This window comes from Amycolatopsis decaplanina DSM 44594 (assembly GCF_000342005.1).
In the GTDB taxonomy this organism is placed as follows: Bacteria; Actinomycetota; Actinomycetes; order Mycobacteriales; family Pseudonocardiaceae; genus Amycolatopsis; species Amycolatopsis decaplanina.
The window spans coordinates 282990-338425 of record NZ_AOHO01000058.1 but is presented as its reverse complement, the minus strand read 5'-3'; the positions used below and the strand labels follow the sequence as shown (position 1 = coordinate 338425).

Below are 55436 nucleotides of genomic sequence, written 5' to 3'. Positions count from 1 at the left end.
ACGTGGTGCACGCGCCGTCGGTGCAGAAAGGGCGCAACGGCGTCATGCTCTTCAGCCGGGCGGAGCCGGAAGAGGTCCGCATCGGTTTCGGCGAGCCCGAATTCGAGGACAGCGGCCGTTACGCCGAGATCCACCTGCCGAACGTCGTGGTCGCGAGCCTGTACCTGCCCAGCGGCGACGTCGGGACCCCGCGTCAGGACGAGAAGGAGCGCTTCATGGCGGCGTTCCTGCCGTATCTCGTCGACCTGCGCGCCAAGGCCGAGGCAGGCGGCCGTGAGGTCGTCGTCGTGGGCGACTGGAACATCGCCTACGACAAGACCGACCTGAAGAACTGGCGCGGGAACCAGAAGAGCTCGGGCTTCCTGCCGGAGGAGCGGGAGTGGCTCGGCCGCGTCTTCGGCGAGGCCGGCTACGTCGACGTACAGCGCAAGCTCGATCCGGAAGGCCCCGGCCCGTATACCTGGTGGTCGTACCGCGGGAAGGCGTTCGACAACGACACGGGCTGGCGCATCGACTGTCAGATCGCCACCCCCGGCCTGGCCGAGCGGTGCACCTCCGTCGTGGTCGAGCGCGCCGAGTCCTATGACCAGCGCTGGTCCGACCACGCGCCGGTGACGGCGACGTACTCGAACTGAGCATCCGACCCGATCCTGGACGCCACGGTCGTTCAACGTGACCTCCGGGATCGGGTCGGGCACAATCAGGCTCAGGAGGTGGCCGTGCACGAGTCGATCGAACTCAGGAAACGTGAGATCGAGGAGCTTTGCCGAACTCACTCAGTGCGCCGCCTCGACTTGTTCGGCTCCGCCGTGGATGACAGGTTCGACCTGGTGTCGAGCGATGTCGACGTGCTTGTCGAGTTCGACGCGGGGCCAGGGTTCGACTACTTCGGTACTTACTTCGATCTGAAGGAAGGCCTTGAGCGGGTGCTGGGTCGCCCGGTCGATCTCGTCAGCGTGACCAGCATTCGCAATCCGTACTTCAAGCAGCAGGTGCTGGAAACCCGGGAGCTTCTCTATGCGGCGTGACGCTCGCGCTTACCTTTGGGATGCGTTGAGGGCGGCTGAGTTGCTGAGCGAGTTCAGCGAGGGCGAAGACTTCGATGCCTACCAGTCGAACGCGATGCTGCGCTCGGCGGTAGAGCGACAGTTCGAAATCATCGGTGAGGCGCTGAACCAGCTGTCCAAGGTGGATGGTGATCTCGCGGCGCAAGTGCCTGACCTGGGGCGTATCGTCGCATTTCGCAACATTCTCATCCATGGTTACGCAACGGTCGACGATGCCTTGGTGTGGCAGGTGCTCACTGAGCGGCTTCCTGGGTTGATCGGCGTTCTGCGGCGGTTGCAAGATGCCTGAACCGACCACGCGCCGGTGACGGCGACCTACTCCGGATAACCTGCGCACAGGAGATCCGGGGGTTGCGATGGAGACGAACGAAGCCAGGCGTATCGAGGCGACGAACGCCGAGCGCTACGCGATGTCCGGCCAGTACGGGTGGGAGTTCAGCCCGGACGCGCCGAACCTGCTGGAACGATGGACGGTGCTGCCGTTCAACCAGCGCGGGGACAAGCGGATGGCGTTCGGCGCGCTGAGCGGCGCGTACAACGGGCTTCGGTTCAGCGTCTTCGACTACCACCGCCGCCCGACGGTCACGAGCGTGCACACGCGGTGGACCAACAAGAAGGTCAACGAGCTCGACACGATCTCGATCGACACGGTCTGGGTCGTCACCCTGCCCGCGCCGATGCCGAACTTCCAGATCGTGTCGAGCATCGAATCCGCCTGGGACGTCGAGCGGTACCCCGAGCCCGCCACCGCGGACCGGAAGTTCAACCGCTGGTACAAGCTGATCGACACCGACCCGAACGTCGCGGTCGGAGTGCTGACGCCGCAGGTCGCCGCGATGATGCGCTCGTCGAAGCTGCACACCTGGTCGCTGGTGGGCGCGGAACTCGTCTACGTCGAGCATCCGACCTTCGGCCGGACCAAGCCGGACGAGGTGCTTTCGACGCTGGGCCGGCTCGCGCAATTGGTGTCGCTGCTGCCGTTCCACCTCGGCGGCGGGCAGCCCGCCGCGCCGCCGCAGCAGCCCCAGTACCCGCAGCAGCCATATCCGCAGCAGTACCCGCCCCCGCCGCAGTACGGTCAGCCGCCGTATCCGCCGCAGCATCCGGGATATCCACCCCAGCAGTACCCGCCGCCGCAATACCCGCAACCCGGCTATCCGCCCCAGGGATATCCACCGCCGGGGCCGTATGGGCCGCCGCCGGGGTACCCGCCGCGCGGTTACTGACGGGACTTCGCGCTTTCCGTCCACACTGGACTCTCGACGAAGTGGTTGTCGAACTTTTCTTGACTGTCCAGGAGATCCTGGACAGTCGCCTCGCCGTGCCCGACTTTTTCCAGCAGGCGGAAGTAGTCGAACCGTTCCACGCCGGGGATGAACACGATCAGGACGTCCGCCGACGAGTCCACGGCCGCGCGGAAAGCGTGTGTGGTCAGTGGTGGCACGACGAGCATGTCGCCTTCGGAAACGGTGACGATCTCTTCTCCCACAAGGACTTCCAGCTTTCCCTCGAGCATGAAGAACATCTCGGAGGAGCCGGTGTGGTAGTGCGGCGCCGCCCCATCGGCGCCGACACCCAACTGTGTTCTCGCGCTGCTCATGACTCCGCCTGTGGTCGAGACATCGGCGAGCAGTGTGACGAGCGTGGGGGCCGCGCCGACGGTCTCGGCTTCGGCGGCGCGGACGAGGACGGGTTCACGGGCTTCGATGCGCTGGGTCATGCCCACGATAGTTCCACTGCTGATAGTTCGCTGTCAAACTATCTCCCGTCGAATAGACTGCGGCCGTGAGCGAAGAACAAAACGTGGACGCGATCGACGCGGTCGTGGGCGCGTGGCAGCGCGAGCGGCCGGAACTGGACTTGACCGCGATCGGGGTCGCCGGGCGCCTCGGCCGCGTAGCGATGCTGACCACGCCGATGGTGGAAGCCGTGTTCGCGAAACACGGCTTGAAACAAGGGGAGTTCGACGTGCTCGCGGCACTCAGGCGGTCCGGGAAGCCGTACACGCTGACCCCGTCCGAGCTGTCCGCCACGCTGATGATGTCCAGGGCCGGGATGACGAGCCGGATCGACAGGCTGGAGTCGGCGGGGCTGGTCGAACGGGCGCTGGATCCTGAAGACCGGCGCAGCTTCCGGGTCACGCTGACCGAGCGCGGGTTCGAAGTCGTCGACGCCGCGATGACCGAGCACACGGCGAACGTCGCGAAGCTGCTCTCGCCGCTGGGCGAGGACCTCGGCGTCCTGGACGCTTCGCTGCGCCGGCTGCTGGCGTCCCTCGACTAAAGCTGAAGGGGCCCTTCGCCGCGTCACATGCGGTGAAGGGCCCCTTCAGTTCCCTGGAAGGATCAGCAGTACAGGTTGCCGCCGGGATCGACGCCGAGGATGCCGGTGAACTGCTGGTACTTGCTCACGCGGCTCTGCACCTGGGCGGGGTTGCCGCCGTTGCACTCGATGCTCCCGTTGATGCTGCGGATGGTCTCGCCGAAGCCGCGGCTGTCGACCATCGCGTTGTGCGGGGTCATCGTGCCGGGGCCGTTCTGGGTCATCCAGTACCAGATGCCGGTCTTCCACGCGACCGCCGCGTCGTTCTGCACCAGCCACGGGTTGGTCAGCAGGGGCAGGCCCAGTGCGTCGCCGGCGGCCTTGTAGTTGAAGTTCCAGCTCAGCTGGATCGGGCCGCGGCCGTAATACGCGGCGTTGCCCGCCGGGCAGCCATAGGACTGGCTCGTGTCGCAGTAGTGCGGGTAGTTGGCCTCGTTCTGTTCGACGATATGGACCAGGCCACCGGTCTCGTGGCTGACGTTCGCCAGGAAGGCCGCGGCTTCCTGCTTCTTCACGGTGTCGCTGCCCGTGCCCGCGAAGGCCGGGTACGCGCTCAGGGCGGTGACCAGGCCGTTGTAGGTGTAGAAGGGGTTCCGGCTCGGGAACATCTGGTTGAACTGGGTCTCGCTGACCACGAAGCCGGATGGGTTCGGCGGGTTGGTCGTACCACCGCCGCAGGCGCCCTGATCGGCCCAGACCTGGGCTGTACCGGGGGTTTCGTTCTGCGTCCACCACTTCGCGGACCAGTTGTGTCCGTTGTAGGACGCGGTGTTGCCGCCCCAGTAGACCGAGCTCGCGTTCCACGGCGCCACGCAGTCCGCGGCGGAGGCGGACTGGGTCGGGACGACCACGGCGACCGTGGTGGCGGCGAAGGTGGCGGCGACCGCCGCGACAATACGTCGAAGAGACATCGGTGGCTCCTTCGTACGAGGGGACCAGGCAGGGAGTTATTGGTCTATACCTTTTAAGGGGTATGGCCAACAGGTATAGACCATTGCGGACAAGAAACCAACCGGGGAAAGTCGGATCGGGCCTGTTCGGCCGCGTGTGACAGTCGAATGGCCTAACCCCTGTCCGGTTTTGTCGGAAACCGATTTCGCGTACGGCAACTCTGAGGAGAGGGGTGCTCGAAAGACCCCCCTTGTGAGGGGCTAGTCTCGTGCCCCGAGTTGATCAGAACTCACAGGTCTTGACACGCTCGGTAGTTTTTTGACCAGTAACCTGGAAATGCTCACTCGTTCGGGTTAGCGTTCCGGTTCGGCAAAGTCACGTCACGGGAGGCACTCCGGTGCGGAACCCAGTTCATCTCCTGATGCGATCGTCCCTGCCCGCGGCCAGGGCCGCGGCGGTCGTCGCGATCCCGGTCGCGCTGCTCGTCGCGGGCGCCGTCCCGGCGTCGGCCGCGGACTCGACGTCGCGCTCGGAGATGGCGTTCGGTCTTCTGGGGCCGGTCGGCCTGATCGCCGTCGCGCTCGGCATCGTCGGCATGGCCTTCGGTGTGTTCCGTCAGCGCCGGAAGGCTCGCGCGGCGGCGGTCGCCCCTGCTCCCGTCGCCCCGGCCCAGCCCGCCACCCCGCACGTCGCCGCGATGGCCGAGGCGGTGCTGGCGGACGACGCCCTCACCCGCCAGCAGCGCCCCTGACCTGCGCCTCCCCGGCCCGGATCGCGTTTAGCCCGCTGAACGCGACGCGCGCCCGGGATCGCGATTAGGGGGCTAAACGCAGGTCGGCGGATTTCTTGGGTAGGTACACCTAGTCCGGCCCGGATTGTTTAGCCGCCCGCTGATCGCCACGCTCGGGTCCATGACGGTGACGCGGCGTCGCAGCCGGCCCGGTGACCCCTTCCCCCGTGCCTTGGACCGGGCGATCACGGACAGCGGTCTCGGGCTCGACCGGATCCGGCACCGGCTCGCCCAGCAAGGGGTCCGGGTCAGTGTCGCGACCTTGAGCTACTGGCGGACAGGAAGAAGCCGCCCCGAGCGGTGCGACTCCCTGAAGGCGGTCGCGCTGCTGGAGCGGCTCTTCGAACTTCCGCACGGTTCCTTGCTGAACCGGCTGGGCCCGCGTCGTCCCCGGGGACGGTGGGGTGACGCGGGAGCCGGATCAGACGCCGGCGTTGGTGCGGATCCAGCTGCGGAAGTAGGGGACGTCCACGTAGATCGACGGCCCGGTCGCGCAGGTGCTGCTGTTGTTCCCGGCGCGGCTGGTGGCGCCGACCAGCTGCCAGACACCGTTGACCTGCTTCACCTGCGGGCCGCCCGAGTCGCCGTAGCAGGCACCCGAGTTCCCGTTGGGGTTGTTGGTGCAGATCTCGCTGGCGCCGTTGATGCCGAGGCACCGGCTGTCTGCGACGATCGAGGTGTTCAGCTCCTGCAGGGTGATCGGGGCTCCACAGGCGCCCTGCGGGGCGCAGGTCTGGCCCCAGCCGATGATCCGCGTCGCGGTGCCGACGGCCCCGGACGAGTCGGCGATCGTGACCGGCGCCTGCGAAACCGACGTCGAGAGCCGCAGCAGCGCCAGGTCGGCGCTCGGGTGGGCGATCCGCTGGGCCACGCGGGCCACGGTGCCGCCGCTGGTGCGGTTCGTGGTCCCGACGCGCACCTGGTACGGCGTTCCACAGTGCTTCGCGGTGACCACCCAGGTCGAGCTGATCAGTGAGCCACCACACTGGTGCCCACCGGAGCTCGACTGCTGGGACACCATGAACGAGTAGACCTGGGTCGCGTTGCCGCCGCCGACGATGTTCGGCTGGACGCCGCCGGTGGGCTCGGCCGCCGCCGCGACTCCGGGGAGCGTGAACACGGCCGCAGCCGCGATGGCCAAGCCCATCAGCAGGGATCGTGCCTTCATCTGGGTTCTCCTTCGGTGTGGCCGGAAGATCCGGTGCCATGAACGCTAGGAATCGGACACCGTGCCCAGAACCGTCGGAAGTATGTGGCGTTTAACCGTTTAGGCCGTTCGGCCGGGGCGAGGCCGGATGACCCGCCGCGGCGTGGCCTGACAGAATCCGGGCGTGTCCGACGAACAGAAGCGCCCGCGCGTGCTCTCCGGGATCCAGCCGACCGCCGACTCGTTCCACCTGGGCAACTACCTGGGTGCGCTGCGGCAATGGGTGCGGCTGCAGGACACCCACGACACCTTCTACATGGTCGTCGATCTGCACGCGATCACCGTCGAGCAGGATCCGAAGGTGCTGCGCGATCGCACGCGCCGCTCGGCCGCGCAGCTGCTCGCGCTCGGCGTTGACCCGGCCCGCAGCGCGCTGTTCGTCCAGAGCCAGGTGCCCGAGCATGCCCAGCTGGGCTGGGTGCTGGAGTGCCAGACGGGATTCGGCGAAGCGAGCCGGATGACGCAGTTCAAGGACAAGGCCGCGAAGCAGGGCACGGATCGCGCCAGCGTCGGCCTTTTCACGTACCCGGTCCTGCAGGCCGCCGACATCCTGCTGTACCAGGCGAACGAGGTCCCCGTCGGTGAGGACCAGCGGCAGCATCTGGAGCTGACGCGCAACCTCGCGCAGCGGTTCAACAACCGCTACGGCAAGACCTTCACCGTGCCGGAGCCGCATATCGTCAAGGACACGGCGAAGATCTACGACCTGCAGGACCCGACCGCGAAGATGAGCAAGTCCTCGTCGACCGGCAACGGCCTCATCGAGTTGCTCGAAGACCCGAAGAAGTCGGCGAAGAAGGTGCGCTCGGCGGTCACGGACACCGGCCGCGAGATCGTCTTCGACGCCGAGAACAAGCCGGGCGTCTCGAACCTGCTGACGATCCTCTCCGCGCTGACCGACCAGCCGGTCGCCGAACTTCAGAACTCGTATGAGGGCAAGGGCTACGGCGATCTGAAGAAGGGTGTCGCGGAGGCGTTCGTCGAGTGGGTCACACCGGTGCAGGAGCGCGTCCAGTCCTATCTGGATGACGTCGCCGAGCTCGACAAGGTCTTGGCGCTCGGTGCGCAACGGGCCAGGGAAGTCGCTTCGGTGACTTTGCGGAACGTCTACGAGAACATCGGGTTCCTTCCCCCGGCAGGCTGATTCGCGCTGCGAGGTCGTCGCGGTGTGGTTAACGTTCGACGGTGGCGAAAGATGACGGCGCGAAGCCGGAAGAGGACAAGCTGTTACCGCGCTTGAGGCGGAAGTACGGCTGGCTCGATCACCTCATCCGGGCCAACGACGCCTTCACCGAGCGCTACGGCAACCACTACGCCGCCGCCATCACCTACTTCAGTGTGCTTTCGGTGATCCCGATCTTGATGGTCGCCTTCGCGATCATCAAGATCGTGCTGGCGGGCGACCAGGTGGTGACGAACCAGCTCGTCGACGGCATCAAGAAGTCGGTCCCGGAGGGATTGAGCGATCTCGTCGGCAGCATCATCAAGGCGGCGCTGGACTCCGGCGGCGGTATCGGGGTGTTCGGTCTCCTGCTCGCCCTGTACTCGGGCGTCGGCTGGATGTCGAACCTACGAGACGCGCTGACCGCTCAATGGGGTCAGGAAAAGCAGAAGCTCCCACTGGTTTCGACCACCATCAAGGACCTGCTGTCACTCGTCGGGCTCGGTGTCGCGCTGGTGATCTCGTTCGGCCTCACCGCCGCGGGCAGCGGCGTCGGGCGGTTCCTGCTCGAACTGGTCGGCCTCGAGAACCAGACCTGGGCCGTGTTCCTGTTGAAGGTCGCGACGATCCTGCTCGGACTGCTCGCGAACACCTTGGTCTTCCTGTGGGTCATCGCGAGGCTGCCTCGTGAGCATGTCGCGCTGCGCAGCGCGGTCAAGGGCGCGATCTTCGCCGCGGTCGGGTTCGTCGTGCTCCAGCAGGCCGCGACCGTCTACCTCGGCAGTGTCACGAAATCACCGGCGTTCACGTTGTTCGGCCCCGTGATCGGTCTGCTCGTGTTCGCGAACCTCGTTTCGCGGTTCCTGTTGTTCGTCACCGCGTGGACAGCGACAGCGAAGGAGAACCAGCAGACGGTCATCGAGCCGCCGGCCCCGGTGCTGATCCACCCGAGGGTGACCGTCCAGCAGGGGCCGGGCACCGCGGCCGTCGGCGGGGCTTTCGCGACCGGCGCGCTTTTGGGCTGGTTCGGTCGCAGAAAGTCGTGACTTACCGGCCGGGCTCCTGCGGAGCCTGCCGCGCGACCGGTGCCGGCTGCGCCTGCGCGGCCTTCTTGTCGCGGACGAGGCCCGCGACGAGCATGGCCACACCGAGCACGCCGACGACGATGCCGAGCACCGGCTGGTAGTCCTCGGCCCACATCAACAGGATGAACTGACGGTCGGTGTAGGTCAGCGCGACCGAGCCGAAACCGAGCAGGATGAACAAGAACGCGAATCTCTGCATGGAAGAAACACCTCGGAAATGAGTACCTGAAATCGGGGACACCCACGACCGTCCCCCGAACGGTGCGCGGGTGGAGACCGAAGGGTAGCGGTCGCGGCCGCCGCTGTCCGCCGATTTCGCTTTCCGGGTCTCCTATTCGCCGGCCATGGCCTTCTTGCGCTGGTGACCGATGACGAACGACGCCACGATGATCAGGAAGACGACCAGCGTGATGATCCAGCCGGTCACCCCGAACGGGTCTTCGGCCGCGGCCGCTGCGCCGCTGTTCGCCGCGCCGTCGGCGTCCGACGCGGGCTTGGCCGGGTCCGCGGTTTCCGGAGACCGGTATTCGATGCGCCCCACCGGTTCGGCCTTGGCCTCGCGCAGCGCGATGCCGTAATCGAGGAGCTTCGCGGCCTGTTCCGTGACCCGCGTCGGGCGCTGCTCGGCGCGAAGCATCACGACCGCGACCCGGTGGCCGTTCTGGAGCGCGCCGCCGACGTAGGTGTGCCGCGCGTCGTCGGTGAAGCCGGTCTTGCCGCCGATGAACCCGGGGTAGGAGCCGAGGAGCTTGTTGTCGTTGTAGATCGTGATGACCGGCTTTCCCGCGGTGGGCGGGATTTCGAAGCTCTTGGTCTTGACCACCTGCGCGAATTCCGGCTTCTTCATCGCGTAGTGGAAGATCAAGCTCATGTCGTAGGCCGAGGTCGACATGCCCGGGCCGTCGAGCCCGGACGGCGTCGCGGCGCGGGTGTCCGTGGCGCCGATGCGGGTGGCCAGCGCGTTCATCTTCGCGACCGTGGCGTCGGTGCCGCCGAGCACGGTGGAGAGCGCGTGCGCCGCGTCGTTGCCGGAGTGCATCAGCAGTCCGTGCAACAGCTGGTCCACTGTGTACTGACCGCCGGCGGCGATGCCGACGCAGGTGCACTCCTGCTCGGCGTCCTCTTTGGTCGGAGTGATGACCTTCTCCGGCGGGAGTTCGGTGACCACGACCAGTCCGAGAAGGACCTTGATCAGCGACGCCGGCCGCTGGCGGGCGTGCGGGTCCTTCGCCGCGATGACGTCACCGTTGTCGAGGTCCTGGAGTACCCATGCCGCGGAGGTGTCGCCCTCCGGCGGGTTCAGGGCACGCTTCGGGAGCACCAGCCCGCATTCGGCCATCCGGTCGCCGCCCACCGGGACCGGCGGGACAGGCAACGGCGCCGGCACCGCCTCGCCGGGGCGCGGCTTCTCGGAGGTGTCGATCGGCGCGGGAGGCGTCGTCTTGTTCGCGCACGGCTGCGCCTGGGCTGGTGGCTTCGGAGCGGCTGTGGCCACCGGCGTCACCGCGAGGGCGAGCACACCGGAAACGAGGACCAGGAGCGACCGGGAGATAGCGCTGTGCACCCGAGCAATGTAGCGTCGCCGGGCTCGCTGCATACTCAGGGGCATGCGCATTTCGCGAGGTACTTCGATGTTCCTGCTGGGTTTCGGCGTGTGGTCGTGGATCATCTGGATCACGTTCGCCAAGAACCTCTGGGACAGTGACCGCGCCTGGGCCGCCGACGGCTCGCCCACCGCCTACTTCATCGTGCACGCGGTGCTGACGGTCGTCTCGTTCGTGCTCGGCACCATCATCGGATTCATCGGTCTGCGCACGCTTCGTGGCGCCAAGTCACGGGACGCGGAAAAGGCTGACGCCTGATCAGGTTTGTCGTCCTTTTGACGGTGGTGGGCGGGCTCCGGCTCGCTTACGTTCACTCCACCGAATCATGGAGGTGGAATGTCCCGGATCAGACGCCTGCTCGTCCCCGCGCTCGTCGCGGCGGCGGCGGGAAGTGTGTTCGCGGCCCCGTCGGCGAGCGCCGCGCCCGCACCGCAGTGCGACACCGCGAGCGCGCCGTTCAACTACGTGGTGCTCTACGACCCGCGTACCCCGGAGCGCAAGGTCGACAGCGAGCTGCGCGCCAAGTGCGGCGAGAAGGTCGCGTACTACCCGGAGATCGGGGTCGCGGTGGCGACCTCGCGCAACGCCGACTTCCAGGCGAAGATCGGCGTCTTCCGCGCCTACTCGGGCGGCCGTGACGTCGCGTTCCCGCCGGCGGCCTCCGCCCGGGCGACCCGCTCCGCCGTGGTCGACACCAAGGAAAGCGAAGAGACCACCAGCGTCGCCGTCGAAGAGGACCTGTCGGCCCAGCAGTGGGACATGCGGGCGATCCAGGCTCCCGAGGCGAACAAGGTCTACGGTGGCAGCCGCTCGGTGACCGTCGGCGTGCTGGACTCGGGGATCGAGCCCACCCACCCCGCGCTGAAGGCGGCACTGGACCCGAACGTGTCGGCCGGCTGCAACAGCGGCGCCCCCGACACCACGCCCGCCGCCTGGGCGCCCACCAACTCCGACCATGGCACGCACGTCGCCGGCACGATCGCGGGCAAGGACACCGAGCGCGGCTTCACGGGCGTCGCGCCCGGCGTCAAGCTGGCGTCGGTGAAGGTCGTGAACGACGAGGGCCTGATCCTCCCCGAGGCCGCGGTGTGCGGGTTCATGTGGGCGGCGAAGCACCGCTTCCAGGTCACGAACAACAGCTACTACATCGACCCGGGCATGTTCTACTGCTCGAAGGAGCCGGGCGACGCGGCCGCGTACGAGGCCGTCCGCCGCGCGGTGGTCTACTCGACCGGCCGTGGCGTGCTGAACGTCGCCGCCGCCGGCAACAGCGGCTTCGACGTCACGAAGCAGACCACCGACCCGAACCGCCCGCACCCCGTCGACTCGAGCTGCGGCATCCTGCCGAAGGCGATCGAAGGCGTCGTGACCGTCTCGGCCATCGGCTATGCGGGCACGAAGTCGTCCTACAGCAACTTCGGCGCCGGCCAGATCGAGGTGACCGCCCCCGGCGGTGACCGCGCCCAGCTGCCGCCCGCCGGACAGGGCGCGGGTTGCCCGCTGTCGACCATCTTCAACGGCGCCTACGGCACCAAGTGCGGCACCTCGATGGCGTCCCCGCACGCCGCCGGTGTCGCCGCGCTGCTGGCGTCCCGCTACCGCCACGCTCCGCCGCGGCTGCTGACCTGGCTGCTGGAGCATCAGGCCGACGCGGTCGAGTGCGGCACCGCGGCGCCGGTCTGTGAAGGTGCGGCGAAGGACAACTCGTACTACGGGCACGGCCGTGTCAACGCGCTGGACGCGGTGAAGTAGGCCCTTCCTCTGTCAAGTACGTGAAGGCCTCCTTGAGGGACCCAGGGTCCCTCAAGGAGGCCTTCACGGACTATCAAGCGGCACGGGAGATCAGGTTGACGGGTGGGCGGGGGCGTGCGGAGGCGGCGAGATGAGCCGCTTCCAGTTCGGCCAGAACCCCGGCGGGGTCTGTCATCAGTTGAGAAGGCAAGGTCTGTACGACGGTGATCCCAGCGGTTGCGTAGCGTGTATTGCGTAAGACCGTTCGCCTGTAGTCCTCGCGGTAGAAATGAAAGTCGAACGAGTCGATTTCCCACGCGAGTGCGACGTCATCCCACCAGGCATCAGGACGGCCGATGTATTCGCCACGGCTGTCACAGATATCCGGATTCCAGTGGCTCGGCTGGAATGTGAGGCTACGGCTCAGGATCTTCGCCCTTGCCTCCGCTACGGAGTAGAGATCCTTCCACTCGCCGAGGATTCGGCGGGGAATCGCCGTGCCCCGCTTCGTGCCTGTGTTCAGTTCATGGGCGAGCGCTTCGGGTGAGCACCGGCCGCGCTGAATAGCCTCGACGAGAAGCCGACCGACAGGTTCGACCGTCCGCAGGCGCCGACAGGCGTCAGTGGTCGCACGAACTAGCGGAGCCAGTGGTACGTCGTCGCGGATTCGCGGTTCCGGTAAACGACGGGTTCGCTCGACAGTCACGAAATCAGCGCTACGGACTTTGTGTTCGTGGGGGATGAGGACGTGAATGTCGTCGTCCGGAGGTAGTTCGCGAGGGCGGAGACCATGTCGGCGACAGGCCTCCACTCCGGTCACGAGCGCACGTGGGCCCGCGTGCAGCAGGGCGCCGATCACCCGTTCTTCGACTGTCGGGGAAGCCTGATGCAGAAGAATTATCCCTGGTAACAGGCGTTGCCAGGGGCCGCCGGGAAGGCATCTTCGGTAGATGACCTTGCTGCTCATGTCGAGCGATTCCAAGGTCGTGGCCTTGATGACGCCCTGACGACTGCGTTGTTGGAGCAGTTCGGGGTGCTCAGCCCACCTGCCGCGCTTGTTCATGATCGCAGCGTGGGTCAGACGGCACCACGATCACCAGACGCATTTCGCCGCCCTGTGGATAACCGACCCCTTGTGGATAACTTCCCCAGAAGTCCGTGAAGGCCTCCTTGAGGGACCCAGAGTCCCTCAAGGAGGCCTTCACGGACTTGCGCAGTACTTGACAGCAGGAGCGTCAGACGCGCTTGAAGAGCAGAGCGCGTTTGACTTCTTGGATCGCTTTGGTCACCTGGATACCGCGCGGGCAGGCGTCGGTGCAGTTGAACGTCGTCCGGCAGCGCCAAACGCCCTCGGAGTCGTTCAGGATGTCGAGCCGCTCTTCGGCGCCTTCGTCACGCGAGTCGAAGATGAACCGGTGCGCGTTGACGATCGCGGCCGGGCCGAAGTACGAGCCGTCGTTCCAGTACACCGGGCACGAGGACGTGCAGCAGGCGCACAGGATGCACTTGGTCGTGTCGTCGAACCGGTCGCGGTCGGCCTGTGACTGGATCCGCTCGCGCGTGGGCTCGTTCCCGTAGGCGATCAGGTACGGCTTCACAGCCTTGTACGCCTCGAAGAACGGGTCCATGTCGACGTAAAGGTCCTTGAGCGTCGTCAGGCCCTTGATCGGCGCGATGGTGATGGTGGTCTTCTTGCCACCGGTCTCCAGCAGGTCCTTCATCAGGACCTTGCACGCCAGCCGGTTGATGCCGTTGATCTGCATCGCGTCGGACCCGCAGACGCCGTGCGCGCACGAGCGCCGGAAAGAGAACGTCCCGTCGATGTAGTCCTTCACGTAGAAGAGCAGGTTCAGCAGCCGGTCGGTGCGCTGCGCCGGGACGTCGTAGGACTCCCAGTGCGGCTCGGTGTCGACTTCGGGGTTGAACCGGAGGATCTTCAGCGTGACGGTGATCGGCGTGTGGTCGGAGGACACGGCCTCCGACTTCTCGGGGGTGGCCGTGGTCATCAGTACTTCCGCTCCATCGGTTCGTAGCGGGTGAAGGTCACCGGCTTGTAGTCGAGGCGGACGTCCGCCGACAGGCCTTCGCCCTGCTTGTAGGCCATGGTGTGCCGCATGAAGTTCGTGTCGTCGCGGTTCGGGTAGTCCTCGCGCGCGTGCCCGCCGCGGGACTCCTTGCGCGCGAGGGCTCCGACGACCAGGACTTCGGCGAGTTCGAGCAGGAAGCCCAGCTCGACGGCTTCGAGGACATCGGTGTTGTACCGCTTCCCCTTGTCGGACACGGTGATCCGGCCGTACCGCTCCTTCAGCGCCTGCACGTCGGTCAGCGCCTGCTTCAGCGTGTCCTCCGTGCGGTACACCGAAGCGTGCGAGTCCATCGTCTTCTGCAGCTCGGTGCGGATGTCGGCGACGCGTTCGTCACCGTGTTCCGACAGCAGCAGCGACAGCTGGTCCTCGACGACCTTCGTCGGGTTCTCCGGCAGCTCGATGTGCTCGTGCGCCAGCGCGTACTCGGCGGCCGCGATGCCGGCGCGACGGCCGAAGACGTTGATGTCCAGCAGCGAGTTGGTGCCGAGCCGGTTCGAACCGTGCACGGACACGCACGCGACCTCACCCGCGGCGTACAGGCCGGGGATGACGTTCTCGTTGTCCCGCAACGCCTCGCCGTGGATGTTGGTCGGGATGCCGCCCATCACGTAGTGACAGGTCGGGAACACCGGCACCGGTTCGGTGACCGGGTCGACACCCAGGTAAGTGCGGGAGAACTCCATGATGTCCGGGAGTTTCGCGTTCAGCGTCTCTTCCGGGATGTGCGTGACGTCGAGGACGACGTAGTCCTTGTTCGGCCCGCACCCGCGGCCCTGCAGCACTTCCTGCACCATCGACCGGGCGACGATGTCGCGCGGCGCGAGGTCCTTGATGGTGGGGGCGTAGCGCTCCATGAACCGCTCGCCGTCGGCGTTGCGGAGGATGCCGCCCTCACCGCGCACGGCCTCGGAGATGAGGATGCCGAGCCCGGCCAGACCTGTCGGGTGGAACTGGAAGAACTCCATGTCCTCCAGCGGCAGGCCCTTGCGGAAGATGATGCCGAGGCCGTCACCGGTGAGGGTGTGCGCGTTCGACGTCGTCTTGAAGATCTTGCCCGCGCCGCCGGTGGCGAACACGATCGACTTCGCCTGGAAGACGTGCAGCTCGCCGGTCGCCAGCTCGTAGGCGACGACGCCGGAAGCGGCCGGGTTGCCGTCCTCGTCCGGGGTCAGGACCAGGTCGAGCACGTAGAACTCGTTGAAGAACTCGGTGCCGTGCTTGACGCAGTTCTGGTACAGCGTCTGCAGGATCATGTGCCCGGTGCGGTCCGCGGCGTAGCAGGCGCGGCGCACCGCGGCCTTGCCGTGGTCACGGGTGTGCCCGCCGAAGCGGCGCTGGTCGATTTTGCCTTCGGGCGTCCGGTTGAACGGCAGGCCCATCTTCTCGAGGTCGAGGACCGCGTCGATGGCTTCCTTCGCCATGATCTCGGCGGCGTCCTGGTCGACCAGGTAGTCGCCGCCCTTGATCGTGTCGAAGGTGTGCCACTCCCAGTTGTCCTCTTCGACGTTCGCCAGCGCGGCGCACATGCCGCCCTGGGCGGCGCCGGTGTGCGAACGCGTCGGGTAGAGCTTGGTGAGGACCGCGGTGCGGGCACGCTGGCCGGATTCGATGGCCGCGCGCATGCCGGCGCCACCGGCGCCGACGATCACCACGTCGTACTTGTGGAACTGCATAGGGATGCTCCGCTTATCAGGAATTGAGCACGTGTGTGGTGGGGCGTCAGTTGGCCGAGATGCCGGGATCGAAGGTGAAGATCACCATCGTGCCGACGGCGAGGATCAGCACCATCGAGACGTAGAGCACGATCTTCAGCCAGAACCGGGTGCTGTCCTTGCGGGCGTAGTCGTCGATGATCGTCCGCAGCCCGTTGCCGCCGTGGATCTCGGCGAGCCAGAGCATCGACAGGTCCCAGAACTGCCAGAACGGCGAGGCCCAGCGGCCTGCGACGAAGCCCCAGTTGATGCGGTGCACGCCGCCGTCGAGGATGTTCATGATGAACAGGTGGCCGAGCACCAGCACGATCAGGGCGAGGCCCGAGATCCGCATGAACAGCCAGCTGTAGAGCTCGAAGTTGCTGCGGCGGGCGGCGGGACGCTTCGGGGAGCGCGGCTTGTCGAGGGTGAGGACTTCGGATGCCATGGTCAGTTACCCCCGAAGAGCGTCTCGACGGTGCGCTTCATCATGAAGAACGCGCCCGGAATCATCACCACGACCCAGATGGCCAGGATGGTCCAGAGCATCGGCTTCTGGAACTTCGGTCCCTTCTCCCAGAAGTCGACCAGCATGACCCGGATGCCGTTTAGCGCGTGGAACAGCACCGCGCCGACGAGGCCGACCTCGAGGAGGTTGACCAGCGGGGTCTTGTAGGTCTCGATGACCTCGTTGTACGTGTCGGGCGACACGCGCACGAGCGCGGTGTCGAGCACGTGCACGAAAAGGAAGAAGAATGTCAGCACGCCGGTGATGCGGTGCAGCACCCAGGACCACATACCGGGGTCACCCCGGTAGAACGTCCCCTGCCGGCGTGAGGCACCCGCGGAGGCGCTCGCACCCGCCTCGGTGGCGGTGCTAGGCGTAGCCGTGGTGGACATCGGTGAACGGCCTCCAACGTCATGGCTTGGGCCCGCTGACCGCTGGTTTCCGCGCCTGCCGCCGGGACGTCCACCTGGGGACGGCTCCGGCGACGGTGCCGAGATCATGGTCATCGAGCGTGGATACCAGGATGCTAGACCCGCACCTCACGGTGGGCTCACCTCCGGGTTCCTCTGTGTGATGGACCAGACATCGAGGGCCTCGCACGATCGAGTGACGCGGGCCGGTAACTCGCCGGTTCGTCCACTGTGGACGCGGGGCTCGCCGCGAGCCGCTCGCCGGGTGCCTCTGAACAGTGCGTGACGATCTTCGACGCTTCCTGCGGCCAGGGGGCCGAGTGCTGCCTGCGATTACTCCATTGTGATCACCGTGCGTACTCCATTCGTCGCGCTTACGACTCATGAGTAAACGTTTGTGTTACGTAGCGTGCCTTTCCTATGGCGGCAAAGCGGCCGTTAGGTACCGTCTCTCGGTCGAACCCGGCAGTGTCGCCGGGTCACTTTCTTCGGACCATCCGCTGGATCAGCGGGGAGGGAGACACACGTTGCGTCGCATGCGTGGAACCGCGCTGGCCGCCGCGACCTTGGCCGGTGCTCTGGTACTGGCCGGGTGCGCGAAGGATTCGGGTGCGGGGAACAACAACAACGCGAGCTCTGGGGACCAGTCCGCCAGCTGCGTGACGGCGCCGAAGCCGCCCGCCGCGCCGGCCGCGTCGAGCAGCTCCGCGCAGGCCGGTGAGAAGGTCGACGGCAGCAAGCTCAAGGTCGCGCTGGCCTTCGACGTCGGCGGCCGTGGCGACGCGTCCTTCAACGACTCCGCCGCCGCCGGTACCGACAAGGCCAAGACCGACCTCGGGGTCACGTCGGTCACCGAAAGCACCGCCGCCGCGACCGAGGACGAGGCCGCGAAGTCGCAGCGTCTCGACCAGCTCGCTTCGCAGGGCTTCAGCCCGGTCATCGCGGTCGGCTTCGCCTACGCCAAGGCCGTCGGCGCCATCGCGCCGAAGTACCCGAACACCCAGTTCGCGATCGTCGACGACGACTCCGTCAAGGCGCCGAACGTCACGCCGCTGGTGTTCGCCGAGGAGCAGGGCTCCTTCCTGGCCGGTGTCGCCGCCGCCTACAAGTCGAAGAAGTGCCACGTCGGCTTCGTCGGTGGCGTGAACACGCCGCTGATCCAGAAGTTCGAGGCCGGCTTCCTGCAGGGTGTGAAGGCCGCTTCGTCCAAGGCCGTCATCGAGGACGAGTACCTCACCCCGGCCGGTGACTTCTCCGGATTCCAGGACCCGGCGAAGGGCAACGTGAAGGCCGCCGCCCAGATCGCCAAGGGCGCGGACGTCGTCTACCACGCCGCCGGCGCCTCCGGTAAGGGCGTGTTCGAGGCCGCGAAGTCGAACAACGCGTTCGCCATCGGCGTCGACTCCGACCAGTACAACCAGAAGACGGTCGAGGCGTCGAAGGACGTCATCATCACCTCGATGCTCAAGCGCGTCGACGTGGCGGTGTTCGACTACCTGCGCGCGCTGGCGAAGGGCGACCTGTCGTCGCTGCCGAAGCGGTTCGACCTCAAGGTCGACGGCATCGGCTACGCCACCTCCGGTGGCAAGGTCGACGACATCAAGGACGTCCTCGACGGGTACAAGGCGCAGATCGTCTCCGGGGCGATCACCGTCTCGGACAAGCCGCAGAAGTAAGCTCCACCAGGTAGCAGGGCTCGGAAGGGCGACCCTTCCGAGCCCTCACCTGTTTACCCAGAACTGGATGGCTTTTTCATGAGCGCTCCCCAGGCCGAGGTCACCGACGCCCCCGACCGGGGTGAACCGGCCGTGCAGCTGACCGGGATCACGAAGCGATTCCCCGGTGTCGTGGCCAACTCCGATGTCAACCTCACCGTCACCAAGGGCGAGGTGCACGCCATCTGCGGCGAAAACGGCGCGGGCAAATCGACCCTGATGAAGATCCTCTACGGCATGCAGCAGCCGGATGAGGGCGACATCGCGATCAACGGCGAACCGGTGAAACTGCGCAACCCGCAGGACGCCATCAAGGCCGGCATCGGGATGGTCCACCAGCACTTCATGCTGGCCGACAACCTGACCGTCGGGGAGAACGTCTTCCTCGGCGCGGAGAACCTGCACGGCATCGGCCGCGCCGCCAGGGCGAAACTGGCGAAGTTCGCCGAGCAGGTCGGCCTGCACGCCCGCCCGGACGCGCTGCTGGAGGAACTCGGCGTCGCCGACCGCCAGCGGGTGGAGATCGTCAAGGTGCTCTACCGCGGCGCGCGGATCATCATCCTCGACGAGCCCACCGCGGTGCTCGTGCCGCAGGAGGTCGACGCGCTGTTCAAGACCGTCCGCGCCATGCAGAAGGACGGCTTCACCTTCCTCTTCATCTCGCACAAGCTCGACGAGGTGCGCGCGATCGCCGACACGGTCACCGTGATCCGCCGCGGCACCACCGTCGGCACGGCCGATCCGAAGACGATCACCTCACGCCAGCTGGCCGAGATGATGGTCGGCTCGGAGCTGCCCAGTCCCGAGACCCGCGAGTCCACGGTGACCGACAGGGACGTTCTCCGCCTGGACGACGTGTGCCTGAGCGTCGAGGGTTCCGAGCGGAACGTGCTCGACCACATCTCCTTCACCGTGCACGCCGGTGAGGTGCTCGGGATCGCCGGTGTCGAAGGCAACGGCCAGACCGAACTCGTCGAGACGATCATGGGCATGCGCAAGGGCGGCGGCCGGATCGAGCTGATCGAGGCCGGCGGCAAGACCATCGAACTGCACAAACTGGGGACGCTCGCCCGCCGCGAGGCCGGGATCGGCTACATCGCCGAAGACCGGACGCGGCACAGCCTTTTGCTCACCCAGCCCTTGTGGGTCAACCGGATCCTCGGCTACCAGACGCGCAAACCGGTCGCGAAGGGACAGTTGCTCGACATCGACGGCGCGCGCGAGGACACCCGCCGCATCGTCGAGGAGTACGACGTCCGCACGCCGGGCATCGACGTCCCGGCCGCCGCGCTTTCGGGTGGTAACCAGCAGAAATTGATCGTCGGGCGCGAGCTTTCCGGCAACCCGGTGCTGCTGATCGCGTCGCATCCGACGCGCGGCGTCGACGTCGGCGCGCAGGCGCTGATCTGGGAACAGATCCGCCAGGCCCGCGCCGCCGGACTGGCCGTCCTGCTGGTTTCGGCCGACCTCGACGAGCTGATCGGGCTTTCCGACACCATTCAGGTCATGCTGCGCGGACGGCTGGTCGGCGAGGCCGACCCCGCGACCGTGACCCCACAGCAACTGGGCTCCGCGATGACGGGTGCTTCCGAAGACGCTGACGAAACTGGAGGTGCGGCGTGAGTAGCTGGCGTACGAGGCTGCTGCCGCCTCTGCTCGCGATCGTTTTCGCGGTCATCCTGACGGCCATCGCGCTGATCATCTCGGGCGCGGACCCGCTCCAGGCCTACGGCACGATGATCGGCCAGCTCTTCAAGGGCTCGACCGCCGTCGACACGGTGAACCTCGCGACGGTCTACTACCTGTCCGGGCTCGCGGTGGCCATCGGCTTCCAGATGAACCTCTTCAACATCGGTGTCGAGGGCCAGTACCGGTTCGCCGCCATCGTCACCGCCATCATCGGCGGGGCGCTGCAGCTGCCGCCGGTGATCCACGTGATCGCGATCCTGATCGTCGCGGTGGCCAGCGGCATGCTCTACGCGGCCATCCCCGCCGTGCTGAAGGTGACCCGCGGTGTTTCCGAGGTCATCTCGACGATCATGCTGAACGCGATCGTCGGCGGCATCGTGGCGTTCCTGGTCAACGCGGACCAGTTCGGCGTGCAGACCGGCAACAACATCGCCACCCGTGAGATCGCCGAGACCGGCCGGATCCCCGGTATCCCGATCGGGTCGGGCGAGCTGTTCGGCTTCGTGATCATCGCGGCGCTGATCGGCGCGGCCTACTGGTTCATGCTCAACCGGACCCGGTTCGGGTTCGAGCTCAAGGCCTCCGGTGAATCGACGACGGCCGCCGCGGCGGGCGGGGTCAACGCCAAGAAGATGACGCTGATCGCGATGCTGCTTTCCGGCGGTGTCGCGGGTCTGGTCGCGATGCCGGAACTGCTCGGCCGCGACTTCAGCTACGGCATCACTTCGACCCAGATGTACGGCTTCACCGGCATCGCGGTCGCCCTGCTCGGGCGCAACCACCCGGCCGGGATCGCGCTGGGCGCCCTGCTGTGGGCGTTCCTCGACCGGTCCGCCGTTTCGCTGGAGCAGATCAACGTGTCCAAAGAGATCGCCACGATCATGCAGGGCGTGATCGTGCTGTCGGTCGTCATCGCGTACGAGATCGTGCGCCGCGCCGACCTGGCCGCCGAACAGCGTCGCGTGGGTCGCGCGCTGGCGGGTAAGGGTTCCAGCGTGTCCGAGGGAGGTGCGGTGTGACCACCGCGGACGTTCTTTCGCCCAACACGGGCGGGACCACCATGCCGGTGAAGCCGCCGAAACGCCGCATCCCCGGCTGGCTCAAGGGCGCCATCTGGGGGCTGCTGGCGGTCGGCGTGCTCGCGATCGCGTCGTACGCCACCGGCGTCAACACGCTGACCTCGACCAACACCGCGCACACCGCGCTGCGGCTGGCGCTGCCGATCCTGCTGTGCGCGCTCGGCGGTCTCTGGGCCGAACGCGCGGGCGTGATCAACATCGGCCTCGAAGGCATGATGATCCTCGGCACCTGGGGTGCCGCGTGGGGCGCGTACCACGGCGGGGTCTGGGCCGGGCTGATCTCGGCGGTCGTGTTCGGCGCGCTCGGCGGTCTGCTGCACGCCGTCGCGACGGTGACCTTCAACGTCAACCACATCGTCTCCGGTGTGGCGATCAACCTGCTCGGTCTCGGTGTCGCGAAGTACCTGGCGAACCTGGTGTTCACCCCGCTTTCGGGGAACCCGCGCCAGTCGCCGCCGGTCCCGAAGTTCGACACCTACTCGGCGACGTTCCTCTCGGACTGGCTTTCGGACCTGGAGAAGATGCAGCGCGTCTTCATCTCCGACCTCGCCGGGATCCTCAACGGCCTGATCACCGAGGTCGCGCCGCTGACGATGATCGCGATCGCGCTGGTCCCGATCAGCTACCTCGTGCTGTGGCGGACGCGGTTCGGCCTTCGGCTGCGGTCCTGCGGTGAGAACCCGGTGGCGGCCGAATCCCTCGGCGTGAACGTCTACCTGCACAAGTACGTCGCCATGATCATCTCCGGCGGGCTCGCCGGAATGGGTGGCGCGTCGCTGGTGCTGCTCGCCGGCGGTGCGGACTATCTGGAGAACCAGACCAACAACCGCGGGTACATCGGCCTCGCGGCGATGATCTTCGGTAACTGGCGGCCGGGTGGCCTGCTCGGCGGCGCGGCGCTGTTCGGGTACGCGGACGGCCTCCAGCTCGCCGGTGGCGGCACCGCGGTGCTCGCGCTGCTGTACGGCGCGGTGATCCTGCTGGCCGTGATCGTGGCGGTGCAGTTGTTCCGCCGTCAGTGGATCGCCGCCGCGCTCGGTGTCGTCGGCGCGGGCGCGCTGTACGCGATCTACTGGACCAATGACGACCTGCCCAGCGACCTCATCCCGTACACCGCGCACTTCGTGACGCTGATCGTGCTCGCGGTGGCTTCGCAGCGGCTGCGGCCGCCCAAGGCGGACGGCGCGCTGTACCGGCGAGGTGAGGACTGACATGGCTGAGTACGACTGGGAAGCCTTGCGGGCTCAGGCCGTCGAGGCGGCGAAGTCGGCGTACGCGCCGTACTCGGGTCTGCACGTGGGTGTCGCCGGTGTGGTGGACGACGGCCGGATCGTCGTCGGCTGCAACGTCGAAAACGCTTCGTACGGCTTGGGAATGTGCGCGGAATGCACGATGGCGGGGCAGTTGCGGCTGACCGGCGGCGGCAAACTGGTCGCCGTCGCGTGCCGCAGCGGGGCCGGTGATCTGCTGATGCCGTGCGGGCGCTGCCGTCAGATCCTCTTCGAGCACGGCGGTTCCGACTGCCTGGTGGACACCCCGAGCGGCATCCTGCCGATGTCCGCGGTGCTGCCGGACGCGTTCGGGCCCGACGATCTGCCGGAGAACAAGTGAGCGCGTTCGCCGCCGTCGACGTCATCCGGGCGAAGCGGGACGGCGGACGGCTCACCGACGAGCAGATCGACTGGACCATCGACGCGTACACGCGCGGCGACATCGCCGAGGAACAGATGGCCGCGCTCGCGATGGCCATCTTCCTGCGGGGGATGGATTCCGGCGAGATCGCGCGCTGGACCGGCGCGATGATCTCGTCGGGGGAGCGGCTGGATCTGAAGGTCAGCCGTCCGACGATCGACAAGCATTCGACCGGCGGGGTCGGCGACAAGATCACGCTCCCGCTGGCGCCGCTCGTCGCGGCTTGTGGCGCCGCCGTGCCGCAGCTGTCCGGGCGCGGGCTCGGGCACACGGGCGGGACGCTGGACAAACTGGAGTCGATTCCGGGCTGGCGTGCCTCTTTGTCGACATTGGAGATCATCCGGCAGCTCGACGAGGTCGGCGCGGTGGTCTGCGCGGCCACTTCCGGGCTGGCTCCCGCCGACAAGAAGCTGTACGCGCTGCGGGATGTGACTTCGACGGTGGAGTCGATCCCGCTGATCGCGAGCTCGATCATGAGCAAGAAGATCGCGGAGGGCTCGGCCGGGCTGGTCCTCGACGTGAAGACCGGTTCGGGTGCGTTCATGAAGACGCTTCCGCAGGCTCGTGAACTGGCGCGGACGCTGGTGGAGATCGGGACCGCGCACGGTGTCGCGACGACGGCGCTGATCACGGACATGAACGTCCCTCTCGGCAACGCGGTCGGCAACGCGATCGAGGTCGCGGAGTCGGTCGAGGTGTTGCGCGGCGGTGGACCCGCCGACGTCGTCGAGCTGACCGTGGCGCTCGCGCGGGAGATGCTGGCACTGGCCGGGCTGTCCGATGTGGACCCGGCTTCGGTGCTCGCGTCGGGGAGGGCCTACGAGACCTGGTGCCGGATGATCGCCGCGCAGGGCGGGGATCCGGAGGCGGCGCTGCCGCGACCTCGGCACGTGCACGTGGTGGAAGCCCCTTCGGATGGTGTCTTGGCGTCTTTGGACGCGTACTCGGTCGGGGTCGCCGCTTGGCGGCTCGGTGCCGGGCGGGCGCGCAAGGAGGATCCGGTGCAGGCCGCGGCCGGCGTGCTGTGCCTGGCGAAGCCCGGCGACGAGGTGAAGGCGGGCGAGCCTCTGCTGGAGCTGCACACCGATACGCCGGACGCTGTGCCTTCGGCCCTTGCCGCGCTCGCTGACGCCTACACGGTCAGCTCCGAGGCTCCGGCCTCCGCTCCGCTCGTCCTGGAGACCGTGCGCCCCTGATCGCGTTTAGCGGGCTAAACGCGACGCGCGGGTCGCTGAAGTACATGAAGGCCCCCTTCCTTGCGCCTAGCGCAAGGAAGGGGGCCTTCATGTACTTCAAGGGCGTTGGGGAGGGTGGGCATCGTGCGGTGTCCCTGGCGTGGCGCCCCCGGATCGCGATTAGGGGGCTAAAGTCGCTCCGCCCTGGCCCCGGCGCCCGGATCGCGATTAGCCCGCTAAACGCGACGCGCCCTCGACCCCCGCGATTCGGCACCAGGTTGCGGTAGTTGCACGCGCAAGTACCGCAACCTGGTGCCGACTTGCGTGGTGCGGATCGCGATTAGGGGGCTAAACGCAGGTCGGCGCGGGGAGCGAAGCGGGGCGGGGAGCGAAGCGGGTAGAGAAGCGTGAAGGCCCCTTCCCTCGGCGGAGCCGGAGGAAGGGGCCTTCACACGCTAAAAGCAGGTCAGTCCGAGGTCTCGTCGGCGCCGTCGGCCTTCGCCTTGGCGTCGGCCGCCTTGGGCGCCCGGCCGTTGCGCGAGCTGCGACGCGGCTGACGCGGGGCGGGCGGCGGCGGGGCGATCTGCTGAACGGCCGGGCCACCGCCGAGCATCAGCTCCGCGAAGGTCGCCATGGCCTCGTCCAGCTGGCCGCCGATGCGGCGCACGGACTCGTCGTTGCTCTTGCGCACCAGCGAGTCGACCGAGTCGGTGTCCGGCTGCTTCTGCAGAGTGCTCTCGACCTTCGACAGGCCGGAGCGAATCGAGCCGTCGAGGTCGCCGAGGCGGCCGGTGAAGCCGTCTTCGACCTTGTCGAGCCGCTCGGCCAGGTCGTCGAGCCGCGAGGTGACCTTCTCGAGGCGGTCGCCGAGGCCGTCGAGCCGCTCCGACGCGTCGATCATCTCGCCGGTCTCGGTCAGCGCGGTCTTCAGCGCCTCGGTGTTCGCGGTGAGGCTGTCCTTGGTGGCCTTGTCGAGGTTCTCGACGCGGTTGCGCAGCTCGCGGTCGACGGTGTCGACGCGGTCCCGCAGGGCGGACTCGGCCTGCTCGACGCGCTCGCGCACCGGGCCGATCACCGACTGGGGCAGCGAGTCGGTCTTCACGTCCTGCTTGTCGAGGTGCGCGCCGAGCTCGTCGAGACGGCGGTGGATGTTCTGGAGCTTGTCCTCGAGCCCGTCCATCCGGCCTCCGACGCCTTCCAGACGCGCGGCCATGCCGTCGAGGCGGCCGTCGAGCTGAGCGAACGGCTTGGCCAGCTTGTCGACGATGCTTTCGACGGCGCGGGTCAGCGCGGCGATCGCGGTGTCCTGCGCTTCGAGCCGCGACATGGTCTCGTCGAGACGTTCGGCGAGCACGCTGGTCTCGGTGCGGTCGGGCATCTCCGAGAGCCTCTTGCGCACCGCGCCGAGCGAGTCGACCGGGGCCAGACGTGCGTAGATGTCGTCGAGCGCGTCGAAGATCTGCTGCTGTTCGCTCTCGCGCACTTCGGCCGCGCGCACCAGCATGTTGCGCATCCGGTCGAAGGACGGGGCTGCAATGTGGTTGTCAGTGGTCACTGCGGTGTCCTTCGGGGGCGGGGAAATGGGAGGGACGTGCCGTGAAGCTTATCCATTGCGAAATTGCTGTGCGTATGGCCCCCGGGTATCGGACAATGCCGAGCTCTGACCCTGATGGCCGATTCAGCCCGTGATCCACAAAGCCGAGGGTTAACCAGAGCTCAAGACTTACCACCATGTAGGGGAATGACAGCCTGGTTACCGTTACGTATGTCCTCTGAAAGCAGCAGACCTCGCGTACCGGAGGCGGTACTGGCCCGCGCTCCCAAGGTTCTCCTCCACGACCACCTGGACGGCGGGTTGCGTCCGGCCACGGTCGCCGAACTCGCCGAACAGACCGGATATCAGGCCCTGCCGGCCAGCGATCCCGTCGAACTCGGCCGATGGTTCCGCGACGCCGCCGATTCCGGCTCGCTCGTCTCGTACCTTGAGACGTTCGCGCATACCTGTGGCGTCATGCAGACCGAGGAAGCGCTGGTCAGAGTGGCCGCCGAAGCGGTGGAAGACCTCGCGGCCGACGGGGTCGTCTACGCCGAGGTGCGCTACGCGCCCGAACTCTTCGTCGAACGCGGACTGTCACTCGATGCGGTGGTCGAGGCCGTTCAGGCCGGGTTCGAAGAAGGTGAACGGAGAGTGGCGGCCGCGGGCGGCCGGATCCGCGTCGGGACGTTGCTCTGCGCGATGCGCCAGCACGCCAGGGCCCTCGAGATCGCCGGTCTCGCCGTCCGCTACCGCGACGCCGGTGTGGTCGGGTTCGACATCGCCGGACCGGAAGACGGATTTCCGCCTACCAGAAATCTCGACGCATTCGAGTTTCTGCGGATGAATAATGCGCATTTCACCATTCATGCCGGAGAGGCGTTCGGGCTCGCGTCCATTTGGGAGGCGATTCAGCATTGCGGCGCGGAGCGGCTCGGTCACGGCGTGCGCATCGTCGACGACATCAAGACAGACAGCGACGGCACGGTCCATTTGGGACGGTTGGCCGCCTACGTCCGCGACCGGCGGATCCCGCTCGAGATCTGCCCCACATCCAATGTCCAGACGGGAGCGGCGCGCTCGATCGGCGAGCATCCCATCGGCCTGCTCGCCAGGCTGCGGTTCCGGGTCACCGTCAACACCGACAACCGGCTGATGAGCGGCTGCTCGATGACCAGCGAATTCGCGGCCCTGAGCGAGGCGTTCGGCTTCGGGTTGGCCGATCTCGAGTGGTTCACGATCAATGCGATGAAATCCGCCTTCCTCGATTTCGACCAGCGGCTCGACATCATCAACACGGTCATCAAGCCCGGCTATGCCGCCTTGCGTTCGTTAGCATAGCCAACTATCGTTCACTATGTAGGAAGGTTTTCCCAAATAGTGAAACGGTGACGAGGATGGCGCAGGTCGTGGACGTGGGGATCGGCGGCAAACGACGCTGGCTCATCCTCGCGCTCGGCCTCGCCGCGCAGACCGCGAGCTGCTCGTTCCTCTACGGGATCCCGTTCCTGGTGCCGTCGATGCAGCGTGCGGAGGGGTTGACGCTCGCCGAAGCGGGAACCGTGGTCGCCGCGCCGAGTCTTGGCCTGTTGTTCACCTTGATCCTGTGGGGCGCGGCCGCGGACCGTTACGGAGAGCGTTTGGTAATGGCCATCGGGCTCGGCGTCTCGGGGTTACTCCTCGTGTACGCGGCCGCCGGTGACCACTCGCTCGGGATCCTCTTTGGGGTGTTCCTGCTCGCCGGCGCGAGCACCGCGTCAGTGAACGCCGCGAGCGGCCGGGCCGTCCTCGGCTGGTTCGGCCCGGCCGAACGGGGCTTCGCGATGGGCATCCGCCAGATGGCCCAGCCGCTCGGGGTAGGCGTCGCCGCCTTCGGCCTCCCGCCGCTCGCGGATCGCTGGGGATTCCAGGTCTCGCTCATGCTGCCCGCGCTGACCGCGATCGTCGTCGCGCTTCTGGTCGCCTGGCTCCTGGTCGATCCGCCGCGTCCGGAGGTCGAGGCGGGCAAGGCGGAGAAGCCGCCGTCGCCGTACCGGAAGCCGGCGTTGTGGCGGGTCCACGGCGCGAGCGCGCTGCTCGTCGTCCCGCAGTTCACGGTCTCCGCGTTCACGCCCGTGTACCTGGTGGCCATGCACGACTGGACGGCGGCGTCGGCGGGCTGGTTCGTCGGGGCCGTCCAGATCCTCGGCGCGCTGGGCAGGCTGGTGTCGGGCTACTGGTCCGACCGTGCCGGCAGCAGGCTGCGGCCGATGCGGCAGCTGGCGATCGCGAGCGCCGCGGTGATGCTGCTGGTCGCGCTCGGGGACGCGACGTGGCCGTGGCTGGTGCTGCTCGCGCTCGTCCTGGCGGCGGTGATCACCGTGTCCGACAACGGTCTCGGGTTCACCGCGTCGGCGGAGATGGCCGGGCTCGCGTGGGCGGGACGGGCGATGGGCACGCAGAACACCGGCCAGAACATCGCCGCCGCGCTGACCCCGCCGATGCTGGGCTTCGTGATCGGTGATTCGCGGTACGCGCTGGCCTTCTGCGTGGCCGCGGTGTTCCCGGCGCTGGCCGTGGCGCTGGTGCCCGTCAAAGACGAAAAGGGCCCCTCAGGACGAACCTGAGGGGCCCTTTCACGGATGGATCAGACGACCGTGAGCCGGTTCTCGAAGGTCTCGACGAGCTTGCGCCACTCGGACTGCTCGGCGTCGAACGGAGCACTCGGCTCGAGGCGCGAGGGGTCCGGCCGCAGCACGAACGACACCAGCCAGCCGAGGCTTTCGTTGGCGGCCAGCGCGGTCTCGACGCTGTCGTCTTCGGCCCATTCGGCGGCGTCGGTGATCAGCTCGACGGCCAGCTCCAGCTGGGTCGGGTCGATCGACTCCGGGCCTTCGGCGATGTCGTCGGCGATCCCGTTCAGCACGTACGTGTTCTCGGCGTCGACCTCGATCTCGAGCTCACCCGCGGTGGCCTTCGTGGCCACCTCGTCCCAAGTGGACACTTGGGCGAGGTCGTTGCCCGCCAGGTCCTTGCCGTCCGCGATCGCGCGGATGAGGGCCTTCTCGGAGGTGAAGACGTCGATCTCGCCTTCACTGCCGAGGAAGATCGGCTTGTCGTCGAGGTAGCAGCGCAGTGTGTAGTACTCGGCGCCCGAGGTGATGATCTTGATCGGGTCGATGCCGACCTCGCCCCAGAAGCCGACGGGCTCGTCGTCTTCCTCGTCGTCCTCGTCCGAGTCGTCCACGAGGTCCGCGTCGACGGCGGCCGCTTCGGCTTCGGCGGACTCCGCGAGGAAGGTCGCGAGCTCCTCCGCCGTCTGCTCCAGCACCTTCTCGTCGACGTCGGGGACGGTCACCAGGCCGTCGATCGCGTCGAGCACGGTGTCCCACTTCTCGGAGACCGCCTGCGACAGGTCCGCCCAGAGGCGCTCGCCGTCACGGCCGGTGAAGGGCAGCGTGCCCTGGTCCAGCAGCGAGAAGCTCTCGTGCGCGTCGAGGACTTCGTGGACCTCTTCCAGCTCGCACACGTCCGCGAGCGAACGCACGATGCCGATGATCTCGGCCAGCTCGCCGATCGTCCACTGGTCCGGCTTCTCGGCGACCAGCTCGGGGACGCCCACCAGGTCGTAGGTGTGGTCGTCGTCCGGGATGAGCTCGGGCACGTTCAGCGCCGGGACGACCTCCCACGCGGGGTGGTCGAGCAGGTCGTGCTGCTCGGAGGTCCGCACGAAGGCGGCGAGATGCGCGGCGTCCGGGAAGGCGTACAGGTCTTCCTCGTCGCCGAGGAACGCTTCCCATTCCTCGCCGTCTTCCCGCCAGCGCGGCGCCCAGAGAGTGACGACGTCACCCTGTGGCAGGCCGAGTTCGATCGGGATGATGTCCTGTGCCATTCCTTTAGCCCTCTCGGATTACCGCCTGTGTGCGCGGCCGGGTGATGGTGCCCGGAAGGTGCGCGGTACCGCGAAGCCTACGGGTTTCCGCCGATGGGCGCGATCACCCCTGGGCAAGAAGCGACCAACGGATGGCACGATAGGTCCTCTGATGACACTTACAGACCTCCTGCCTGCGGATCCCGACCCCGACTCGCTGTTCGAAGCCTTCTCCACCTGGACGGCCGAGCGCGGGTTGGAGCTGTACCCCGCGCAGGAAGAGGCCATCATCGAGGTGGTCTCCGGGGCGAACCTGATCCTGTCGACACCGACGGGGTCGGGAAAGAGCCTGGTCGCCGTCGGGGCGCACTTCACCGCGCTCGCGCACGGCCGCCGCAGCTACTACACGGCACCGATCAAGGCGCTCGTCTCGGAGAAGTTCTTCCAGCTCATCGAGATCTTCGGCGCGGACAACGTCGGCATGATGACCGGTGACTCGGCGGTGAACGCCGACGCGCCGATCATCTGCTGCACGGCGGAGATCCTGGCGAACATCGCGTTGCGATTCGGTGCCGACGCGCCGGTCGGCCAGGTCATCGCGGACGAGTTCCACTTCTATTCGGAGCCGGATCGCGGCTGGGCCTGGCAGGTGCCGCTGCTGGAACTGCCGAAGGCGCAGTTCGTGCTGATGTCGGCGACGCTGGGCGACGTCTCGTTCTTCGAGAAGGACCTCACCCGCCGGACCGGCCGTCCGACCGCGGTGGTCACCTCGGCGGAGCGGCCCGTGCCGCTCACTTTCCGCTACGCGCTGACGCCGTTGCACGAGACGATGTCCGAGCTGCTCAACGGCGGGCAGTCGCCGGTGTACGTCGTGCACTTTTCGCAGGCCGCGGCGATCGAGCGCGCCCAGACACTGATGAGTATCAACGTCACCTCGAAGGCTGAGAAGGAGGCCATCGCCGAGATGCTCGGCGACTTCCGCTTCTCGGCCGGGTTCGGGAAGACGTTGTCCCGGCTGGTCCGGCACGGCATCGGCGTGCACCACGCCGGCATGCTGCCGAAGTACCGGCGCCTGGTCGAGCAGCTCGCGCAGGCCGGGCTGCTGAAGGTGATCTGCGGGACCGACACGCTCGGCGTCGGCATCAACGTACCGATCCGCACGGTGGTCTTCTCCGCGCTGACGAAGTACGACGGCGTGCGGCAGCGGCATCTCAAGGCGCGCGAGTTCCACCAGATCGCCGGCCGCGCGGGCCGCGCCGGCTACGACACCGACGGCTACGTCGTCGTGCAGGCACCGGACCACGTCGTCGAGAACGCCAAGGCGCTGGAGAAGGCGGGCGACGATCCCAAGAAGAAAAAGAAGATCGTCCGCAAGAAGGCGCCCGAAGGGTTCGTCAACTGGACGGAGAGCACCTTCGACCGGCTGATCGCGGCCGAGCCGGAACCGCTGACCTCGAGTTTCCACGTCAGCCACTCGATGCTGCTGAACGTCATCTCCCGCCCGGGCAACGCGTTCGACTCGATGCGGCACCTGCTGGAGGACAACCATTCCGACCGTCCCGCCCAGCGGAAACTGATCCTGCGCGCGATCGCGATCTACCGCGCGCTGCTCGCGGCCGGTGTCGTGGAACGGCTCGACGAACCCGACGAGCAGGGCCGCATCGTCCGGCTCACCGTGGACCTGCAGTTCGACTTCGCGCTGAACCAGCCGCTTTCGCCGTTCGCGCTGGCCGCGATCGAACTACTCGACGTCGAGTCGCCGTCCTATCCGCTCGACGTCGTGTCCATTGTGGAATCCACTGTGGACAACCCGAGGCCGGTTCTTTCGCAGCAGCAGTTCAAGGCGCGCGGCGAGGCCGTGCAGGCGATGAAGGCCGAGGGCATCGAGTACGACGAGCGGATGGAGCTGCTCGAAAACGTCACGTACCCGAAGCCGCTGGAGGAACTGCTGGAGGCGGCGTATTCCCGCTACCGGCAAGGGCATCCGTGGGTCGAAGACTACGAGCTCAAGCCGAAGTCCGTCGTGCGCGACATGTACGAGCGCGCGATGAACTTCGTGGAGTACATCGGTTTCTACCAGCTCGCCCGCTCGGAAGGGCTGGTGCTGCGCTACCTCACCGACACCTACGACTCGCTCCGGCACACGGTTCCCGACGAGGCCAAGAACGAGGGGTTGCAGGACCTCATCGAATGGCTCGGCGAACTGGTGCGCCAAGTCGACTCCAGCCTCCTCGACGAGTGGGAAGCCTTGCGGCATCCCGAAGAGGAAGGCCCCGTTTCGACAAGGCCGCCGTCCGAGCCGCCCGCGGTCACGCGGAACGAGCGGGCGTTCCGGGTGCTCGTGCGGAACGAGCTGTTCCGCCGGGTGGAGCTGGCGTCGCGGCGTGCCTACGAGACGCTCGGCGAACTGGACGCCGCGTCGGGCTGGGACGCGGACGCGTGGGAAGACGCCATCGAGGACTACTTCGACGAGCACGAAACGCTCGGCATCGGACCGGACGCGCGCGGGCCCAAGTTGTTGATCATCGAGAAGGAGACGGAGATCTGGCGGGTGCGGCAGATCTTCGACGATCCCGCGGGTGACCACGATTGGGGCATCGGCGCCGAGGTCGACTTGGCGGCTTCGGACGAGGCGGGCTCGGCGGTCATCCGGATCACGGCGGTGGACCGGCTCTGACGTCTCGTGAGTGGCAGGGACGGTTCTAACCGTCCTTACCACTCACGAGCCCCAGACGACGCCGCACCAGCTGACCTATCAGCACCAACAGGGACAACGCGGGCAGCGGGTAGCCAAGGAACAGGCCCACCGTGATGTCGGCGAGCGGCGCGAGGACCGCGGCGACGAACACCCATGCCGGTGCCGTCGGAAGCTTCGCGCCGGAGCGGACCTTGCCCCACGGTTTCGCCACCGAAAGCCACGCCTGGAACGCGAGCGCGCTCGCCATCAGCGCGGTCCCGGCGACCAGGGCCACAGGCGCCGGATCACCGGCCCGAGCCGCCACCACGGAATCCTGCAAAGCGCCGGACAACAGGAAGATCCCGGCGTAGAGCTGGACGAGCGTGATCGCGAACTTCGCCAGCACCCACCAGTGCCGGGTGAATCCCCAGGCCGTCGCCGCGGCGAGCATGAAGCCGGTGAAGGCCGACGCGTTGGCGAGCGGCGCCAGCAGAAGCGAGTCGATCTCGTGCGCCATCGACGTCGCCGCGACGCGGATCTCGCCGTCCTCGCTCGCGCGGCTGATCGCCAGGAGGGTGAACAGCGCCAAGGCCTGCCCCATCCAGCCCACCGAAGTGATGACGTGCAGCCACACGGTCAGCTGCCGCCAGGTCTTCGTCCCCATGTCGCACAGGTTCGCGTGACCGCCCGGCCCGGCACATCGGGGACGACCCTGAAATCAGACCGGAAGGGGCGGGAAACAGGCCTGGGCGTCGTGGCCGTCGAACCAGAGCCCGACCATGAACGCCATGGTCGCCTCCATGAGCCGCGCCCGGTCGAGCCCGCCGGCGTTCAGTGGCGTGCAGCCGATGTCGCGGACCAAGGAGCTCACCACCTCGACGGCCTCCGGTGAACCGCAGAGCGGCACCGCGAGCGGACGGCCGCCGAACACTGGTGGTGTCATCCGCCAGACGTCCACGTCGCACAGGTTGAACGCCTTGACCACGTGCGCGTCCGGCGCGGCGGCGGCGATCCGGGCGGCCTGGTCGGGGGCCGTGAGCGTGGCGCCGGGGCCGACCGCGTTCGTGCAGTCGATCAGCATCTTTCCCGCGACGGATTTCCCCGCGACGGCAAGGACTTCTGGCGCCGACGGCGCGGGAACGGCGAGCAGGATCACTTCACTCGCGCGAGCGGTCTCTTCCCACGTCCCCGCTCGCGCGGAGATCTTCCCGGCGAGGGCGTCGGCCTTGGCCTGATCGCGCGCCGCGATCATCACCTCGTGCCCCGTCGCCGCCCACTGGCCGCCGAGTGCCTCCGCCATCCCGCCCGCGCCGAAAATACCGATACGCATGTGCTGCTCCCTAAGATCGAGTGACAACACCGACCGTAGAAAGCCGCGCGGGTACCGAATGGTTACCGGAGGTCCGATGAACGACGTCTTCCTCGCCGATTGCCGTGCCCGGCTGGCCTTCGACCTGATGGCGAACACGTGGAACCCCGTCGTGCTGTGGGCCCTGCGCGAAGGACCGCTGCGCCCGGCCGAACTGCGGCGACGGCTGGGCGGGATCAGCACGAAGGTGCTCACGGAGACGGTCCGGCGGCTGGAGTTCAACGGCCTGGTCAGCAGACGTGACTGTGGGCGGACGGCGAAGGTCGAGTACTCGCTGACAGACCTCGGGACCACGTTGCTGGCACCCATCGAGGCCTTCGGGGAGTGGGCGTTCCGGTACGGCGACGAGGTCATGGCGGCCCAGGACGAGGCGGCCAGGTTTCGCGATCTCGCGTGATTGAATACCGATCTCGCGTGCTTGGAGGCGGAACTCGCGTGATTGGCGGGCGATCACGCGTGATTGGGCGGACGACACGCGGTCAGGGGAGCGGGCGAGCCTCGGCCAGCTTGAGGAGCGGGACGGCCGCGGCGGCGTCGGTGATCAGCGTCGAAACCATGCCCGAACGCAGGACTGCGTCGATCGCTTCGGCCTTCGGTTCCGTGTAGCCCAGCGCGATGACCTCGGGGACAGCCAGCAGTTCTTCGGCGCTGATGGCCAGCACGTGGTGGGCCAGCCCGGTGGACATCGGTGTCCCGTCGGCGTCGAACAGGCGCGCGGAGACCTCCGCTTTGGCACCGCGTTTCGCTATCGCGCTCCGTTCCGTTTCGTCGAGCGCGTCGTAGACCGTCGACTCCTCGGGTTTCCACGCGCCGATGCTGACAACGGCCTTGGTCAGGTTCTTGAACTGCCCGAAGGTCTCCGCGATCCCGGGCTGCCTGCGCAGTGTCTCGGTGGTGCGGCGGTCGGGGAGGACGAGCGGCCCGAAGATCGGGTACGCCTCGCCGCCGGACACCGACGCGACCCGGCTGACCGTCTCCACCGACCGGTCCCGCATGTCCATGCCCGCCTGCACCCCGCACAGTTGCACGACCGGGCAATTCGGCAGTGACTCGATGGCTTCGGTCATCGCGTTCACGGAACGTGCCCAGGACAGGCCGATGACATCGCCCGGAGTGACGATTTCGGTCAGAAGACGGGCGGCGAGCGAGCCGATCTTCCGCCGCGCCACTTCGCGGGATTCCGGCTCCGGCGCTCGTTCGAGCACGAGAACCCGGTCCAGCCGGTACGCGGAACGGATCTCCTCGGAAAGCACGAGATCGACCGGCGCCGGCAGCCGGAACTCGACCGTGACGATTCCTGTTTCCCTGGCCGTGTCCAGCATCCGGGCGACCTTGAACCGGCTGATCCCGAACTCGTCGGCGATTTCCAGTTTCGAGGCGCCCTGCTCGTAGAACCGCCGGGCCACGGCGGCCAGGCGCAGCGACTCCACCAAGCCGGGACTCTGTTTCCTGCCGCTCATATGAGCACTATAGCGCGAAATCAACCCGAAAGGTTGACGTAACAACAGGGAAAAGTTCACCATGCCTGAACATGCAGTCCGAAGCATAGGCCCGTCCCGCTCGTTTGAGCGGAGAGAAGAGGAGCTGGCATGCGTGCCGCGATCGTGGACAAGCCCGGGGAGATCAGGGTCGGCGAGGTACCCGACCCCAAACCGGGGGATCGCCAGGTCGTCGTCAAGGTGGGTGCCTGCGGGATCTGCGGGACCGACCTCCACATCGCCGACGGGCACTTCCCGCCGACGCCCTATCCGATCGTCCCCGGCCACGAATTCGCCGGCGAGATCGTCGAACTCGGCGCCGACGTGCCGGGCGGCTGGAAGGTCGGCGACCGGGTGGCCGTCGACCCGTCGCTGTTCTGCGGCTACTGCAAGCCTTGCCGGTCCGGCCGCGGGAACCTCTGCGAGAACTGGAACGCGACCGGCGACACCGTGAACGGTGCTTTCGCCGAGTACGTCGCCGTTCCTTCCGCGAACTGCTACCGCATGCCGGACACGATGACCTGGGAGCAGGGCGCCCTCGTCGAACCGGTCTCCTGCGCGGTCCACGGCGTGCGCCGGATCGGTGTCGAGGCGGGGGAGCGGTTCCTCGTCGTCGGCGCGGGCACGATGGGGCTGATCATGCAGCAGTTGCTGCAGCGGGCGGGCGCGCAGGTCACGGTGGTCGACCGCAACACCGCCCGGCTCGGCCGGGCCATGGACCTCGGCGCGGTCGCGGTCGCGGGTGACGTGAAGGACCTGGACGACGAGAAGTTCGACGCCGCCGCGGACTGCACCGGCGCAGCTCCGGCCATCGAAGCCGCCTTCGACTCGCTCCAGCGCGGAGGCCGCCTGCTGGTCTTCGGGGTCGCGCCCGCCGAAGCACGCGTCGCGCTTTCGCCGTTCCGGATCTACAACGACGAGATCACCGTCGTCGGCTCGATGGCCGTCATGAACAGCTTCGGTGCCGCGCTCGACCTCGTCGCCAGTGGCGCCGTCGACACGGGCGCGCTGCTCACCGACACCCTGCCACTGGAGCAGTACCCCGACGCTCTCGCCCTCATGCGCAGCGGCGCCGGCTTGAAGGTGCAGGTAATACCGGGAGGCGAAGGTGCGTAAAGCAGCCGCTCTGCTCGCTGTTCTCCTGCTGACCCTCACCGGTTGCGCCGGCGCGGGCGCGCTGGGGACCGGTGACCGGACGCTCGTCGTCGCGATCGTCGCGAACCCGCAGATGAAGGACGCCATCGAGCTTTCCGGCGAGTTCGAAAAGGCGAATCCCGGCGTCAGCCTCAAATTCGTGTCACTGCCCGAAAACCAGGCACGCGCGAAGATCACCGCGTCGACGGCCACCGAAGGCGGCGAGTTCGACGTCGTCATGATCAGCAACTACGAGGCGCCGCAGTGGGCCGCGAACGGCTGGCTCGAAAACCTCGACCCGCATATCGCGGCGAATCCGTCCTACGACGCCGGCGACTTCATCCCGAGCATCAAGGAATCCTTGTCGCACAACGGATCGCTCTACGCGGTGCCGTTCTACGGTGAGTCGTCGTTCCTGGCCTACCGGAAGGATCTGTTCGAGCAGGCCGGGATCACCATGCCCGCCAAGCCGACGTGGACCCAGATCGCCGAGTACGCGGCGAAACTCGACGACAAGGCCAAGGGCATCGCCGGGATCTGCCTGCGCGGCAAGCCCGGCTGGGGTGAGAGCCTCGCGCCGTTCACCACGGTCGCCAACACCTTCGGCGCGCAGTGGTTCGACAAGGACTGGAACGCGAAGCTGACCAGCCCCGAGTTCAAGGCGGCCGCCGAGTTCTACGTGAACCTCGTGCGGAACCACGGCGAGGTCGGCGCGTCGAGCGCGGGCTTCTCCGAATGCGGCACGCGGTACACGCAGGGCCAGGCCGCGATGTGGTACGACGCCACGGTCATGGCGGGCACGAACGAGGACCCGTCGGCCAGCAAGATCGTCGGGAAATCCGGCTACGCTCCGGCGCCGGTGGAGAAGACGCAGGCGAGCGGCTGGCTCTACACCTGGGCGCTGGGTATCCCGAAGGTCGCCAAGGGCGCCAAGGACACGGCCGCTGCCTGGAAGTTCATGTCCTGGATGACGGACAAGGCCTACGTGCAGCGGGTCGCCAAGGAGTACGGCGACTGGAACCGCGTCCCGCCTGGCGTGCGGAAGTCGACCTACGACATCCCGCAGTACCGCGAGGCCGCCAAGGCCTACGCGCAGCCGACGCTGGACGGGATCGCGGACGCCGACCAGCGGAAGGCGATGGTGAATCCGGTGCCTTACCCCGGGATCCAGTTCGTCGGCATCCCCGAGTTCCAGGACCTCGGCACCCGGGTGAGCCAGCAGCTTTCGGCGGCGATCGCGGGGCAGATCACCGTGGACGAAGCACTCAAGCAGTCACAGGAGTACGCGCAGACCGTCGGCAAGTCGTATCAGGGGGTGCAGTGATGGCCACGATCTCCGCTCCTGCCCGCACCGAGTCCGCCCCCGCGAAGAAGGCGGCTCCGAAGCGCGGCACCGATACGCCGTTCAAACGACGGCTGCCGCTCCTGCCCGCCCTGCTGTTCGTCGTCGCCGTGACGCAGTTGCCGTTCGTGCTGACGGTGTTCTACTCGTTCCAGTCGTGGAACCTGGTGCGGCCGGGCTCGCGGCATTTCGTCGGGCTGCGGAACTACATCGACGTCTTCGCCGATTCGACGTTCCTCGGGGCGTTGCTGAACACCGTCGTCCTCACGGTCGTGTGCGTGTTCTTCTCCCTGCTGCTCGGCCTGGGACTGGCGATCCTGCTGGACCGTAAGTTCCTCGGCCGCGGCGTGGTCCGGACCCTGCTGATCACGCCGTTTCTCATCCTGCCCGCGGCGGGCGCGCTGCTGTGGAAGACGACCATGTTCGACCCGACCTACGGGTTGCTGCACTTCGTGTTCGGCACCGACGTCGACTGGCTTTCGGAGTTCCCGCTCGCGGCGGTGATGGCCCAGGTCGTCTGGCAGTGGACACCGTTCATGATGCTGCTGATCCTGGCCGGGCTGCAGAGCCAGCCGAAGGACGTGCTGGAGGCCGCGTCGGTCGACGGCGCCGGCCGCTGGCGGACGTTCACCGCGATCACCCTGCCGCATCTGAGCCGGTTCCTGCAGCTGGCGACACTGCTGGGCGCGATCTACATCGTCAACAGCTTCGACGCGATCTTCCTGATGACGCAAGGTGGTCCGGGGACGGCCAGCACGAACCTGCCCTTCTACATCTACCAGCGGGCGTTCCAAGGTTTCGACATCGGGCAGTCGTCCGCGATGGGCGTCATCGTCGTGATCCTGACGATGATCGTCGCGACCTTCGCGCTGCGACTGATGTTCCGCACGTTCTCGCTCCAGGGAGGCGCGAAATGAAAAGCCGCTTCGGCCCCGGCGCGCTGACGGTCGCGACCTGGGTGATCGCGATCCTGTTCGTGTTCCCGCTGCTGTGGATGATCCTCACGGCCTTCAAACAGGAGGCCGACGCCTACACCGATCCGCCGCGACTGTTCTTCACCCCGACATTCGACCAGTTCGCGGGCGTGCTCGAACGCGGCTTCCTGCCGTATCTGTCGAACTCGGCGTTCGTCACCGTCGTTTCGACGCTTTTCGTGCTGCTGCTGGGAATCCCGGCGGCGTACGCGCTCTCGCTGGCGCCGGTGAAGGGGACGAGCAACGCGCTCGGCTTCTTCCTGTCGACGAAGATGCTGCCGATCGTGGCGGCGATCATCCCGCTCTACGTGATCTCGCAGAACACCCAGCTGCTGGACAACGTGTGGGCGCTGATCATCCTGTACACCTCGATGAACCTGCCGCTGGCCATCTGGATGATGCGGTCGTTCTTCCTCGAGGTGCCGCACGAGATGATCGAGGCGGGCCGGATCGACGGGGCGACCCTGCCGATCCTGCTCCGGAAGATCATCATGCCGGTGGTCGCACCCGGGGTGGCCGCGACCGCGCTGATCTGCGTGATCTTCTCGTGGACCGAGTTCTTCTACTCGGTCAACCTCACGGCCGCGCGGGCCGGGACGGTGCCGGTGTTCCTGGTCGGGTTCATCACCAGCGAGGGCCTGTACTGGGCGCAGCTTTCCGCGGCCGCGCTGCTCGCGTCGCTGCCGGTGATGATCGTCGGCTGGATCGCGCAGAACCACCTTGTGCGGGGACTGTCGATGGGCGCGGTCAAATAAAGCATCGTGAGTGGTAAGGACGGTTCTAACCGTCCTTACCACTCACGAGCCCCATCGATCACGCAAGCGACAGGGCCTGCCCCGGGCAGATGTGCACGGCGGTGCGCGCGTTCTCCTCCGACTCCTCGCCTTCGGGCTCGGCGTTCAGCACGATGACCGTCCCGTCGTCCTCGCTCTGGTCGAACAGATCGGGGTCGGTGAGCACGCACTGGCCCGCGCCCACGCACTTCCCGGTGTCCGCGATGATCTTCATTGGCTCCTCCTACCAGGTGACCGGAAGGGCGTGGAGGCCGTAGATCGTCGAATCGTGCTTGAACGGCAGTTCGTCGACCGGAACGGCGATCCGGATGCCCGGCATTCGCCGGAACAACGTATCGAACACGATCTGGAGTTCCAACCGTGCCAAGTTCTGGCCGAGGCACTGGTGCACACCGAATCCGAACGCGACGTGATGCCGCGCGCCGCGGTCGATGTCGAAGGTGTCGGGGTTCTCGAAACCGTCCGGATCGTGGTTGCCCGCGTTGCTCAGTCCGACGACGCCTTCACCCGCGCGGATGAGCGTGCCGCCGATCTCGACGTCCGCCGTGGCGAAGCGTGAGGTCGCCGTCTCCGCGATGGTGAAGACCCGCAGGAGTTCTTCGATCGCGGCGAGGGTCTTGCCCGGGTCCGCCTTGATCTTCGCCAGCTGATCGGGATTCTCCAGCAGGGTCACCGTGCCGAGCGAGATCATGTTCGCCGTCGTCTCGTGTCCGGCGATGAGCAGCAGGAACGCCAATCCGACGAGTTCGCCGTGGTCGGCCTCGCCCGTTTCCCGCTGCTTCAGGATCTGACGCCCGAGGAGGTCGTCCTCGGTGGCGTTCGCTTCCTTCTTGGTGACGAGTTCGTCGAGGTAGTTCTCGAGCTGCTCGAACGCGGCCATCCGTTCTTCCGCGCTGACTTCCCGGCTGAGCATCTTGGAACTGCGCGCCTGGAAGAACTCGTGGTCCGAATAGGGAACGCCGAGCAGTTCGCAGATCACCAGTGACGGAACAGGCAGGGAAAGCGCCTGGACCAGATCGGCGGGTTTGGGGCCCGCGAGCAGGGCGTCGAGGTGCTCGTCGACGATCTGCTGGATCCGTGGCTGGAGCGCCTTCATGCGCTTGACCGTGAATTCCCCGACGACGTCACGCCGGGCCTGGCTGTGCTCCGGCGGGTCCATCGCGATGAGGGACGGGCGGAACGGTTTGTCCTCGCGCCGAATCTGCCGCGCGACCATCAGCGGGAACGACGGATTCTGCCGATCGGAGCTGAAATGCGGGCTGCTCAGCATTTCGCGGATGTCTTCGAGCCGGGTGAGCGCCCAAGCCGTTTGGCCGGACGGAAGTCCGACCCGGGAAATCGGACTTTCCCGGCGAAGGCGCTCATATTCGGGCGGTGGCGAAAACGGGCACTTGCGGGCCAGCGGCAAGGTCGCGGTGGTTTCCTCGACGTCGGTCATCGGGTTGTCCTTCCCCAGAAATGTCGGGTGGGTTCGGGCGATATCGGACAGTGGGCCCCAAATAGTATGCGGATGGTTTCATTCCGCTTAGGTCACCAAGGTACTCAAGTGGAGGTGGATCGTCCACTCGCGAAGGGGTGGTTCCCGGGAAGCGTGAAGGGCACGTCCTCACGTGCGAGAATCACGGCCCTGAAGGACCCTTCGAGAGGCGAGGATCATGACAGCCGACCCCGAGACCCGCTTGCGCGCCGACGCGCGCCGGAACCGGGATCAGATCCTGGCCGCCGCGAGAGTCATCTTCGCCGCCCAAGGCGCCGAGGTCCCGATGGAGGAGATCGCGCGTTCGGCCGGTGTCGGCGTCGGCACCCTGTACCGGCGGTTCCCGGACCGGGACGCGTTGATCCGGGCGGTCGCCGTCGACAACTTCGATCGGGTCCTTCGGGACGCGAAGGCCGCGAAGGACGAGGAGTCCTCCGACTGGGATGCCCTGATCCGGCTCCTGCACCAGTCGATGGAGTTGCAGCTGAGCATCCAGCTCGCGATGGTGTCGCCTCGGGCGCTGGCGATCCTCACGAGCGATCCCGCGATCAAAGCCCTGCGCGACGAACTGCTCGAGGTGATGGACTCGTTCGTCCAGGGTGCGCAGGCGGAGGGGCGGCTGCGGCCCGACGTCGCGACCGGTGACGTGGCGATCCTGTTCGCGATCGTGCTGCGGCAGATGCCGGGCAAGAGCGCGGAGGTCGCGCGGATGGCGACCCGGCGCTGCATCGGGATCATGATCGACGGGCTCCGGGCCGCCGACTCGAACGAGCCGCTTCCGGGGCAGGCGCTGACCGGGGCCGATCTGGATCCGTAGGTTTCCGGTACATGAAGGCCCCCTTCCTGTACCTAGGCGCAAGGAAGGGGGCCTTCATGTACTTGGAGGTGTCCAACTGCGCGGAGCAGGAGGGTCAGACACCCAGCGGATGCCAGACGGTCTTCGCCTCGAGGTACCGCCGCAGCCGCGCGATGTCGGCGTCGGCCGTCCAGTCCGGCTCGGTGTCCGGGACGGTCAGGACTCGCTTCACAGTGCCCGCGGCCTCACGCGCCAGGTCCGCCCGCGCGGACGGCTCCGCGCCGGTCGGGTCGAGGGCGTTGACGTCCCCGTGCGACGCGAGCCACGAACCCAGCTCCGACGCGCGGCCGGTCAGGATGTTCGCGACCCCGCCGGGCAGGTCGGACGTCGCCAGGACCTCCGAAAGCGTGATCGCGGGCAGCGGCCGGTCCGCGCTGGAGACGACCACCGCGGTCGAACCCGTCGCCAGCACCGGGGCCAGCACACTCACCAGGCCCAGCAATGACGACTGCTGCGGTGCCAGGACGCCCACGACACCGGTCGGTTCCGGCACGGTGAAGGAGAAGTACGGGCCCGCGACCGGGTTGGCCGCGCCGAGCACGGTCGCGATCTTGTCCGTCCAGCCCGCGTACCAGACCCAGCGGTCGATCGAAGCGTCCACAAGGGACTGAGCCTTCTTCGCCGCGATGCCTTCGGAAGCCGACACCTCCGCGACGAACTGCTCGCGGCGGCCTTCCAGCATCTCCGCCACCCGGTACAGCACCTGGCCGCGGTTGTACGCCGTCGCCGACGACCAGCCGCCGAAAGCCTTGCGGGCGGCGGAAACCGCGTCGCGGACATCCTTGCGGGACGCGTGCGAGGCGTTCGCCAGGAACTTGCCCTTGGTGTCGGTGACCGGGTACACGCGGCCGGATTCCGAGCGCGGGAACTTGCCGCCGATGTAGAGCTTGTAGGTCTTCGCCACCGAAATACGGTCAGACATCGAGGTAGGCCTCCAGTCCGGTGCGTCCGCCTTCGCGGCCGAAACCCGACTCCTGGTAGCCGCCGAACGGCGCGGCGGGATCGAAGCGGTTGAACGTGTTGGCCCAGACGACGCCGGCACGGAGCTGGTTCGCCATCCAGAGGATGCGCGAGCCCTTTTCGGTCCAGATTCCGGCGGAGAGCCCATACGGCGTGTTGTTCGCCTTGGTGACGGCCTCGTCCGGCGTGCGGAAGGTCAGCACCGAAAGCACCGGCCCGAAGATCTCCTCGCGGGCGATGCGCATCGACTGCTGGACATCGGAGAACACCGTGGGAGCGAAGAAGAAACCGCGTTCCGGCACCGGGCACGGGCTGGTCCAGCGCTGCGCGCCCTCGGCGTCACCGGACTCCACGAGACCCTTGATCTTCGCGAGCTGCTCGGCGGAGTTGATCGCGCCGATGTCGGTGTTCTTGTCCAGCGGGTCGCCCAGCCGCAGCGTCGAGACGCGGTAGCGCAGCTTTTCGAGCAGTTCCTCGGCGATGGATTCCTGCACCAGCAGGCGCGAGCCCGCGCAGCAGACGTGGCCCTGGTTGAAGAAGATCCCGTTGACGATCCCTTCGACGGCCTGGTCCAGCGGAGCGTCGTCGAAGACGATGTTCGCCGCCTTGCCGCCGAGTTCCAGCGTCAGTTTCTTCGCGGTGCCCGCGATCTGGCGCTGGATGGCCTTGCCGACCTCGGTCGATCCGGTGAACGCGACCTTGTCGACGTCGTCGTGGCCCACGAGCGTGGCGCCGATGTCCCCGGCGCCGGGGAGGATGTTCACCACGCCGGGCGGGAGTTCGGCCTGCTGGCAGATCTCCGCGAACACGAGCGCCGTCAGCGGCGTGGTCTCCGCGGGCTTGAGCACGACGGTGTTGCCGGTGGCCAGCGCGGGCGCGATCTTCCACGCCAGCATGAGCAGCGGGAAGTTCCACGGGATGACCTGCCCCGCGACACCGAGCGGCTTCGGGTTCGGGCCGTAGCCCGCGTAGTCGAGCTTGTCGGCCCAGCCGGCGTGGTAGAAGAAGTGCGCGGCGGCCGTCGGCACGTCGGAATCGCGCGATTCCTTGATCGGCTTGCCGTTGTCGAGGCTTTCCAGCACGGCCAGTTCCCGTGACCGCTCCTGGATCAGGCGGGCGATGCGGAACAGGTACTTGGCGCGCTCGGAGCCCGGCATCTTGGACCAGACGCCTGTGTACGCCTTGCGCGCGGCCTTCACCGCTGTGTCCACATCGGACACCGACGCGGTGCCGACCTCGGCGAGCACCTCTTCGGTGGCCGGGTTGATCGTCTTGAGCGGCTCGCCGGAGCCGTCCACGAATTCGCCGTTGACGAACGGCCGGTAATGCGACTTGAGGTTCGCGAGGTCGCGCGATTCGGGCGCGGGCGCGTACTCGAAGATGCCCATGGATCAGTCCACCGTCACGTAGTCGGGACCGCTGTAGTGGCCGTCGGCCTGGGTGCGGCGCTGCAGCAGGAGGTCGTTGAGCAGGCTGGACGCCCCGAACCGGAACAGATCCGGGTTCAGCCACTGCTCGCCGGCGACCTCGTGCACCGCGACCAGGTACTTGATCGCGTCCTTGGTCGTCCGGATGCCACCGGCCGGTTTGACGCCGCGCAGTTCACCGGTCTGGACGAACCAGTCGCGGACGGCCTGCAGCATCACATGGGTGACGGGCAGTGTCGCGGCGGGCGAGACCTTGCCGGTGGAGGTCTTGATGAAGTCGCCGCCCGCCAGCAGCGCGAGCCAGGACGCGCGGCGGACATTGTCGTAGGTGGCCAGCTCACCGGTCTCGAGGATGACCTTGAGGTGAGCGCTGCCACAGGCCGCCTTGATGGCCTGGATCTCCTCGAAGACCTCCAGGTAGCGGCCTTCCAGGAACGCGCCGCGGTCGATCACCATGTCGATCTCGGCGGCGCCGGCGTCGACGGCGATCTTGGTGTCGGCCAGTTTGATCTCACGGCTCGTGCGGCCGGCCGGGAAGCCGGTGGCCACACTCGCGACGTGGATGCCGGTGCCGCGAAGGGCTTCGACAGCCGTCTCGACCATGTCCGGGTACACGCACACGGCCGCGACCTGAGGGGTGTCCGGGCGTTCCGGGTCGGGCCGCTTGGCCTTCGCCGCGAGCGCGCGGACCTTGCCCTGGGTGTCGGCACCTTCGAGGGTCGTCAGGTCGACCATCGAAATGGCGGTGTCGATCGCCCAGAGCTTGGCGGCCTTCTTGATGCTGCGCGTGCCGAGGCCTGCGGCCCGCTGCTCGACGCCGACCTGGTCCACACCAGGCAGCCCGTGCAGGAACCGGCGCAGGCTCGCCTCGTCGCGAGTCGCGTCCGTCAGCGGCGACGGGGTGGCCGTCGCCGCTGACGAGCTGGTCGTAGCTGTCATACGGGTGAGTGTAAGCGGCCTACAGGCTGGGCACCGGGGCCTGGGCGAGCGCCCTGGCCGGGACCACCGGCGAGCAGAACTCGGAGATCATCGGCAGCTGACGCTTGAGCGCGGCGTCCGGCGACGCGGTGAGGTCCACCGTGGCCAGCGTGGAGATGTCCTTGCCGGAATCGTCGTGGAAGCTGAGGGTGTTGAACCCGGGCAGGTCGCCGCCGTGACCCCAGACGACGTGCTCGTCCGCGCAGGCACCGGCTGTCTTGAGGTTCAGCTTCATCAGGCCGAGGCCGTACTCCATGCCGCCGCCCACCGGGACCGTCTTCTTCATCTGCGTCAGCAGGTCCGCGGGCAGCAGACGGCCGCCGAACAGCGCCTCGAAGAAGCGGTTGAGGTCCTTGCCCGACGAGACCATGCCGCCCGCGCCGAAGTAGCGCGAGTAGTTGTAGGTGGTGACATCGGTGAGGCCGCGCGGCGCGTCATATAGCTGCTCGTAACCGCGGGCGGCCGCGCCGATCAGGAACGGGAAGTCGCGGGGGAGCGAGGTGTCGCGCAGGTGCAGTGGCTTGGTGATGCGCTCGGCGAGCGCGCGTTCCAGCGACGTCCGCGTGATCTTCTCGACCAGCAGGCCGAGGACGTTGTAGCCGGTGTTGGAGTACGCCCAGCTCGTTCCGGGCTTGAACTGCAGCGGCTGCTTCGTCACGCTCAGGCGGATCTGGTCGTCGCTGTCGAAGTGTTCGAAGCGTTCGGTGTCGACCTCCGGCCCCGTCGCCCAGGAATCCTCGGGGAGCAGGTCGCGCGGGAGGCCGCTGGTGTGCTGCAGCAGCTGGCGGACGGTGATCGGCTCCGGATAAGGCAGCAGCCCCGGCAGGTAGCGTCGCACGGGCTCGTCCAGCCCGACGCGCTTTTCGGCCACGAGCTGCAGGACCAGTGTCGCGACGAACACCTTGGACACACTCGCGATCCGCCAGCGGCCCGACGCGTCGGGTTTGCCGGGGCGCTCGATGTTCGCGACGCCGCTGACGCCGCGGAAATCGTCGGCGACGGCGACCATGCCGGGGATGCCCGCGGCGACCGCCGCGTCCATCGCGGTCTGGCGTGGATCGGTCTTCCCGGCGGCCGCCGCCGGGAAGGCGGTGACGGAAAGCATCGCGGCACAAGCGACCGCGACGAAACTTCGGCGCATCGGACAGTCCCCCAGGTTGTGGTCAGCCTTCGATTTCAGGCACGGCGTTCTTGCGTGGCTTCCGCTTGACGACGACTGCACCCCAGAATGCCAGGCCGGTGATCTTCACGGTCGGCGCCGTCGGCGGCGCCGCGGGCGTCCCGGCGCGATCTTCCAGCTCGAAGGCGCCCATGAAGCCGATTCCGGTGACGTCCACGTTGATGTCGTCGGGCACGATGATGTCGATCCCGCCCATGATCGCGACCGCGGTGATCGTCGAGTGCTTCTCGGCGAACCGCGCGTGCCGCAGGTCGAGTTCCGCGCCGCCCCAGAACGCGAAACTGTTGTGCTGCGGCGGGACGACCCAGCTGCCCTTGCGCGACGCGCCGGACATGACGGCGATCGAGGCGCCGGAGCCCGGATGCCCGCCGATGCGGTCGTCGGGCAGGCCGAGCGCGCGCGAGGTCGCCGGCTCGATCGCCGACCGGGACTGCTGGGGCAGATCCGCGGTGACCGGTTTGAGATCGCCGACGGTCTTGGCCGCGTAGACGGTGGTGAGCCGTTCTTCCAGCTCGTTGATGGTGATGCGCCCTTCGGACATCGCCGCGTGCAGCACCTGCGCGACCTGCTCGCGGTCGGCGTCGGAGATGCGCATCTGTTCGGGGCCCGGCAGGGCCGGCTCTTCACTCACACGGAGGAGCCTAGCGCCGAGAAGAGGGCCAAGGGTCCATCTTATGGTCGACAGTGGCATCCTCCCGTGATGGGGAACTCACTACCCGGCGCCGTGAAGCTGCCGGACGGGGTCGAGGTGCGAGGACGGGGCCTTGGTCGCCCCTGGCCGGACGGCCCCTCGCCTGATTTCGGACTGTATTTGGGCGGCGCGAGGCTGCGCCGGAAGCACGATCACAAGATGGACTGGGAACGGGCGTGGATCCGCTGGCCCGACTTCCTGCTCCCGACGGACTGGGCGGACGCGCGGCGGCGGATCGTCGATCTGCACGGCAGGGCGGCGGCAGGGGAAGGCGTCGAGGTCGCCTGTCACGGCGGAGTCGGGCGGACCGGCACGGTGCTGTCCTGTCTGGCCACCCTTTCCGGGCTGAGCGCCGACGAAGCCGTGGCGTGGGCGCGGGCCAACCACCACGAACGCTCGGTGGAGACACCATGGCAGCGCCGCTGGGTCGGCTGGTTCGCGCGGCAGGCGTGACGGGATAAATTGACCGGTATGGATGTGCACGTCGTTGATCACCCGCTGGCCAAGGCCAGGCTCTCCACCATGCGCGACGCGCGCACCGACAGCGCCGCCTTCCGCGCGGCGCTGCACGAACTGACCGTCATGCTGGTCTACGAAGCCACGCGCGACATGCCCGTGCGGATCGAGCGGATCCACACCCCGGTGGCGCGCACCGACGGCTACGCGCTGGCGAGTCCGCCTCTGCTCGTGCCGGTGCTGCGGGCCGGGCTCGGGATGGCGGACCAGGCGCACAAGCTGATCCCCGACGCCCAGATGGGTTTCGTCGGACTCGCCCGCGACGAGGAGACGCTCAAACCGACGCCGTACCTCGAGTCGCTGCCCGAATCGCTCGCCGACCGGCCGGTGCTGGTGCTCGACCCGATGCTGGCGACCGGTGGGTCGATGGAGTACACGATCCGGTTGCTCACCGACCGGGGCGCCACCGACGTCACCGCGATCTGCGCGCTGGCGGCACCCGAGGGCATCGAGCACCTGGAGAAGACCGGGCTGCCGCTGCGGGTGGTGACCGCGAGCGTCGACGAGCGGCTGAACGACTCCGGGTTCATCGTGCCGGGACTCGGGGACGCGGGGGATCGGCAGTACGGGGCGGTCTGATCCGTTTCGCAACATCTCCGCCGTTGCCGGTCACTGACAGGTGTGACCAGAACAGTGACCGGAACGGTGGGGGTGCCGGTGGACTCACGCGAACCTCCTCCCGGCAGGAGCGACACGGAGCTTTGGCAGGCGGCCGCGGGTGGTGATCATGGGGCGTTCACCGAGCTGTTCGAACGCCACGTCCAGTCGGTGTGGAACCACGCCTACCGGCTCACCGGGTCGTGGGCGTCGGCCGAAGACCTGACGTCGGCGACCTTTCTCACCGCCTGGCGGCGCAAGGCGGACATCACGCTCATTCGCGACAGCGCGCTGCCCTGGCTGTACACCGTCGCGGGGAACCTCGCGCGCAGCGAACACCGCAGCACCGGGCGTCGGCTCCGGCTCGTCCGGCGGCTGCCGGAACCCCGGTCGGTGTCCGACCACGCCGACACCGTCGTCGACCAGCTCGACGGCGAAGACCGCCTTCGGCAAGTACTCGCCTTGGTCGCGAAGCTGCCGAAGTCGCAACGTCAGGCCGTCGAACTCTGCCTGCTCGGCGATCTCTCCCTTTCCGACGCCGCCGAACTGCTCGGCGTCGCCGAGGTGACCGTTCGCGCCCACATCTCGCGGGCCCGTGCGCAGCTGCGGGCCGCCCTGGAGGAGAAATGACCGACGACCTCGGCCTGCCCGGCAGGCGTGAACTCCCCCCGGAAGTGCTGGACAACCTGCGGATGTCCCTGCGGGAGGGAATGGGAAAACCCGCGCGGCGGCGATGGCCGATCGTCGCCGCCGCGGCCGCCGTCGTGCTGGTCCTCGCGGGCGCGCTGGTCGCGACCGTGGTCATCCGGGAGCCGGACGGACCGGGTCCTGCCGTCGCGAGCGACCCTGACTTCGCCCTCGAACTGCCGAAGGCCATCCCGGCCATGGACCGGTGCTGGGCGGAGATCCGGAAGCAGGACAGGACAGCGGATTTCCCCGTCCGGGACGAGTGGGTGCCGCAATTCACCGTCGCCCCTTCCTGGACGTCCGTCACGGTCGTCGCGGTGCGCGCGGGCGACAAGATCTTCTTCTGTGAAACCACGTCGACCACGGTGACGGTCTCCGACCCGAACGCCGCCCCGTCCTACGCCGCGGGGACCAAGGCCGCCGCGCTGCTGATGAGTCGCGCCGGGACGGTCGCGGGGGTGGCCGACCCCGGCTGGGAGAAGATGGAGCTCTTCGGCCGGACGGCCGACACGACGGGCGGGTCCGAGGTGCACGTCTTCCGGAACGGGAACCTCTTCGTGGAGCTTTCGCAGTCCAAGCCTTCGCGGACCACGTACTCGGTCGGGCCGTACACCGGGGCGCCGGACGAGGGCATCACCGACGCGCCGCACGCCCTCCCGCCCGCGCCCGAGCCGGCTGTGACGAACATCGATCGCGTCCCGCCCTCGGTGCCGAGCCGGGACACGCCGGCGGGAGAGTTCTTCAAGACCTGCCTCGCCGGTGCGACCGAACCGCTGCCCGACGAGGACGCGTACGAGATCGGCACGCTGCTCGAAGGCGACGATGTCAAGGTGGTCACCGCCCGGCTCGGCGACAGGATCGCCGTCTGCCAGGGCGGGCTCGGATACCGCGACGGGACGAGCGAGTACTACCGTGTCTTCGCCGACGTGACCACCGAGCGGCGACCGGTGCGCAAACTTTTGGTCGAAACGCTCGGCGCCGCCGAGCAGGGCGGGTCCGGCAACGCGCAGAACCCGTTCGTCGGGGTCGTTCCGCTGGCCGCGACCACGGTGAAGCTCGATTTCGGGGCGGGCAAGAAGGTCGACGCGGCGGTCACCGCCGGGACTTTCGCCGTCTGGCGACCGAAGCTCCCGGGGGCTATGGACCCGAACTCGCAGGTGGGCGTCGTCGTCCTCGATGCCGAGGGGAAGACGCTCCACGAGGGCACCCTGCCGCTCTACTGATCGCGTTCAGCCCACTAAACGCGATGCGCCCTCACCAGGGCGGTCGCGATGTCCGTGAAGGCCTCCTTGAGAGACCCAGAGTCCCTCAAGGAGGCCTTCACGGACTTGCGCCCAGCGCGCCCCACCGGCCCGCCCGGATCGCGTTTAGGCCGCTAAATGCGATCTGTCACCGGCGCAGCCAGCCTGAGGCGTTCGCCCGCAGCGCGGTCTCGTAAGCCGCGCTCACGATGAACTCCTCCGGCAGGTTCCCGTTCAGCTCCAGCGACACGAGCCCGTGCACGAATCCCCAGCAGGCCACCGTGATGACCTCGGGTGGCACGTCGGGGAAGACCCCGTCGGCGACGGCCTTGCGGATCGTCTCCTCCAGCGGCGCCATCGTGGCGCGCGCCTGGCCTGCCGTTTCGTCCGCGGGCTCGAAACCCGGCACCGACTTCGTGAACATGATCGCGTAGAGGTGCGGGTCGGCCAGCGCGCTTTCCCGGTACGCGACGCCGAGCCGCACCAGGTCCTCGACCGGATCACCGCTCAGCGTCACCCCCGACATCCGGAGGCCGAAGCGGCGGAATCCTTCGGCGAACAGGGCGCTGACGAGGTCCGTTTTCCCACCGAAGAGCGAATAGACCGCGGTGGTGGACGTGCCGACGTCGGAGGCCAGTTTGCGGAGGCTGAGGGCCTTCGGGCCGTCGGCCGAGATGAGCTCACCGGCGCGGTCCAGCAGTTTCAGCCGGAGGTTCTCGTCGTGCGTCCTGGGGCGGGGCATGATCCCAGGGTATCGCAACGCTGTTATCAATCGCTCCGATTCGGAGTTGACCTGGAGCGCACTCCAGGTCGTAGTGTCGTTCACATGAGCTACTCGATAGCGGAAGCCGCGCGACGTAGCGGACTGTCCATCGACACTCTCCGGTACTACGAGCGCATCAAACTCGTCGAGCCCCCGGCGCGGGACGCCGCGGGGCGCCGCGCCTACACCGACGACGACCTCGGGTGGCTGGGGTTCCTGACCAAGCTGCGCCTGACCGGCATGCCCATCAAGCGGATGCGGGAGTACGCCTCCCTGCGCCACCACGGGGCGGCGAGCGCGGGACGGCGCAAGGCGATCCTCGTCGACCAGCGCAAATCGGTCGCCGATCGGATCGCCGAGCTGCAGACCTGCCTCGACATCCTCGACTACAAGATCGACCACTACGACCAGGTGGAGCGCAAGGTGCTCGGCACCGGAGCCACCGTGGAGGGAATTTCAGCGTGATCAGCACCAGGAGGCTCGGCGGTCTGGAAGTCGGGGCGCAGGGACTCGGCTGCATGGGGATGAGCCAGGCCTACGGCGTCCGCGACGACGACACGGAGTCGATCGCCACCGTCCACCGTGCCCTCGAACTGGGCGTGACCCTGCTCGACACCGCGGACGTCTACGGCGCGGGAGCGAACGAAGAGCTGGTCGGCCGCGCGATCGCGGGCAAGCGGGACCAGGTCGTGCTGGCGACCAAGTTCGGCATCGTCTGGGACAAGGACGGCGGGATGTCCGCGCGCGGCGACGCGGCGTACGTCAAGCAGAGCTGCGAAGAGTCCCTTCGCCGGCTGAACGTCGACCACATCGACCTCTACTACCAGCACCGCGTCGACCCGAATACGCCGGTCGAGGAGACCTGGGGCGCGCTCGCGGAGCTGGTCCAGGAGGGGAAGATCCGGTTCGCCGGGATCTCCGAGGCCAGTGCCGAGACGATCCGTCGCGCGCACGCCGTCCACCCGGTGACGGCGCTGCAGAGCGAGTGGTCCCTGTGGACTCGCGGAATCGAAGGCGAGATCCTCTCGACCGCCCGTGAGCTGGGCATCGGCATCGTGCCGTTCTCGCCGCTCGGCCGCGGTTTCCTCACCGGCAGCGTGACGTCGGTGAAGGATCTCCCGGCGGACGACATGCGCCGCGGGCTGCCCCGGTTCGCCGAGGGCAATTTCGAGCGCAACATGGCGATCGTCGAGGCGCTGCGCGCGCTGGCCGAGCGGAAGGGCGTCACCGCCGGACAGCTGGCTCTCGCGTGGGTGCAGGCCCAAGGCGACGACGTCGTGCCGATCCCGGGCACCAAACGGCGCAAGTACCTCGAAGAGAACACCGCCGCCGCGGAGCTGAAACTGTCCGAAGCGGACATCGAGGCCATCGAAAAGGCCGCGCCCGTCGAGTCGATCGCCGGTGAGCGTTACCCGGAGCGGCTCGCCCGCGCCGCCGGCAAGTAAAACCCCCAAAGAATTGCGAGAGAAATCATGACGGGTTCCACCCTGCCCGAACGCAGGCTCGGCACGCTGGAAGTCGGCGCGCAGGGGCTCGGCTGCATGGGCATGAGCGAGTTCTACGGCCAAGGGGACGACACCGAATCGATCGCGACGATCCACCGCGCGATCGAACTGGGGGTCACCCTGATCGACACGGCCGACATGTACGGCTTCGGCCGCAACGAGGAGCTGGTCGGCCGCGCCCTGGTGGGCAAGCGTGACCAGGTCGTGCTGGCGACCAAGTTCGGCATCGTGCGCGACGAGGAAGATCCTTCGAAGCGCGGGATCCGGGGCGACGAATTCTATGTGCGGCAACAGGTCGAGGCATCGCTGCGCCGGTTGGACGTCGACCACATCGACCTCTACTACCAGCACCGGGTCGATCCGAACGTGCCGATCGAGGATACGGCGGGCGCCCTGTCCTCGCTGGTCGAGCAGGGGAAGATCCGGCACATCGGATTGTCCGAGGCCGGTCCGGAGACGATCCGGCGAGCGCACGCCGTGCATCCGGTGACGGCGGTGCAGACGGAATGGTCCCTGTGGTCGCGCGACATCGAGAACGAGGTCGTCCCGGTCTGCCGGGAGCTGGGCATCGGGCTGGTGCCGTATTCGCCGTTGGGCCGCGGCTTCCTCACCGGCCGCTTCAAGTCCAAAGAGGACTTCGCGGAAGGCGACTTCCGGCGGACTACCCAGCCGCGTTTCGCCGAAGGCAACCTGGAGCGGAACCTCGCGATCGTCGAGGCGCTGCGGACGCTGGCCGAGCAGAAGGGCGTCACCGCCGGGCAGCTCGCGCTGGCGTGGGTCCAGGCCCAGGGTGACGACGTCGTACCGATCCCGGGCACGAAGCGGCGCAAGTACCTCGAAGAGAACGTCGCGTCCGTCGGCTTGAAGCTGACCGCCGAGGACATGGCCGCGATCGAGGCGGCGGTCCCGGCCGACGCGGTCGCGGGGGAGCGGTACCCCGAAGCGTCCATGCGAACGCTGTCCCGCTGACCGTATCTCGAGTGCTCAGGAACGTCACACGCGTGCTTGGAGCCGGATCACGATGATCCGGCTCCAAGCACGTGAGTCACGGCTTCGAACACGCGAGTTACGTTGTCAGAGAAGGGATTTGACCGCCTCGACCACGCCGTCGACCGCCACGGTCTGCTGCTCGCGGGTCGCGAGACCGCGCACCGTCACGTTCCCGGCGTCCCAGTCCTCCTGGCCCACGATCACCACGGCTCGCGCTCCGGCCTTGTCGGCTCGGGTGAGCTCCTTGCCCAGTTTGCGGAGCTCGACGGGCGTGGACGTGCGCAGACCGGCCTTGCGGAGCCGTCCCGCGACCTCGCGCGCGGCGTCGGTGAGCTCTTCGACCACCGGGATCACCACGACATCGACCTCACTGCGCGGCTTCGGGGTCAGGCCGTGGGTGTCGAGGAAGTCGATCAGGGTGACGTCACCCATGCCGAAGCCGATCCCGGGGATCTGCTGAGACGTGAACAACGACGCCAGGTCGCTGTACCGCCCGCCGCCGAAGAGGGCACGACGGTTCTCCGGAGAGGTGTCGAAGACCTCGAACACGGTCGACGTGTAGTACGCGAGCCCGCGCACGATCATCGGATCGAACGTGATCAGGTCCGCGGCGCCGCTGCTGAGCACCTTGACCAGGTTCGAGTTCTCCTTGACCTGTTCCGGCAGTTCGTCGAGCAGGGCGGCGCCGGACGTCAGCGTCTCGGCCAGCTTCTCGAACTGCTTCTCGGTCAGGCCGATCTCGGTCGCGGTGTCGCTCAGCTTCGCGCGGTCCGACTTCTCCCAGCGGTCCACCAGGGTGAACACCTGCGGCAACTGCTCCGCGGTCACGCCGACGATGTCGGTGAGCGCCGACGAAAGCAGGTTCCGGTCGTTGGCACGCACCTGGAACATGTCCGGCGTCGCCCCGAGCGCGCTCATCATGTCGTGGACGAGCTCGAAGATCTCGATCTCGCAGTTCGCGCTGTCCGAACCGAAGATGTCCGCGTTGATCTGCCAGTGCTCGCGGACCCGGCCACGCTGCGGCCGCTCGTAACGGTGGCAGTTCGGGTGGCTGTACCAGCGCACCGGGAACTGCAGCGACTTGGCGTTGCCCGCGATCATCCTGGCGACCGACGGGGTCATCTCCGGGCGCAGCGCCAGCCGTTCGCCGCCCTTGGTGGTCAGCGTGTACAGCTGCTGGTCCGCGATCTCCTGCCCGGACTTCCGCTCGTAGATCTCGGCGGGTTCGAGGATCGGCCCGTCGTAGCGGAGGAAGCCCCGCAGTTCGAGCACGTCGTAGAGATGGCCGAACACCTGCGTCCGGACGGACATCTCGGCGGGCAGGAAGTCGCGGGTCCCCTTGGCGGGGGCTGTCGGCAGGTATTCAGGCACGTCAGCAAGCTTAACGAGCCGTTTCCAGTGGTTTTGTCAGGGGAAGGCCACGCCGTACGCGGTGGTCAGGATCGCCGCCCCGAGCAGGACCGCCCCGGCGCTCGTGACCCGTCCGCCGAGCTTGCCCTTGCCCGGCGCCAGGTGCAGGAAGAAGCCACCGGATTGGGCGAGCACACCGAACAGCAGCAGGAAGCACACGATCCACCGACCGGCGTCCGGGAGCCCGGTCTGTCCGAGGATCTGCAGCGTGACCAGCGCCAGTACCAGCAGGACACCGGCGTGGGCGTGGCCGGCGCGGAACATCCCGCGCTGGTGTTCGGTCAGTTTCTTCTCGCGCAGGACGCCCATCAGCGCGTAACCGCCGTACATCACCGTCGGCAGCGAAACGAGCGCGATGACGGTGAACAGCCTGATCGGGCCTTCCATGGTTCTTCCCTTCGCGGCAGTGGGGGCGAAGACTATGATAACACCGTTTTAAAACGGTGTCACCAAACTTGGCGTCCCACTTTCGGGAGTCAGGCCCGGACGCCGCGAGAAAGGACCAGGCGAAGGTTCCGGAGCGCGGAAAGGTCGGCGAGCGGATCGCCGTCGACCACCAGGAGGTCGGCGCTCAGCCCGGGAACGAGCCGACCGGTGACGTCGCCGAGGCCGAGTCCGGCGGCGGAGTCCTCGGTCGCGATTTCGAGGATCCGGCGTCTGCCGAAACCGAGCCATTCGTAGAGCTCGAGGGCGCCGACCGGATCGTCGAAGACCGAACCGGGCAACCCGGCGTCGGTCCCCGACAGAAGCGGGACGCCCAGTTCTTCCAGCCAGGACAACCGGCCGTAGACGGTCTTCGCGAGTTCCTCGCCCATGCGCTCGGCCAGCATCCGCCAGTTGCGGCTGCTCGTCGAGCACGCCGCGATGCCCTCGGCCGCCATCCGCTTCGCGACGTTTTCCCGTCGGTCCTGTCGCTGGGGCCCGGTCATCCAGGTGCAGTGCTCGATCGTGGCCACGCCCGCCTCGACCGACGCCTCGATCGCGTCGGCACCGTGGGCGTGCGCCGCGACCGGGAGCCCGTGGCGTGCGGCGTGGTCGACGATCAGGCGCAGCGCCCGGACATCGAACTGCGACTCCCACATGTCCGCGCCGCCCTCGGTG

General features: G+C 67.6%; 58 protein-coding genes (2 of these 58 cut by a window edge). 32 read left to right on the top strand and 26 right to left on the bottom strand.

Features of this window, described 5'->3' with window-relative positions:
• From H074_RS20965 to H074_RS20950, 4 genes are all read left to right on the top strand, one after another.
• A protein-coding gene (locus H074_RS20965; RefSeq protein ID WP_039922982.1) for an exodeoxyribonuclease III crosses the window boundary here: on the top strand, nt 1-635 show its 3' portion. It extends 172 nt beyond the left edge of the window; the window shows 635 of its 807 coding nt (coding positions 173-807); the start codon falls outside the window, past its left edge; its stop codon occupies nt 633-635.
• Between the two features lie 84 nt (nt 636-719).
• Nucleotides 720-1028 (top strand): nucleotidyltransferase family protein, encoded by a 309-nt coding sequence (locus H074_RS20960; RefSeq protein ID WP_007032061.1) that lies wholly within the window; start codon nt 720-722, stop codon nt 1026-1028.
• Nucleotides 1018-1356 carry a HepT-like ribonuclease domain-containing protein gene (locus H074_RS20955; RefSeq protein WP_007032060.1) on the top strand — a complete coding sequence of 113 codons (339 nt, stop codon included), beginning with the start codon at nt 1018-1020 and terminating at the stop codon, nt 1354-1356. The genes H074_RS20960 and H074_RS20955 overlap by 11 nt, the downstream gene beginning before the upstream one ends.
• A 67-nt stretch (nt 1357-1423) precedes the next feature.
• The gene (locus H074_RS20950; RefSeq protein WP_007032059.1) at nt 1424-2293 is read left to right on the top strand and encodes a hypothetical protein; all 870 of its coding nucleotides are present in this window, start codon (nt 1424-1426) and stop codon (nt 2291-2293) included.
• Here the strand turns inward: H074_RS20950 and H074_RS20945 are convergent.
• A complete protein-coding gene (locus H074_RS20945) occupies nt 2287-2787 on the bottom strand; it encodes a cupin domain-containing protein (RefSeq protein WP_007032058.1) in 501 nt (166 codons plus the stop codon). The two genes, H074_RS20950 and H074_RS20945, sit on opposite strands and share 7 nt — an antisense overlap.
• A 65-nt stretch (nt 2788-2852) precedes the next feature.
• On the opposite strand from H074_RS20945, the gene H074_RS20940 reads away from it, so the two are divergent.
• Entirely contained in the window at nt 2853-3350 is a 498-nt protein-coding gene (locus H074_RS20940) for a MarR family winged helix-turn-helix transcriptional regulator (protein WP_007032057.1), read from the top strand.
• Nucleotides 3351-3412: 62 nt separating this feature from the next.
• Here H074_RS20940 and H074_RS20935 read toward each other — a convergent pair whose 3' ends face one another.
• Nucleotides 3413-4300 carry a glycoside hydrolase family 19 protein gene (locus H074_RS20935; RefSeq protein ID WP_007032056.1) on the bottom strand — a complete coding sequence of 296 codons (888 nt, stop codon included), beginning with the start codon at nt 4298-4300 and terminating at the stop codon, nt 3413-3415.
• Between the two features lie 401 nt (nt 4301-4701).
• Between H074_RS20935 and H074_RS20930 the strand changes: the two genes are divergently transcribed.
• Complete coding sequence (locus H074_RS20930) at nt 4702-5031, top strand: hypothetical protein (protein ID WP_007032055.1); 330 nt, start codon at nt 4702-4704, stop codon at nt 5029-5031.
• A gap of 460 nt (nt 5032-5491) precedes the next feature.
• On the opposite strand, the gene H074_RS20925 is transcribed toward H074_RS20930, so the two are convergent.
• Nucleotides 5492-6238 (bottom strand): S1 family peptidase, encoded by a 747-nt coding sequence (locus H074_RS20925; RefSeq protein WP_007032054.1) that lies wholly within the window; start codon nt 6236-6238, stop codon nt 5492-5494.
• Nucleotides 6239-6401: 163 nt separating this feature from the next.
• On the opposite strand from H074_RS20925, the gene trpS reads away from it, so the two are divergent.
• Both trpS and H074_RS20915 read left to right on the top strand, forming a co-directional pair.
• Complete coding sequence (gene trpS / locus H074_RS20920; protein WP_007032053.1) at nt 6402-7421, top strand: tryptophan--tRNA ligase; 1020 nt, start codon at nt 6402-6404, stop codon at nt 7419-7421.
• A 41-nt stretch (nt 7422-7462) separates the two neighbouring features.
• The gene (locus H074_RS20915; protein WP_007032052.1) at nt 7463-8485 is read left to right on the top strand and encodes a YhjD/YihY/BrkB family envelope integrity protein; all 1023 of its coding nucleotides are present in this window, start codon (nt 7463-7465) and stop codon (nt 8483-8485) included.
• 1 nt (nt 8486) lies between these two features.
• Here H074_RS20915 and H074_RS20910 read toward each other — a convergent pair whose 3' ends face one another.
• Together H074_RS20910 and H074_RS20905 are read right to left on the bottom strand one after the other, a co-directional pair.
• Nucleotides 8487-8723 carry a hypothetical protein gene (locus H074_RS20910; protein WP_007032051.1) on the bottom strand — a complete coding sequence of 79 codons (237 nt, stop codon included), beginning with the start codon at nt 8721-8723 and terminating at the stop codon, nt 8487-8489.
• Between the two features lie 132 nt (nt 8724-8855).
• Nucleotides 8856-10088: a D-alanyl-D-alanine carboxypeptidase family protein gene (locus tag H074_RS20905; RefSeq protein WP_007032050.1), complete on the bottom strand. Its 1233-nt coding sequence runs from the start codon at nt 10086-10088 to the stop codon at nt 8856-8858.
• A gap of 43 nt (nt 10089-10131) precedes the next feature.
• Between H074_RS20905 and H074_RS20900 the strand changes: the two genes are divergently transcribed.
• Together H074_RS20900 and H074_RS20895 are read left to right on the top strand one after the other, a co-directional pair.
• Nucleotides 10132-10386 carry an SCO4848 family membrane protein gene (locus H074_RS20900; protein ID WP_085940979.1) on the top strand — a complete coding sequence of 85 codons (255 nt, stop codon included), beginning with the start codon at nt 10132-10134 and terminating at the stop codon, nt 10384-10386.
• Nucleotides 10387-10464: 78 nt separating this feature from the next.
• Nucleotides 10465-11880 carry a S8 family peptidase gene (locus H074_RS20895; RefSeq protein ID WP_007032048.1) on the top strand — a complete coding sequence of 472 codons (1416 nt, stop codon included), beginning with the start codon at nt 10465-10467 and terminating at the stop codon, nt 11878-11880.
• A gap of 73 nt (nt 11881-11953) precedes the next feature.
• On the opposite strand, the gene H074_RS39385 is transcribed toward H074_RS20895, so the two are convergent.
• The 5 genes from H074_RS39385 to sdhC form a co-directional block, all read right to left on the bottom strand.
• Nucleotides 11954-12922 carry a hypothetical protein gene (locus H074_RS39385; RefSeq protein WP_085940978.1) on the bottom strand — a complete coding sequence of 323 codons (969 nt, stop codon included), beginning with the start codon at nt 12920-12922 and terminating at the stop codon, nt 11954-11956.
• A 172-nt stretch (nt 12923-13094) separates the two neighbouring features.
• Nucleotides 13095-13865: a succinate dehydrogenase iron-sulfur subunit gene (locus H074_RS20890; protein WP_007032047.1), complete on the bottom strand. Its 771-nt coding sequence runs from the start codon at nt 13863-13865 to the stop codon at nt 13095-13097.
• On the bottom strand, nt 13865-15619 hold the full coding sequence (gene sdhA / locus H074_RS20885) for a succinate dehydrogenase flavoprotein subunit (protein ID WP_007032046.1): 1755 nt from the start codon (nt 15617-15619) through the stop codon (nt 13865-13867). Before sdhA ends, H074_RS20890 begins: the two co-directional genes overlap by 1 nt.
• Nucleotides 15620-15665: 46 nt before the next feature.
• Nucleotides 15666-16085 (bottom strand): succinate dehydrogenase hydrophobic membrane anchor subunit, encoded by a 420-nt coding sequence (locus tag H074_RS20880; protein ID WP_007032045.1) that lies wholly within the window; start codon nt 16083-16085, stop codon nt 15666-15668.
• Between the two features lie 2 nt (nt 16086-16087).
• Entirely contained in the window at nt 16088-16537 is a 450-nt protein-coding gene (gene sdhC / locus H074_RS20875; protein WP_083255186.1) for a succinate dehydrogenase, cytochrome b556 subunit, read from the bottom strand.
• Between the two features lie 554 nt (nt 16538-17091).
• Between sdhC and H074_RS20870 the strand changes: the two genes are divergently transcribed.
• The 6 genes from H074_RS20870 to H074_RS20845 all read left to right on the top strand — a co-directional run bounded on the left by H074_RS20870 (nt 17092) and on the right by H074_RS20845 (nt 23926).
• Nucleotides 17092-18231 (top strand): BMP family lipoprotein, encoded by a 1140-nt coding sequence (locus tag H074_RS20870; RefSeq protein WP_007032044.1) that lies wholly within the window; start codon nt 17092-17094, stop codon nt 18229-18231.
• A gap of 78 nt (nt 18232-18309) precedes the next feature.
• Entirely contained in the window at nt 18310-19893 is a 1584-nt protein-coding gene (locus tag H074_RS20865; RefSeq protein WP_007032043.1) for an ABC transporter ATP-binding protein, read from the top strand.
• Complete coding sequence (locus H074_RS20860; RefSeq protein WP_007032042.1) at nt 19890-20978, top strand: ABC transporter permease; 1089 nt, start codon at nt 19890-19892, stop codon at nt 20976-20978. The genes H074_RS20865 and H074_RS20860 overlap by 4 nt, the downstream gene beginning before the upstream one ends.
• Nucleotides 20975-22249, top strand: a complete 1275-nt coding sequence (locus H074_RS20855) for an ABC transporter permease (protein WP_007032041.1) — start codon at nt 20975-20977, stop codon at nt 22247-22249. The genes H074_RS20860 and H074_RS20855 overlap by 4 nt, the downstream gene beginning before the upstream one ends.
• A gap of 1 nt (nt 22250) precedes the next feature.
• Nucleotides 22251-22649, top strand: a complete 399-nt coding sequence (locus H074_RS20850; RefSeq protein WP_007032040.1) for a cytidine deaminase — start codon at nt 22251-22253, stop codon at nt 22647-22649.
• Nucleotides 22646-23926, top strand: coding sequence for a thymidine phosphorylase (locus H074_RS20845; RefSeq protein WP_007032039.1), 1281 nt, complete (start codon nt 22646-22648; stop codon nt 23924-23926). The genes H074_RS20850 and H074_RS20845 overlap by 4 nt, the downstream gene beginning before the upstream one ends.
• A 445-nt stretch (nt 23927-24371) precedes the next feature.
• On the opposite strand, the gene H074_RS20840 is transcribed toward H074_RS20845, so the two are convergent.
• On the bottom strand, nt 24372-25460 hold the full coding sequence (locus H074_RS20840) for a hypothetical protein (RefSeq protein WP_007032038.1): 1089 nt from the start codon (nt 25458-25460) through the stop codon (nt 24372-24374).
• Between the two features lie 210 nt (nt 25461-25670).
• Between H074_RS20840 and H074_RS20835 the strand changes: the two genes are divergently transcribed.
• Both H074_RS20835 and H074_RS20830 read left to right on the top strand, forming a co-directional pair.
• Entirely contained in the window at nt 25671-26780 is a 1110-nt protein-coding gene (locus H074_RS20835; RefSeq protein ID WP_039922976.1) for an adenosine deaminase, read from the top strand.
• A gap of 56 nt (nt 26781-26836) precedes the next feature.
• Nucleotides 26837-28045 (top strand): MFS transporter, encoded by a 1209-nt coding sequence (locus tag H074_RS20830; RefSeq protein WP_051071959.1) that lies wholly within the window; start codon nt 26837-26839, stop codon nt 28043-28045.
• A gap of 20 nt (nt 28046-28065) precedes the next feature.
• Here H074_RS20830 and H074_RS20825 read toward each other — a convergent pair whose 3' ends face one another.
• Entirely contained in the window at nt 28066-29310 is a 1245-nt protein-coding gene (locus tag H074_RS20825) for a hypothetical protein (RefSeq protein ID WP_007032035.1), read from the bottom strand.
• A gap of 151 nt (nt 29311-29461) precedes the next feature.
• Between H074_RS20825 and H074_RS20820 the strand changes: the two genes are divergently transcribed.
• Nucleotides 29462-31966 carry a DEAD/DEAH box helicase gene (locus H074_RS20820; RefSeq protein WP_007032034.1) on the top strand — a complete coding sequence of 835 codons (2505 nt, stop codon included), beginning with the start codon at nt 29462-29464 and terminating at the stop codon, nt 31964-31966.
• Nucleotides 31967-31991: 25 nt separating this feature from the next.
• On the opposite strand, the gene H074_RS20815 is transcribed toward H074_RS20820, so the two are convergent.
• Nucleotides 31992-32630: a hypothetical protein gene (locus tag H074_RS20815; RefSeq protein ID WP_007032033.1), complete on the bottom strand. Its 639-nt coding sequence runs from the start codon at nt 32628-32630 to the stop codon at nt 31992-31994.
• A gap of 54 nt (nt 32631-32684) precedes the next feature.
• Nucleotides 32685-33326 (bottom strand): NADPH-dependent F420 reductase, encoded by a 642-nt coding sequence (locus tag H074_RS20810; RefSeq protein ID WP_420805391.1) that lies wholly within the window; start codon nt 33324-33326, stop codon nt 32685-32687.
• Nucleotides 33327-33372: 46 nt separating this feature from the next.
• Between H074_RS20810 and H074_RS20805 the strand changes: the two genes are divergently transcribed.
• Nucleotides 33373-33732 carry a winged helix-turn-helix transcriptional regulator gene (locus tag H074_RS20805; RefSeq protein WP_007032031.1) on the top strand — a complete coding sequence of 120 codons (360 nt, stop codon included), beginning with the start codon at nt 33373-33375 and terminating at the stop codon, nt 33730-33732.
• An 82-nt stretch (nt 33733-33814) separates the two neighbouring features.
• On the opposite strand, the gene H074_RS20800 is transcribed toward H074_RS20805, so the two are convergent.
• Nucleotides 33815-34795 (bottom strand): sugar-binding transcriptional regulator, encoded by a 981-nt coding sequence (locus tag H074_RS20800; RefSeq protein WP_039922974.1) that lies wholly within the window; start codon nt 34793-34795, stop codon nt 33815-33817.
• A gap of 129 nt (nt 34796-34924) precedes the next feature.
• Here H074_RS20800 and H074_RS20795 point away from each other — a divergent pair, with 129 nt between their 5' ends.
• Genes H074_RS20795 through H074_RS20780 form a run of 4 tightly spaced genes read left to right on the top strand, consistent with a single transcriptional unit; the run spans nt 34925 to nt 39018 of the window.
• Nucleotides 34925-35929, top strand: coding sequence for a zinc-dependent alcohol dehydrogenase family protein (locus H074_RS20795; RefSeq protein ID WP_007032029.1), 1005 nt, complete (start codon nt 34925-34927; stop codon nt 35927-35929).
• Entirely contained in the window at nt 35922-37271 is a 1350-nt protein-coding gene (locus H074_RS20790) for an ABC transporter substrate-binding protein (protein ID WP_007032028.1), read from the top strand. The genes H074_RS20795 and H074_RS20790 overlap by 8 nt, the downstream gene beginning before the upstream one ends.
• Nucleotides 37271-38206 (top strand): carbohydrate ABC transporter permease, encoded by a 936-nt coding sequence (locus H074_RS20785; protein WP_007032027.1) that lies wholly within the window; start codon nt 37271-37273, stop codon nt 38204-38206. The genes H074_RS20790 and H074_RS20785 overlap by 1 nt, the downstream gene beginning before the upstream one ends.
• The gene (locus H074_RS20780; protein WP_007032026.1) at nt 38203-39018 is read left to right on the top strand and encodes a carbohydrate ABC transporter permease; all 816 of its coding nucleotides are present in this window, start codon (nt 38203-38205) and stop codon (nt 39016-39018) included. The genes H074_RS20785 and H074_RS20780 overlap by 4 nt, the downstream gene beginning before the upstream one ends.
• A 58-nt stretch (nt 39019-39076) precedes the next feature.
• On the opposite strand, the gene H074_RS20775 is transcribed toward H074_RS20780, so the two are convergent.
• A complete protein-coding gene (locus H074_RS20775; RefSeq protein ID WP_007032025.1) occupies nt 39077-39271 on the bottom strand; it encodes a ferredoxin in 195 nt (64 codons plus the stop codon).
• Between the two features lie 9 nt (nt 39272-39280).
• A complete protein-coding gene (locus tag H074_RS20770) occupies nt 39281-40495 on the bottom strand; it encodes a cytochrome P450 (RefSeq protein WP_007032024.1) in 1215 nt (404 codons plus the stop codon).
• 217 nt (nt 40496-40712) lie between these two features.
• Between H074_RS20770 and H074_RS20765 the strand changes: the two genes are divergently transcribed.
• On the top strand, nt 40713-41351 hold the full coding sequence (locus H074_RS20765) for a TetR/AcrR family transcriptional regulator (protein ID WP_007032023.1): 639 nt from the start codon (nt 40713-40715) through the stop codon (nt 41349-41351).
• Between the two features lie 94 nt (nt 41352-41445).
• Here the strand turns inward: H074_RS20765 and H074_RS20760 are convergent, their stop codons facing one another.
• From H074_RS20760 to H074_RS20740, 5 genes are read right to left on the bottom strand one after another with little or no spacing between them, the layout of a single operon-like run.
• Nucleotides 41446-42312 (bottom strand): aldehyde dehydrogenase family protein, encoded by an 867-nt coding sequence (locus H074_RS20760; protein ID WP_007032022.1) that lies wholly within the window; start codon nt 42310-42312, stop codon nt 41446-41448.
• Nucleotides 42305-43738, bottom strand: a complete 1434-nt coding sequence (locus H074_RS20755; protein WP_007032021.1) for an aldehyde dehydrogenase family protein — start codon at nt 43736-43738, stop codon at nt 42305-42307. The genes H074_RS20760 and H074_RS20755 overlap by 8 nt, the downstream gene beginning before the upstream one ends.
• A gap of 3 nt (nt 43739-43741) precedes the next feature.
• Nucleotides 43742-44716 (bottom strand): deoxyribose-phosphate aldolase, encoded by a 975-nt coding sequence (gene deoC, locus H074_RS20750; RefSeq protein ID WP_007032020.1) that lies wholly within the window; start codon nt 44714-44716, stop codon nt 43742-43744.
• A 19-nt stretch (nt 44717-44735) separates the two neighbouring features.
• Nucleotides 44736-45896, bottom strand: coding sequence for a serine hydrolase domain-containing protein (locus H074_RS20745; RefSeq protein ID WP_007032019.1), 1161 nt, complete (start codon nt 45894-45896; stop codon nt 44736-44738).
• Between the two features lie 22 nt (nt 45897-45918).
• The gene (locus tag H074_RS20740) at nt 45919-46530 is read right to left on the bottom strand and encodes a DUF1707 SHOCT-like domain-containing protein (RefSeq protein WP_039922973.1); all 612 of its coding nucleotides are present in this window, start codon (nt 46528-46530) and stop codon (nt 45919-45921) included.
• Nucleotides 46531-46635: 105 nt separating this feature from the next.
• Between H074_RS20740 and H074_RS20735 the strand changes: the two genes are divergently transcribed.
• Genes H074_RS20735 through H074_RS20720 form a run of 4 tightly spaced genes read left to right on the top strand, consistent with a single transcriptional unit; the run spans nt 46636 to nt 49649 of the window.
• Entirely contained in the window at nt 46636-47079 is a 444-nt protein-coding gene (locus H074_RS20735; RefSeq protein ID WP_200865800.1) for a protein-tyrosine phosphatase family protein, read from the top strand.
• An 18-nt stretch (nt 47080-47097) separates the two neighbouring features.
• Entirely contained in the window at nt 47098-47721 is a 624-nt protein-coding gene (upp, locus tag H074_RS20730; protein WP_007032016.1) for a uracil phosphoribosyltransferase, read from the top strand.
• Between the two features lie 54 nt (nt 47722-47775).
• Nucleotides 47776-48369, top strand: a complete 594-nt coding sequence (locus tag H074_RS20725; RefSeq protein WP_007032015.1) for an RNA polymerase sigma factor — start codon at nt 47776-47778, stop codon at nt 48367-48369.
• Nucleotides 48366-49649: a hypothetical protein gene (locus H074_RS20720; RefSeq protein ID WP_007032014.1), complete on the top strand. Its 1284-nt coding sequence runs from the start codon at nt 48366-48368 to the stop codon at nt 49647-49649. Before H074_RS20725 ends, H074_RS20720 begins: the two co-directional genes overlap by 4 nt.
• A 166-nt stretch (nt 49650-49815) precedes the next feature.
• On the opposite strand, the gene H074_RS20715 is transcribed toward H074_RS20720, so the two are convergent.
• Nucleotides 49816-50409, bottom strand: coding sequence for a TetR/AcrR family transcriptional regulator (locus tag H074_RS20715; RefSeq protein ID WP_007032013.1), 594 nt, complete (start codon nt 50407-50409; stop codon nt 49816-49818).
• A gap of 84 nt (nt 50410-50493) precedes the next feature.
• Here H074_RS20715 and H074_RS20710 point away from each other — a divergent pair, with 84 nt between their 5' ends.
• Genes H074_RS20710 through H074_RS20700 form a run of 3 tightly spaced genes read left to right on the top strand, consistent with a single transcriptional unit; the run spans nt 50494 to nt 52904 of the window.
• Nucleotides 50494-50895, top strand: coding sequence for a MerR family transcriptional regulator (locus H074_RS20710; protein WP_007032012.1), 402 nt, complete (start codon nt 50494-50496; stop codon nt 50893-50895).
• The gene (locus H074_RS20705; protein ID WP_007032011.1) at nt 50892-51875 is read left to right on the top strand and encodes an aldo/keto reductase; all 984 of its coding nucleotides are present in this window, start codon (nt 50892-50894) and stop codon (nt 51873-51875) included. The genes H074_RS20710 and H074_RS20705 overlap by 4 nt, the downstream gene beginning before the upstream one ends.
• Nucleotides 51876-51902: 27 nt before the next feature.
• On the top strand, nt 51903-52904 hold the full coding sequence (locus H074_RS20700) for an aldo/keto reductase (protein ID WP_007032010.1): 1002 nt from the start codon (nt 51903-51905) through the stop codon (nt 52902-52904).
• Nucleotides 52905-53009: 105 nt separating this feature from the next.
• Here the strand turns inward: H074_RS20700 and hisS are convergent, their stop codons facing one another.
• From hisS to H074_RS20685, 3 genes are all read right to left on the bottom strand, one after another.
• Nucleotides 53010-54296: a histidine--tRNA ligase gene (hisS, locus tag H074_RS20695; RefSeq protein WP_007032009.1), complete on the bottom strand. Its 1287-nt coding sequence runs from the start codon at nt 54294-54296 to the stop codon at nt 53010-53012.
• 36 nt (nt 54297-54332) lie between these two features.
• Nucleotides 54333-54722, bottom strand: a complete 390-nt coding sequence (locus tag H074_RS20690; protein WP_007032008.1) for a hypothetical protein — start codon at nt 54720-54722, stop codon at nt 54333-54335.
• Between the two features lie 89 nt (nt 54723-54811).
• On the bottom strand, nt 54812-55436 hold the 3' portion of the coding sequence (locus H074_RS20685; protein ID WP_007032007.1) for an amidohydrolase family protein. 560 nt of this gene lie beyond the right edge of the window; 625 of the gene's 1185 nt are visible here — the last part of the coding sequence; the start codon falls outside the window, past its right edge; it ends in the stop codon at nt 54812-54814.

Bases quoted from the DNA above. Each gene is read 5' to 3' on its own strand.
- H074_RS20955 (WP_007032060.1), top strand. From the start codon at position 1,018: ATGCGGCGTGACGCTCGCGCTTACCTTTGGGATGCGTTGAGGGCGGCT.
- H074_RS20950 (WP_007032059.1), top strand. From the start codon at position 1,424: ATGGAGACGAACGAAGCCAGGCGTATCGAGGCGACGAACGCCGAGCGC.
- H074_RS20945 (WP_007032058.1), bottom strand. From the start codon at position 2,787: ATGACCCAGCGCATCGAAGCCCGTGAACCCGTCCTCGTCCGCGCCGCC.
- H074_RS20935 (WP_007032056.1), bottom strand. From the start codon at position 4,300: ATGTCTCTTCGACGTATTGTCGCGGCGGTCGCCGCCACCTTCGCCGCC.
- H074_RS20930 (WP_007032055.1), top strand. From the start codon at position 4,702: ATGCGATCGTCCCTGCCCGCGGCCAGGGCCGCGGCGGTCGTCGCGATC.
- H074_RS20925 (WP_007032054.1), bottom strand. From the start codon at position 6,238: ATGAAGGCACGATCCCTGCTGATGGGCTTGGCCATCGCGGCTGCGGCC.
- H074_RS20910 (WP_007032051.1), bottom strand. From the start codon at position 8,723: ATGCAGAGATTCGCGTTCTTGTTCATCCTGCTCGGTTTCGGCTCGGTC.
- H074_RS20900 (WP_085940979.1), top strand. From the start codon at position 10,132: ATGCGCATTTCGCGAGGTACTTCGATGTTCCTGCTGGGTTTCGGCGTG.
- H074_RS20895 (WP_007032048.1), top strand. From the start codon at position 10,465: ATGTCCCGGATCAGACGCCTGCTCGTCCCCGCGCTCGTCGCGGCGGCG.
- H074_RS39385 (WP_085940978.1), bottom strand. From the start codon at position 12,922: ATGAACAAGCGCGGCAGGTGGGCTGAGCACCCCGAACTGCTCCAACAA.
- H074_RS20890 (WP_007032047.1), bottom strand. From the start codon at position 13,865: ATGACCACGGCCACCCCCGAGAAGTCGGAGGCCGTGTCCTCCGACCAC.
- sdhA (WP_007032046.1), bottom strand. From the start codon at position 15,619: ATGCAGTTCCACAAGTACGACGTGGTGATCGTCGGCGCCGGTGGCGCC.
- H074_RS20880 (WP_007032045.1), bottom strand. From the start codon at position 16,085: ATGGCATCCGAAGTCCTCACCCTCGACAAGCCGCGCTCCCCGAAGCGT.
- sdhC (WP_083255186.1), bottom strand. From the start codon at position 16,537: ATGTCCACCACGGCTACGCCTAGCACCGCCACCGAGGCGGGTGCGAGC.
- H074_RS20870 (WP_007032044.1), top strand. From the start codon at position 17,092: ATGCGTGGAACCGCGCTGGCCGCCGCGACCTTGGCCGGTGCTCTGGTA.
- H074_RS20865 (WP_007032043.1), top strand. From the start codon at position 18,310: ATGAGCGCTCCCCAGGCCGAGGTCACCGACGCCCCCGACCGGGGTGAA.
- H074_RS20850 (WP_007032040.1), top strand. From the start codon at position 22,251: ATGGCTGAGTACGACTGGGAAGCCTTGCGGGCTCAGGCCGTCGAGGCG.
- H074_RS20835 (WP_039922976.1), top strand. From the start codon at position 25,671: ATGTCCTCTGAAAGCAGCAGACCTCGCGTACCGGAGGCGGTACTGGCC.
- H074_RS20830 (WP_051071959.1), top strand. From the start codon at position 26,837: ATGGCGCAGGTCGTGGACGTGGGGATCGGCGGCAAACGACGCTGGCTC.
- H074_RS20825 (WP_007032035.1), bottom strand. From the start codon at position 29,310: ATGGCACAGGACATCATCCCGATCGAACTCGGCCTGCCACAGGGTGAC.
- H074_RS20820 (WP_007032034.1), top strand. From the start codon at position 29,462: ATGACACTTACAGACCTCCTGCCTGCGGATCCCGACCCCGACTCGCTG.
- H074_RS20815 (WP_007032033.1), bottom strand. From the start codon at position 32,630: ATGGGGACGAAGACCTGGCGGCAGCTGACCGTGTGGCTGCACGTCATC.
- H074_RS20805 (WP_007032031.1), top strand. From the start codon at position 33,373: ATGAACGACGTCTTCCTCGCCGATTGCCGTGCCCGGCTGGCCTTCGAC.
- H074_RS20800 (WP_039922974.1), bottom strand. From the start codon at position 34,795: ATGAGCGGCAGGAAACAGAGTCCCGGCTTGGTGGAGTCGCTGCGCCTG.
- H074_RS20795 (WP_007032029.1), top strand. From the start codon at position 34,925: ATGCGTGCCGCGATCGTGGACAAGCCCGGGGAGATCAGGGTCGGCGAG.
- H074_RS20785 (WP_007032027.1), top strand. From the start codon at position 37,271: ATGGCCACGATCTCCGCTCCTGCCCGCACCGAGTCCGCCCCCGCGAAG.
- H074_RS20780 (WP_007032026.1), top strand. From the start codon at position 38,203: ATGAAAAGCCGCTTCGGCCCCGGCGCGCTGACGGTCGCGACCTGGGTG.
- H074_RS20775 (WP_007032025.1), bottom strand. From the start codon at position 39,271: ATGAAGATCATCGCGGACACCGGGAAGTGCGTGGGCGCGGGCCAGTGC.
- H074_RS20770 (WP_007032024.1), bottom strand. From the start codon at position 40,495: ATGACCGACGTCGAGGAAACCACCGCGACCTTGCCGCTGGCCCGCAAG.
- H074_RS20765 (WP_007032023.1), top strand. From the start codon at position 40,713: ATGACAGCCGACCCCGAGACCCGCTTGCGCGCCGACGCGCGCCGGAAC.
- H074_RS20760 (WP_007032022.1), bottom strand. From the start codon at position 42,312: ATGTCTGACCGTATTTCGGTGGCGAAGACCTACAAGCTCTACATCGGC.
- H074_RS20755 (WP_007032021.1), bottom strand. From the start codon at position 43,738: ATGGGCATCTTCGAGTACGCGCCCGCGCCCGAATCGCGCGACCTCGCG.
- deoC (WP_007032020.1), bottom strand. From the start codon at position 44,716: ATGACAGCTACGACCAGCTCGTCAGCGGCGACGGCCACCCCGTCGCCG.
- H074_RS20745 (WP_007032019.1), bottom strand. From the start codon at position 45,896: ATGCGCCGAAGTTTCGTCGCGGTCGCTTGTGCCGCGATGCTTTCCGTC.
- H074_RS20740 (WP_039922973.1), bottom strand. From the start codon at position 46,530: ATGCGCATCTCCGACGCCGACCGCGAGCAGGTCGCGCAGGTGCTGCAC.
- H074_RS20735 (WP_200865800.1), top strand. From the start codon at position 46,636: ATGGGGAACTCACTACCCGGCGCCGTGAAGCTGCCGGACGGGGTCGAG.
- upp (WP_007032016.1), top strand. From the start codon at position 47,098: ATGGATGTGCACGTCGTTGATCACCCGCTGGCCAAGGCCAGGCTCTCC.
- H074_RS20720 (WP_007032014.1), top strand. From the start codon at position 48,366: ATGACCGACGACCTCGGCCTGCCCGGCAGGCGTGAACTCCCCCCGGAA.
- H074_RS20715 (WP_007032013.1), bottom strand. From the start codon at position 50,409: ATGCCCCGCCCCAGGACGCACGACGAGAACCTCCGGCTGAAACTGCTG.
- H074_RS20710 (WP_007032012.1), top strand. From the start codon at position 50,494: ATGAGCTACTCGATAGCGGAAGCCGCGCGACGTAGCGGACTGTCCATC.
- H074_RS20700 (WP_007032010.1), top strand. From the start codon at position 51,903: ATGACGGGTTCCACCCTGCCCGAACGCAGGCTCGGCACGCTGGAAGTC.
- H074_RS20690 (WP_007032008.1), bottom strand. From the start codon at position 54,722: ATGGAAGGCCCGATCAGGCTGTTCACCGTCATCGCGCTCGTTTCGCTG.